The 57314-nt window shown below is 39.8% G+C and carries 63 protein-coding genes (1 of these 63 cut by a window edge); 37 read left to right on the top strand and 26 right to left on the bottom strand.

The window, feature by feature from the left end; all coding sequences use genetic code 11:
* The 3 genes from ACQKIC_RS00910 to ACQKIC_RS00900 form a co-directional block, all read left to right on the top strand.
* Positions 1 to 489, top strand: the 3' portion of a protein-coding gene (locus tag ACQKIC_RS00910; RefSeq protein WP_402986850.1) for an alpha/beta fold hydrolase. Its footprint begins 423 nt before the window's first position; only the last 489 of its 912 coding nucleotides appear in the window; its start codon lies beyond the left edge, outside the window; it ends in the stop codon at positions 487 to 489.
* Between the two features lies 1 nt (position 490).
* A complete protein-coding gene (locus ACQKIC_RS00905) occupies positions 491 to 1660 on the top strand; it encodes an acyl-CoA dehydrogenase family protein (RefSeq protein WP_427590738.1) in 1170 nt (389 codons plus the stop codon).
* A 207-nt stretch (positions 1661 to 1867) separates the two neighbouring features.
* Complete coding sequence (locus tag ACQKIC_RS00900; RefSeq protein WP_402986846.1) at positions 1868 to 2122, top strand: sporulation protein; 255 nt, start codon at positions 1868 to 1870, stop codon at positions 2120 to 2122.
* A gap of 49 nt (positions 2123 to 2171) precedes the next feature.
* On the opposite strand, the gene ACQKIC_RS00895 is transcribed toward ACQKIC_RS00900, so the two are convergent.
* Entirely contained in the window at positions 2172 to 2846 is a 675-nt protein-coding gene (locus tag ACQKIC_RS00895; protein WP_402873672.1) for a hypothetical protein, read from the bottom strand.
* A gap of 135 nt (positions 2847 to 2981) precedes the next feature.
* Between ACQKIC_RS00895 and ACQKIC_RS00890 the strand changes: the two genes are divergently transcribed.
* The 4 genes from ACQKIC_RS00890 (at position 2982) to ACQKIC_RS00875 (ending at position 4826) form a co-directional block, all read left to right on the top strand.
* Positions 2982 to 3485, top strand: a complete 504-nt coding sequence (locus ACQKIC_RS00890) for a hypothetical protein (protein ID WP_402986843.1) — start codon at positions 2982 to 2984, stop codon at positions 3483 to 3485.
* A gap of 103 nt (positions 3486 to 3588) precedes the next feature.
* A complete protein-coding gene (locus ACQKIC_RS00885; RefSeq protein WP_402873677.1) occupies positions 3589 to 4125 on the top strand; it encodes a PadR family transcriptional regulator in 537 nt (178 codons plus the stop codon).
* Between the two features lie 227 nt (positions 4126 to 4352).
* Positions 4353 to 4571 carry a DUF1659 domain-containing protein gene (locus ACQKIC_RS00880; RefSeq protein ID WP_402986841.1) on the top strand — a complete coding sequence of 73 codons (219 nt, stop codon included), beginning with the start codon at positions 4353 to 4355 and terminating at the stop codon, positions 4569 to 4571.
* Positions 4572 to 4607: 36 nt separating this feature from the next.
* Complete coding sequence (locus ACQKIC_RS00875) at positions 4608 to 4826, top strand: DUF2922 domain-containing protein (protein ID WP_402873702.1); 219 nt, start codon at positions 4608 to 4610, stop codon at positions 4824 to 4826.
* A gap of 507 nt (positions 4827 to 5333) precedes the next feature.
* On the opposite strand, the gene ACQKIC_RS00870 is transcribed toward ACQKIC_RS00875, so the two are convergent.
* The 3 genes from ACQKIC_RS00870 to ACQKIC_RS00860 form a co-directional block, all read right to left on the bottom strand.
* Positions 5334 to 6881 (bottom strand): polyamine aminopropyltransferase, encoded by a 1548-nt coding sequence (locus tag ACQKIC_RS00870; protein ID WP_402958023.1) that lies wholly within the window; start codon positions 6879 to 6881, stop codon positions 5334 to 5336.
* Between the two features lie 79 nt (positions 6882 to 6960).
* Positions 6961 to 7374, bottom strand: a complete 414-nt coding sequence (locus ACQKIC_RS00865) for a DUF350 domain-containing protein (RefSeq protein WP_402958021.1) — start codon at positions 7372 to 7374, stop codon at positions 6961 to 6963.
* Between the two features lie 17 nt (positions 7375 to 7391).
* On the bottom strand, positions 7392 to 8042 hold the full coding sequence (locus tag ACQKIC_RS00860) for a DUF4247 domain-containing protein (RefSeq protein ID WP_427590737.1): 651 nt from the start codon (positions 8040 to 8042) through the stop codon (positions 7392 to 7394).
* 214 nt (positions 8043 to 8256) lie between these two features.
* Here ACQKIC_RS00860 and ACQKIC_RS00855 point away from each other — a divergent pair, with 214 nt between their 5' ends.
* Positions 8257 to 8742, top strand: coding sequence for a hypothetical protein (locus ACQKIC_RS00855; protein WP_427668496.1), 486 nt, complete (start codon positions 8257 to 8259; stop codon positions 8740 to 8742).
* A gap of 94 nt (positions 8743 to 8836) precedes the next feature.
* Here the strand turns inward: ACQKIC_RS00855 and ACQKIC_RS00850 are convergent, their stop codons facing one another.
* Both ACQKIC_RS00850 and ACQKIC_RS00845 read right to left on the bottom strand, forming a co-directional pair.
* The gene (locus ACQKIC_RS00850; protein ID WP_427590736.1) at positions 8837 to 9256 is read right to left on the bottom strand and encodes a hypothetical protein; all 420 of its coding nucleotides are present in this window, start codon (positions 9254 to 9256) and stop codon (positions 8837 to 8839) included.
* Between the two features lie 98 nt (positions 9257 to 9354).
* Positions 9355 to 9747 (bottom strand): thiol-disulfide oxidoreductase DCC family protein, encoded by a 393-nt coding sequence (locus tag ACQKIC_RS00845; RefSeq protein WP_402873700.1) that lies wholly within the window; start codon positions 9745 to 9747, stop codon positions 9355 to 9357.
* A gap of 209 nt (positions 9748 to 9956) precedes the next feature.
* Here ACQKIC_RS00845 and ACQKIC_RS00840 point away from each other — a divergent pair, with 209 nt between their 5' ends.
* From ACQKIC_RS00840 to ACQKIC_RS00765, 16 genes are all read left to right on the top strand, one after another.
* On the top strand, positions 9957 to 10175 hold the full coding sequence (locus ACQKIC_RS00840; RefSeq protein WP_402873680.1) for a DUF1659 domain-containing protein: 219 nt from the start codon (positions 9957 to 9959) through the stop codon (positions 10173 to 10175).
* A 36-nt stretch (positions 10176 to 10211) separates the two neighbouring features.
* Positions 10212 to 10430 carry a DUF2922 domain-containing protein gene (locus ACQKIC_RS00835; protein ID WP_402873702.1) on the top strand — a complete coding sequence of 73 codons (219 nt, stop codon included), beginning with the start codon at positions 10212 to 10214 and terminating at the stop codon, positions 10428 to 10430.
* Between the two features lie 210 nt (positions 10431 to 10640).
* A complete protein-coding gene (locus ACQKIC_RS00830; RefSeq protein ID WP_402873704.1) occupies positions 10641 to 10802 on the top strand; it encodes a YvrJ family protein in 162 nt (53 codons plus the stop codon).
* A 191-nt stretch (positions 10803 to 10993) separates the two neighbouring features.
* Positions 10994 to 12886, top strand: a complete 1893-nt coding sequence (locus tag ACQKIC_RS00825) for a sigma 54-interacting transcriptional regulator (protein ID WP_427590735.1) — start codon at positions 10994 to 10996, stop codon at positions 12884 to 12886.
* Positions 12887 to 13076: 190 nt separating this feature from the next.
* Positions 13077 to 13838 carry an enoyl-CoA hydratase/isomerase family protein gene (locus ACQKIC_RS00820; RefSeq protein ID WP_427590734.1) on the top strand — a complete coding sequence of 254 codons (762 nt, stop codon included), beginning with the start codon at positions 13077 to 13079 and terminating at the stop codon, positions 13836 to 13838.
* 34 nt (positions 13839 to 13872) lie between these two features.
* Positions 13873 to 14868 carry a TAXI family TRAP transporter solute-binding subunit gene (locus ACQKIC_RS00815; RefSeq protein ID WP_427590733.1) on the top strand — a complete coding sequence of 332 codons (996 nt, stop codon included), beginning with the start codon at positions 13873 to 13875 and terminating at the stop codon, positions 14866 to 14868.
* A 19-nt stretch (positions 14869 to 14887) separates the two neighbouring features.
* Positions 14888 to 16783 carry a TRAP transporter permease gene (locus ACQKIC_RS00810; RefSeq protein ID WP_427590732.1) on the top strand — a complete coding sequence of 632 codons (1896 nt, stop codon included), beginning with the start codon at positions 14888 to 14890 and terminating at the stop codon, positions 16781 to 16783.
* A gap of 82 nt (positions 16784 to 16865) precedes the next feature.
* Positions 16866 to 18035 (top strand): MFS transporter, encoded by a 1170-nt coding sequence (locus tag ACQKIC_RS00805; protein ID WP_407406335.1) that lies wholly within the window; start codon positions 16866 to 16868, stop codon positions 18033 to 18035.
* A complete protein-coding gene (locus ACQKIC_RS00800; protein WP_427590731.1) occupies positions 18025 to 19383 on the top strand; it encodes an MmgE/PrpD family protein in 1359 nt (452 codons plus the stop codon). Before ACQKIC_RS00805 ends, ACQKIC_RS00800 begins: the two co-directional genes overlap by 11 nt.
* A gap of 12 nt (positions 19384 to 19395) precedes the next feature.
* On the top strand, positions 19396 to 20175 hold the full coding sequence (locus ACQKIC_RS00795) for an enoyl-CoA hydratase/isomerase family protein (RefSeq protein WP_402957997.1): 780 nt from the start codon (positions 19396 to 19398) through the stop codon (positions 20173 to 20175).
* A 183-nt stretch (positions 20176 to 20358) separates the two neighbouring features.
* Positions 20359 to 21534, top strand: a complete 1176-nt coding sequence (locus ACQKIC_RS00790; RefSeq protein WP_402957995.1) for an acyl-CoA dehydrogenase family protein — start codon at positions 20359 to 20361, stop codon at positions 21532 to 21534.
* Positions 21531 to 23639: an acetate--CoA ligase family protein gene (locus tag ACQKIC_RS00785; protein ID WP_427590730.1), complete on the top strand. Its 2109-nt coding sequence runs from the start codon at positions 21531 to 21533 to the stop codon at positions 23637 to 23639. Before ACQKIC_RS00790 ends, ACQKIC_RS00785 begins: the two co-directional genes overlap by 4 nt.
* 20 nt (positions 23640 to 23659) lie before the next feature.
* Complete coding sequence (locus tag ACQKIC_RS00780; RefSeq protein ID WP_427590729.1) at positions 23660 to 24523, top strand: 3-hydroxyacyl-CoA dehydrogenase family protein; 864 nt, start codon at positions 23660 to 23662, stop codon at positions 24521 to 24523.
* Positions 24520 to 25710 carry a thiolase family protein gene (locus ACQKIC_RS00775; protein WP_427590728.1) on the top strand — a complete coding sequence of 397 codons (1191 nt, stop codon included), beginning with the start codon at positions 24520 to 24522 and terminating at the stop codon, positions 25708 to 25710. Before ACQKIC_RS00780 ends, ACQKIC_RS00775 begins: the two co-directional genes overlap by 4 nt.
* 94 nt (positions 25711 to 25804) lie before the next feature.
* Entirely contained in the window at positions 25805 to 26332 is a 528-nt protein-coding gene (locus tag ACQKIC_RS00770; protein WP_427590727.1) for a GNAT family N-acetyltransferase, read from the top strand.
* Between the two features lie 508 nt (positions 26333 to 26840).
* A complete protein-coding gene (locus ACQKIC_RS00765; protein ID WP_427590726.1) occupies positions 26841 to 28493 on the top strand; it encodes an AMP-binding protein in 1653 nt (550 codons plus the stop codon).
* Between the two features lie 196 nt (positions 28494 to 28689).
* Here the strand turns inward: ACQKIC_RS00765 and ACQKIC_RS00760 are convergent, their stop codons facing one another.
* The 3 genes from ACQKIC_RS00760 to ACQKIC_RS00750 all read right to left on the bottom strand — a co-directional run bounded on the left by ACQKIC_RS00760 (position 28690) and on the right by ACQKIC_RS00750 (position 30113).
* On the bottom strand, positions 28690 to 29328 hold the full coding sequence (locus ACQKIC_RS00760; RefSeq protein WP_427590725.1) for an O-methyltransferase: 639 nt from the start codon (positions 29326 to 29328) through the stop codon (positions 28690 to 28692).
* 3 nt (positions 29329 to 29331) lie between these two features.
* Positions 29332 to 29682 (bottom strand): hypothetical protein, encoded by a 351-nt coding sequence (locus ACQKIC_RS00755; protein WP_427590724.1) that lies wholly within the window; start codon positions 29680 to 29682, stop codon positions 29332 to 29334.
* A 131-nt stretch (positions 29683 to 29813) separates the two neighbouring features.
* Positions 29814 to 30113, bottom strand: a complete 300-nt coding sequence (locus tag ACQKIC_RS00750; RefSeq protein WP_427590723.1) for a hypothetical protein — start codon at positions 30111 to 30113, stop codon at positions 29814 to 29816.
* A gap of 134 nt (positions 30114 to 30247) precedes the next feature.
* On the opposite strand from ACQKIC_RS00750, the gene ACQKIC_RS00745 reads away from it, so the two are divergent.
* The 4 genes from ACQKIC_RS00745 to ACQKIC_RS00730 all read left to right on the top strand — a co-directional run bounded on the left by ACQKIC_RS00745 (position 30248) and on the right by ACQKIC_RS00730 (position 31583).
* Positions 30248 to 30457: a DUF4083 family protein gene (locus ACQKIC_RS00745; RefSeq protein ID WP_427590722.1), complete on the top strand. Its 210-nt coding sequence runs from the start codon at positions 30248 to 30250 to the stop codon at positions 30455 to 30457.
* A gap of 36 nt (positions 30458 to 30493) precedes the next feature.
* Positions 30494 to 30859 carry a hypothetical protein gene (locus tag ACQKIC_RS00740; protein WP_427590720.1) on the top strand — a complete coding sequence of 122 codons (366 nt, stop codon included), beginning with the start codon at positions 30494 to 30496 and terminating at the stop codon, positions 30857 to 30859.
* A 12-nt stretch (positions 30860 to 30871) separates the two neighbouring features.
* Positions 30872 to 31159: a hypothetical protein gene (locus ACQKIC_RS00735; protein WP_403080280.1), complete on the top strand. Its 288-nt coding sequence runs from the start codon at positions 30872 to 30874 to the stop codon at positions 31157 to 31159.
* 235 nt (positions 31160 to 31394) lie between these two features.
* Positions 31395 to 31583, top strand: coding sequence for an IDEAL domain-containing protein (locus ACQKIC_RS00730; protein ID WP_402873721.1), 189 nt, complete (start codon positions 31395 to 31397; stop codon positions 31581 to 31583).
* Between the two features lie 917 nt (positions 31584 to 32500).
* Here the strand turns inward: ACQKIC_RS00730 and ACQKIC_RS00725 are convergent.
* The 4 genes from ACQKIC_RS00725 to ACQKIC_RS00710 form a co-directional block, all read right to left on the bottom strand.
* A complete protein-coding gene (locus tag ACQKIC_RS00725; RefSeq protein ID WP_427590719.1) occupies positions 32501 to 33310 on the bottom strand; it encodes a hypothetical protein in 810 nt (269 codons plus the stop codon).
* A gap of 2293 nt (positions 33311 to 35603) precedes the next feature.
* Positions 35604 to 37157 (bottom strand): ribonuclease YeeF family protein, encoded by a 1554-nt coding sequence (locus tag ACQKIC_RS00720; protein WP_427590718.1) that lies wholly within the window; start codon positions 37155 to 37157, stop codon positions 35604 to 35606.
* 15 nt (positions 37158 to 37172) lie between these two features.
* Entirely contained in the window at positions 37173 to 37451 is a 279-nt protein-coding gene (locus ACQKIC_RS00715; protein ID WP_427590717.1) for a DUF5344 family protein, read from the bottom strand.
* Positions 37452 to 37456: 5 nt separating this feature from the next.
* On the bottom strand, positions 37457 to 37837 hold the full coding sequence (locus ACQKIC_RS00710) for a YwqH-like family protein (RefSeq protein WP_427590716.1): 381 nt from the start codon (positions 37835 to 37837) through the stop codon (positions 37457 to 37459).
* Positions 37838 to 38152: 315 nt separating this feature from the next.
* Between ACQKIC_RS00710 and ACQKIC_RS00705 the strand changes: the two genes are divergently transcribed.
* Positions 38153 to 38803: a hypothetical protein gene (locus ACQKIC_RS00705; RefSeq protein WP_427590715.1), complete on the top strand. Its 651-nt coding sequence runs from the start codon at positions 38153 to 38155 to the stop codon at positions 38801 to 38803.
* Positions 38804 to 38851: 48 nt separating this feature from the next.
* On the opposite strand, the gene ACQKIC_RS00700 is transcribed toward ACQKIC_RS00705, so the two are convergent.
* Together ACQKIC_RS00700 and ACQKIC_RS00695 are read right to left on the bottom strand one after the other, a co-directional pair.
* Positions 38852 to 39043, bottom strand: a complete 192-nt coding sequence (locus tag ACQKIC_RS00700) for a DUF5316 family protein (RefSeq protein WP_427668494.1) — start codon at positions 39041 to 39043, stop codon at positions 38852 to 38854.
* A gap of 214 nt (positions 39044 to 39257) precedes the next feature.
* On the bottom strand, positions 39258 to 40169 hold the full coding sequence (locus tag ACQKIC_RS00695) for a TetR/AcrR family transcriptional regulator (protein WP_402986796.1): 912 nt from the start codon (positions 40167 to 40169) through the stop codon (positions 39258 to 39260).
* A gap of 256 nt (positions 40170 to 40425) precedes the next feature.
* Here ACQKIC_RS00695 and ACQKIC_RS00690 point away from each other — a divergent pair, with 256 nt between their 5' ends.
* The 3 genes from ACQKIC_RS00690 (at position 40426) to ACQKIC_RS00680 (ending at position 42810) form a co-directional block, all read left to right on the top strand.
* Complete coding sequence (locus ACQKIC_RS00690) at positions 40426 to 41874, top strand: DHA2 family efflux MFS transporter permease subunit (RefSeq protein ID WP_402873934.1); 1449 nt, start codon at positions 40426 to 40428, stop codon at positions 41872 to 41874.
* Positions 41875 to 42026: 152 nt separating this feature from the next.
* The gene (locus ACQKIC_RS00685) at positions 42027 to 42338 is read left to right on the top strand and encodes a putative quinol monooxygenase (RefSeq protein ID WP_402873747.1); all 312 of its coding nucleotides are present in this window, start codon (positions 42027 to 42029) and stop codon (positions 42336 to 42338) included.
* Between the two features lie 109 nt (positions 42339 to 42447).
* Entirely contained in the window at positions 42448 to 42810 is a 363-nt protein-coding gene (locus ACQKIC_RS00680; RefSeq protein WP_402873749.1) for a VOC family protein, read from the top strand.
* A gap of 182 nt (positions 42811 to 42992) precedes the next feature.
* Here ACQKIC_RS00680 and ACQKIC_RS00675 read toward each other — a convergent pair whose 3' ends face one another.
* The 3 genes from ACQKIC_RS00675 to ACQKIC_RS00665 all read right to left on the bottom strand — a co-directional run bounded on the left by ACQKIC_RS00675 (position 42993) and on the right by ACQKIC_RS00665 (position 45351).
* Positions 42993 to 43448, bottom strand: coding sequence for a hypothetical protein (locus ACQKIC_RS00675; protein ID WP_427590713.1), 456 nt, complete (start codon positions 43446 to 43448; stop codon positions 42993 to 42995).
* Positions 43449 to 43632: 184 nt separating this feature from the next.
* Entirely contained in the window at positions 43633 to 44424 is a 792-nt protein-coding gene (locus ACQKIC_RS00670; protein ID WP_427590712.1) for an endonuclease/exonuclease/phosphatase family protein, read from the bottom strand.
* 204 nt (positions 44425 to 44628) lie between these two features.
* Positions 44629 to 45351 (bottom strand): endonuclease/exonuclease/phosphatase family protein, encoded by a 723-nt coding sequence (locus ACQKIC_RS00665; RefSeq protein WP_427590711.1) that lies wholly within the window; start codon positions 45349 to 45351, stop codon positions 44629 to 44631.
* 249 nt (positions 45352 to 45600) lie between these two features.
* On the opposite strand from ACQKIC_RS00665, the gene ACQKIC_RS00660 reads away from it, so the two are divergent.
* Both ACQKIC_RS00660 and ACQKIC_RS00655 read left to right on the top strand, forming a co-directional pair.
* On the top strand, positions 45601 to 47022 hold the full coding sequence (locus tag ACQKIC_RS00660; RefSeq protein WP_427590710.1) for a phospholipase D-like domain-containing protein: 1422 nt from the start codon (positions 45601 to 45603) through the stop codon (positions 47020 to 47022).
* Between the two features lie 132 nt (positions 47023 to 47154).
* A complete protein-coding gene (locus tag ACQKIC_RS00655) occupies positions 47155 to 48363 on the top strand; it encodes a CynX/NimT family MFS transporter (RefSeq protein WP_427590709.1) in 1209 nt (402 codons plus the stop codon).
* A 145-nt stretch (positions 48364 to 48508) separates the two neighbouring features.
* On the opposite strand, the gene ACQKIC_RS00650 is transcribed toward ACQKIC_RS00655, so the two are convergent.
* Positions 48509 to 49030 (bottom strand): hypothetical protein, encoded by a 522-nt coding sequence (locus tag ACQKIC_RS00650; protein WP_427668492.1) that lies wholly within the window; start codon positions 49028 to 49030, stop codon positions 48509 to 48511.
* Positions 49031 to 49213: 183 nt separating this feature from the next.
* Positions 49214 to 49846 (bottom strand): LysE family translocator, encoded by a 633-nt coding sequence (locus tag ACQKIC_RS00645; protein ID WP_427590707.1) that lies wholly within the window; start codon positions 49844 to 49846, stop codon positions 49214 to 49216.
* 178 nt (positions 49847 to 50024) lie between these two features.
* On the opposite strand from ACQKIC_RS00645, the gene ACQKIC_RS00640 reads away from it, so the two are divergent.
* Positions 50025 to 50876: an MBL fold metallo-hydrolase gene (locus ACQKIC_RS00640; protein ID WP_427590706.1), complete on the top strand. Its 852-nt coding sequence runs from the start codon at positions 50025 to 50027 to the stop codon at positions 50874 to 50876.
* Positions 50877 to 50933: 57 nt separating this feature from the next.
* Here the strand turns inward: ACQKIC_RS00640 and ACQKIC_RS00635 are convergent, their stop codons facing one another.
* Complete coding sequence (locus ACQKIC_RS00635; RefSeq protein WP_402957939.1) at positions 50934 to 52094, bottom strand: MFS transporter; 1161 nt, start codon at positions 52092 to 52094, stop codon at positions 50934 to 50936.
* Positions 52095 to 52297: 203 nt separating this feature from the next.
* On the opposite strand from ACQKIC_RS00635, the gene ACQKIC_RS00630 reads away from it, so the two are divergent.
* On the top strand, positions 52298 to 52525 hold the full coding sequence (locus ACQKIC_RS00630; RefSeq protein ID WP_403080297.1) for a hypothetical protein: 228 nt from the start codon (positions 52298 to 52300) through the stop codon (positions 52523 to 52525).
* 176 nt (positions 52526 to 52701) lie between these two features.
* The gene (locus ACQKIC_RS00625; RefSeq protein ID WP_402873783.1) at positions 52702 to 53376 is read left to right on the top strand and encodes a phosphatase PAP2 family protein; all 675 of its coding nucleotides are present in this window, start codon (positions 52702 to 52704) and stop codon (positions 53374 to 53376) included.
* Positions 53377 to 53445: 69 nt separating this feature from the next.
* Here the strand turns inward: ACQKIC_RS00625 and yppF are convergent, their stop codons facing one another.
* The 5 genes from yppF to ACQKIC_RS00600 all read right to left on the bottom strand — a co-directional run bounded on the left by yppF (position 53446) and on the right by ACQKIC_RS00600 (position 56928).
* Complete coding sequence (gene yppF, locus ACQKIC_RS00620; RefSeq protein WP_402873786.1) at positions 53446 to 53640, bottom strand: YppF family protein; 195 nt, start codon at positions 53638 to 53640, stop codon at positions 53446 to 53448.
* Positions 53641 to 53839: 199 nt separating this feature from the next.
* Positions 53840 to 54103, bottom strand: a complete 264-nt coding sequence (locus ACQKIC_RS00615; protein ID WP_402873788.1) for a hypothetical protein — start codon at positions 54101 to 54103, stop codon at positions 53840 to 53842.
* A 132-nt stretch (positions 54104 to 54235) separates the two neighbouring features.
* The gene (locus ACQKIC_RS00610; RefSeq protein WP_402957935.1) at positions 54236 to 55624 is read right to left on the bottom strand and encodes an L-cystine transporter; all 1389 of its coding nucleotides are present in this window, start codon (positions 55622 to 55624) and stop codon (positions 54236 to 54238) included.
* A 235-nt stretch (positions 55625 to 55859) separates the two neighbouring features.
* A complete protein-coding gene (locus ACQKIC_RS00605) occupies positions 55860 to 56300 on the bottom strand; it encodes a DUF6376 family protein (RefSeq protein WP_402873793.1) in 441 nt (146 codons plus the stop codon).
* Between the two features lie 22 nt (positions 56301 to 56322).
* Positions 56323 to 56928 (bottom strand): protein kinase domain-containing protein, encoded by a 606-nt coding sequence (locus tag ACQKIC_RS00600; RefSeq protein WP_427590705.1) that lies wholly within the window; start codon positions 56926 to 56928, stop codon positions 56323 to 56325.
* Positions 56929 to 57314: the final 386 nt, after the last annotated feature.

The raw sequence follows: 57314 nt of genomic DNA, 5'->3' as shown, positions 1-57314 counted from the left end.
CGAGATACAATGCCGGAACCAGAAAACAACAAGAAGCTTTTAGACGTTATAAAGTATGATTATACGCTGGAGGCAATGCGTAAATTCGTTACATCAAATACCTATAACGAGTCAAAAGTCACAGAAGAATTAATTCAATTCCGTCATGAAACAGCTAACTTGTCAGGTGCAAAAGAGGCATTACAAGCTTCTAGAGACTATCAAGACAGAATGAACCGTGAACCGAAACTATGGGATCGTTTCTCTTTGAAAGATTCTTTGCCTAATTTAAAAATCCCTGCCAAATTCATTTGGGGCAAGCAAGATAAAATTGCAAAAGTTGAAATGGCATATGAATTGGAATCGAAATTGCCAAACATTTCTTTTGAGTATTTGGATGAATGTGGACATCAATGTCAAACTGACCAGCCAGAGATTGTGAACGAGAGTGTCATTCAATTTTTTAATGAAGAAGTACATTCCGAAGTTGAAATGGAAAGGATGATGTAAAATGGCTAGTACGTTAGTTGAAACAAACTTATATGATGAACTTATGGCAAGTGCAACAAGAATAGGGGAAATTGCAGAGGCTGAAGCATTAGAGGCAGATAAGAATGCAACAGTATCAAAAAATGTAATTAATGCGATTCGTGAAGAAAAAATCCATCGTTTATTACTACCTAAAGATTACAACTTTCCACAAATTGACTTTTGGACTTATGCAGACTTAATTAAAAAGGTTAGCTATTATAACTTGTCAGCGGGTTGGTTGACATGCTTTTACTCATTGCATAATGCATGGGTATCGTATTTACCGAAAAGCTTCCGAGACGAAGTCGTTGCATCAGATGGTTTTGTAGCAGATGTGTTTGCACCTGTTGGTCAAATTGAAGAGTGCGAAGGTGGATATTTAATTTCAGGTCAATGGAACTTCGTGAGTGGTATTTTACACTCAGAATGGGTAGCCTTAGGTGCTTTAATGCATTTTGATGATTCAGCTGTAAAAGAAGGTGCTGGTGTTTGTGTTCGAGTAGCTGACTTAACAATTATAGAAAATTGGGATTCTTTGGGGATGCGAGGTAGTGGAAGCCATACTGTTATTGCAGATAAAGTTTTCGTTAAAAGGGAAGCTATTCTGCGTATGAGCAATATGCAGGAACAAAGCCGACCACCAGAAGCTGACTATGATAAAGATTATCTATACTATGATATGCCGTGGTTCCCAGGATTCTATATAGGCTTCGCATCAATGGCTGTTGGTGGGGCAGAGCGTGTAGTAGAAGAATTTAAGAAACATACAGCTGGACGTGTTCGTATGAACGGTACTAATGAACATGAGTCCCCGACCAGTCAACGTGTACTTGCCGAAATTAGTATGGAATTAAAAGCTGCACAAGCCCTTTTAAATGAATATATTGCTCAAATGTACAGAGATAAAGATCAGCCATATAATGAAGCTGAATACAAAGCAATGCGTGCATCGTTGATTAGAAAATGCGTAGATATTGCAGTTCGTAGTTTATTAACATTAGGGGGACATGCTATTCTGAAAGGTCATCCGCTTGAATTATTCACGCGTGATTTATTAACAGTCGGTACACACTTAAGTTCTTTGTATGAAGATGCAGTAAATATCTACGGTAAGAAACTATTTGGATTCCCAGTAGTTACTCGAGGTTGACTAGTTCAGTATTTATTAGCAAATGAATCACTCAGTTAAGTTAATAGCCTTGATTAATAATACTAAAAAGCGAATTCCGAGAAGTTATAGGAATTCGTTTTTTATCGAAATTTTTATTGCTTCCTTCACCCTCCAAATCCCTGTATAGATATCCCGGCTCCGGGACAATCTAGTTTAGATTACATATCCAGGAGAGGAGTGGTTTGGATGGACCGCACGATTGGTTACTTACGTGAGATCTTGTCTAATTATACGGATCAATACCCGGAGGCACAGCACATTTACGATAAAATAAAACATGGTCAGTTCCATTCGGAGAAAGAACTCGTTCGTGAGCTTACTGGAAAGGAATCAGAACTTCTTAACCGAATTCTTCCTAAGGAAATGGAGCATGCAAAAGAAGCGATGGATTCTGAGCGTTATACGCAATTAAATGAAGTGTATGAACAACTGATTATGTGAGAAAAAAACCTTGTCCATGTTTCTCACCGGACAAGGTTTTCTTATTAGCCTATTCATCCATGCTAGTCAGAGAATCCATATGACTGGCAATCATCGAGATGATGGTACCAGCCTCTTCTTTACTGAACATGAAGTTCGTTTCATCTCTTAAAATAATGTCGTCTTCTTCTGTCCAAATCCGATTGACCCGTCTCAGCAGTCCATCACCTGTTTCCTGGACGATTCCGAATTGATAGGTGACCTCTACTTCGTTTTCTTTTATATAAGCCGTTACTTCTGGCGTTTCCCATTCAACATCGATTTCGAATACCTCAGAATCATCGTTTCCTGTTGAAGGATAGGACATGGAGCCTGACACGATTTCCAACCCATTATTGTCGTCATCGAGTTCATAGTCGTATTCGTCGTCGTCCCCTTCTATGTAAGCATGGAAGGTTTCATGGACGGCCTCCACGATATCTTCAATATCAGGTAATAGCACCTTGCTTATTTGCCCAAAATCGATGTCGAAGGATTCCATATAAAATTCTTCACTTTTCGGATCGAAAAACAGGGCGCAAAAATTCTCCTGCTCATCTTCATCTAATTCTGTATAAAATTCGATGCGTGGATGTTTTGCTCCTCGCTCCACGGTCATGCTGCCAATCCGATCGTATTTGTCACAAATTGATTGAAGATGGTCCTGCAATTCCCCACATACTCTGTCAAACCATTCTAATGACATTTCATCCACATCCTTTCGTTCCTTATTGTTTACCAAAATACGAAATACACTCTCGTCCAAAATATGTATTTTAAAAGGGGGATAACTCTACCATGACGAATACTATTTGAAATGACCCGATAGGAGGGTGTGCTATTGTCAGCGTTCAAAAAAATCATGATGGGATTCCTTGGTATAAGTCTCCTTGCTGCATGTGAGGACAAACAACCATTCAATGACGATAAGGAAGCGGTACATGCAGAAAAAGAAGTCGGGGATGCCAAAACGGGGAACGATGAACCTTCGTATGAAGCCTATAAATATAATGGAAGACACTTATATGGAGGGTGGATATCAGAAGGAACCTATCTTCTCATTTTAAGGGACCCCATCAGTACCTATACCATGCAAAGGATAACGAGAGATGATTATGAAGAGGTACGACATTTTGAAATAGTCAAACCCATTGACAATACCATGACAGGTGTACTTTATAATGAAGAACATCGAAATCGGACGACCACATTCACACTAAAACTTAGCGATGACCATACGAAACTGACGATTACCATGCCGGATGAGCCTCCTGTTACATACAAACAAACCGTGATGGAGCCTAACGAATTTAATCCTACTTACGAATGGGGATTTGAGGAATAAGCCGTTTCTGACGATCTTAAAAGGGAAAGTCGAAATCCCTACAGAATATACAGCGGAAATTTGTTAAACTATAGACAAGTGACGACTGAAGGGGAGTTTTGATTTGTCGATTCAAATTTATATCTTAGGTAAATTGGCTGAAGAGAATAGTTATCCATATAAGTTGAAAAAGCAATTATCCGAACCAATTCCTATTGATAAATTTACGGGGATAAGCGAAAGTAAATTATATTATCATTTTGATAAGTTAGCGGATATGGGGTTTATCCGTGCTGTGGAAACCATTAAGGAAGAGAACAGGCCAGACAAGCATGTCTATCAAATTACAGATCCGGGACGAGAAGAATTAAACAAGCGGATTTACCAAACGTTTGAAAAGGCCACTGAAATAAATGAAATGTATATTGCCCTTTCCTATATCAAGCACGTGAAGGTAGAGAAAGTACTCACGATATTAGAGGAGAAAATTGAAAAACAGCGTAAGACTTGGGAAACCTACACAAGCTTCAGCCACGAAATTGATGAAAATGCTGAGAACTATTGGGGAGTTAAGTTTATTCAGGAGCATGCACACAGTCGGGCGCAGCACAACGCCGAATGGCTGGAAGAACTTAGAGCACGCATAAAAGAACGGGCATGACTTCCTGAGCAGCTCACTTTTTGAAAGCATGATGCTTTAGTTTTGAAAAAATAATCTACCCATGCAATCAAGGGTGTATCGTTAGTAAGTTCTATCAGGATAATCATAGGTGATTTCTAGTGGAGACAGCGTAATGGCTGTCTCCTTTTTTAATTGAGTTTATTTTCACTGCCATGCTACTTTTCCCCCGAAAAAGTTTATATAGAGGGTGAAAGGGGGTGAGCGACATGGCAAACCAAATCAAATTATCGACAACGTTACGATTGGATTTCGAAACGGGCCTCAATGAAAAAGGGGAGATCGTTTTCAAGCGTAAATCCTTCTCTAACATTAAAACGGATGCATCGGTCGATCAGTTATCGGCGACTGCCAAGGCCATTGCGAGTGTGCAGAATTATCCGATGGGTGAAGTGAACCGCGTGGATACGAACGCCATCATCGGGTAAGTGATGTGAGGTCGGAAAACGAGGGAGGTGACAGGTATGGCTAAAGCATTGGAAATGATCTTCGTAACAGAAGAAGGAAAGTCGTCGACGATTTCTGTGGATAATCCAAAGGAACCGGTGGATGTGAATCAAGTGAAACAAGCAATGCAGCAAATCATCGCGCAAAATGTTTTCATCACCTCATCAGGAGATTTCGTTAGCATCAAGGGAGCACGCGTGGTCGAGCGTAATGTCGAGGATGTCGAAGTGCTTTAAAATCAGTAACGGTTGAATTATCTCTTCTGACGGTCGAATTATTGGTCGTAACGGTCGAATTAATGCCTATAACGGTTGAATTAATCGCCACAATGGTCGAATTAAGCTCATTTTTGAAGGGATGGTCCTTCAAAGATGAGCTTTTTGTTCGTACATGCTCTATTTCCTAACACAATCCAAAGTGTAACAGCTTGATTAAGGTTAAAAGTGAGATATATCACTGCAATTGAGCTCGACTGCCAACCATTTATGGCGATAGTCCACGTCCTAGCAGTAAAAAGACGGAAGGTATAATCTGCTTTCCGTCTCGCTCATTTTTAATCAGAGCCAGTCTTTAACATAAGCAACTAACCCAAATACCCCACCTATTCCCATTCCAAAGAAAACAGGAAGAACAAGACTGGATTTATTTACCGACTTAGGCCTATCCAATAAAATACCTCCTCTGTAAATAATTTATAATAGATAGTACGGAAAGAGTGAGGAAAAGTTTCAACTTTCTTGTTGTTAATAATAATCCCAAGCTCTTTCATATAAGTCGAGAAGGTCGGGTCTATTTAATGAATTAACGGGGATCTCAAAATGCTTACCCTTGATGGTTATATCTTGATCTTCATCTTTGCCGAAGTAAAAGAGAGATGGAATCATTTCATCCGCAAGATAGGTAGTTTCCACTTTTAGTTCAGCAGTTTCAATATCAAACTTTTCCCTGGAGGCTAATGTGAAACCCCAATTACCAAACGAAGGAATATCTAAATGATAATTATCCACATATAACCCTGTCGATTTCACGGTGTTACTGATCGTCCAGAAAGCCGCTGTAGCAAATACAGGGGAAGTCGATTGAATAGAAGTAAAGCCAGTTGGTGTCAGGTGGTTCCTAACTAAGCTATAGAATTCCCACGTATAGAGTTTATTCAAGGACTCGTTATTCGGATCAGGTAAATCTACAAGGATGACATCATATACGTCATCGGCATTCTTCAAATAACTAAAGGCATCTTCATTAATAATATGAACTTTTTTAGAGTGAAAGGAGTTTTGATTCAACTTCGTCAAAAGTGGGTTCTCTTTGGAAAGGGTCGTCATTTCAGGATCCAAGTCTACCAGGGTAATGTTTTGAATCTCTTTATACTTCAATAATTCCCTTGTCGCCAACCCATCACCACCACCAAGGACCAGTACATTCGTATTCTTGTCGGAAAGCGACATTGGAATATGAACCAGCGCTTCGTGGTATCGATGTTCATCTGATTCAGCGAACTGAAGCTGTCCATTTTGGTATAAACGTAAATCTCCTGTATCTTTCGTCATGATAATCTTCTGGTATTTCGTATCTTTGGAAAAAACGATGGGGTCTCTATAAAGTTTCTGCTCCAATGTATGGGCATACTGTTCCCCATATAAAAAACCTAAGCCAATCACGATGGTTAATAAGATCCCCGTCAGTCTGATATACGTTTGTTGAATCTCTTTTTTAAATGCAAAGCTTATCCAGAGGGCCACGATGATATTGATAAAAGCGATAAAAAATCCGGTCTTGATCAGTCCCAGCATCGGTTTTAGCCAAAAAGCAAAAGCCACGGTCCCCAATAGACTACCAACATAGTCCCATCCCAGTACATTAGCAGTCGATTCCTTTAAGTCGGCATCAATTTCTTCGGATTTCCGAATAAGTAGGGGCACTTCCAATCCTGTAAGATAACCGGTGATGATGATGATGGCAAATAAAAAGACCTTGGATGTCCCATCCCCGAAATTTGCTTGTATGTAAAAAACGGAGAAGATGGAGAAACCACCGATTAAGGCAATCAAATATTCCGTTATCACGAATTTGGACATCAAGTGGCGATGGAATTTACCGCTATGCATGGCCCCAATGCCCATCCCGCTCAAAAACAAGCCAATGGTTAAACAATAGAATAATGTGGAATCCCCGAAAAGATAGCCACCAGCGGCTCCATATAGTACCTGGTACACAATCCCACATATAGAAACAATCCCGGAAGACGTGAAGATTCTTCTTTTTTGAATGTGGCTTGCTCTTTCTGACATACTGTTCTCTCCTTCACAATCTATAATGATCCATCAAAAAAGAACCTGAAAGAACTCAGATTCTTCATGTTAGTCCGTCTTATGAAATGGCACCTGAAATGATAAAGGCGATAGCGAGGGATATAGCGGCTGCAATGATTCCAACCGATACTTTCCCTTTTTCAATCTCTTTTCTCACATCCAATTTCGGTGTAGCGATCTCAAATATAAAATAACCGATCATCATCAAGATAAAGCCGATGATGCCCCATATTGCGGCACCCAGTAAGGAATTATTTGTGTCAACGGCAGTACTCATGATGTAGGTGATACCCAAGATTTTCCCCGCAAACTGAATAGCGACCGCACTGTTCCCGTTTCTGATCAGTTCAAAATCATTGTACGGTGTGATTTTTTCGAAAATCCACATACAAACAATGGATACTACACCCAATACCAAAAAGTAATAGATTGTTAGTAACACTTCCTGTACGTCTATAATGTTTTCAAACATTTCTTATATCCCCCTTGTCATTTCCCGGTCCCCGGACCGCCACCACGTACAACATCACCATTTCGAATGCTGTCCGGATCTGATGATTTTTTCACATTGCCTGTCCCTCTATAACTGCTACCCGTGTATGAAGATCCGGATTCGTCTTCCTCTTCATCCTCCATCAAAGAATTAGTGGGGATACTAGTGGAGTTATGATTTCTAAACGCGTTAACATAACCCTTATAGCCCAGCCGTTTCTTTAATGTTTTCGAGTCTACTTGATTCCAGCCATACAAAGTGGTAGCCACACTTAAAACGCCGAGTGTTTCCATAAGAGGAAAGTCATAGCTATTTTCGGCAAAATCCTCTTCGACGACTTCAATGATCGTATTAGCTGGGTTTAGTTCATCTTTCATAATATGTATGACTTCATCTGTTGAGTCTTCTGGATAGAGGAGAAACATCTCTTCCTCACTACTTACTGAAGCATGATCGGGTTCTGTGTCCGTCCGGATCTCACTAGCAACCTCTGAAACACTTTTACTATAAGCCTGATAAACCGTTCCATGATCCCCTAAGTCATTTTCAATCGTATCAATTTCTTGATATTGAGAAGAAATAAAGGAATTTCCACAAGCAGCTAAAAATACGGATAACGAAGTAAGTATGACGGCCATTTTCTTCATGACTTTCCTCCTTGATTGTTGTCTTTAATATAATAGTATATTTTAGTGAAAAATTGTAAAAAAAATAATAAATGGGAAGATGTAGGGATCCTATTGCGAATTAGTTCCTTTTTGTGGTAAATGAAGGAGAGAGAAATTATAATCAATAGATAAAAAAGACACCCGTTGAGAAATGGAATAGGGGGATACAGATGTGCATAGGTGTAAAAGAGTAATGATTGGATGGCTGATGATAGGTAGCCTTGTTGCATGTGAAGAACCAGCCATTCAAGAAGGAAAGTTCCAAGTGCAAGAAACAAAAGAGGGGAAAGACTTAGTGGAAACGAGCGATGTGCCTTCTTATAAGACCCCTAAGTATTTTGGTAGCCAATTGTACAATTATTGGGTATCGAATGACACGTACCTTATTATCATGAGGGATGAAATCAGTACGTATACCCTTCAGAGAATCACAAAAAATGAGATTGATCCACTTAGGCATTTTGAAATCGTGAATCCGACTGGTTCCACAATCACGGGTATCTTATATAATGAAGAAAATCGAAATCGCACTACCCTTTTCACTTTGAAATTAAGCGAAGATAAAAGGAAACTAACCGTTACGATGCCAAATGAAAAGCCGATTACGTACAAAGAAACGGACCTGGACCCGCATGAATTTAACCCTCGTTTTATTTGGGAAGACATTAAGTTTGAGTAAGTAGGTTTCTTTACGTTTAATAGAATGTGGCTGGCTTGACTTTGTGCAAAAAGTACAAGATAAAGTCTGAAATCATTTACTGACAAGAGGCGGCCTAATCACAACTCTTCTCGAAATGTTTCCCTTCACTGGGGCTTTTTCCTTCTGGTGGCGACCAAGAGCCTTGGCACAACTCATTGCTCAAGGAATACGAATACGTCCACCCTTTTTCGTTTTCAAATTCTACATTTACGTGATACGGATTATAGTTTCTCCCAATGTCCCTACTGAATTGCCATCTTTGATTCGGATATTTGTCCTCAAGATAGTGGTTGAGTTGTTCAGTCTTCTTGGATACTTGATAATCAACCCAATAGGGGCGAATAACAAAGAATGCAAGCACGAATACGGTAATGGAAGAGGCCATTAGTAAACTCATTTTCCTGATCTTTTGTGGCAATAATAAGGCAGTGGCATACAGCATAACTACAAAAATAGTAGACCCTATAATTTCTAATACTGTTTGTGGATACAAGGGAAATCACTCCTTCAAGGAACTATTATTTTTGTGGGAAATCATTGAATATATAAAAAAGACGAAAAAGCACCTTTGCTTTTCGTCTTTTTTTTCATTTATAAGAAACGCTTCCTGATACTTGGTGAAGGCAACATGCAGCTTTCTTCCTTTTTCCCGAACCATTTATAACGGTTTTTGGCAATGAAATCATAAGCGGTGTTCCGAATGAAACGTGGGACAATGACCAAGCCATAAAACAGCTTCCAAGCGCCTTTCAAATGGCTACATATCCTTAGTGCTGCAGTCGATTTATAGTAGGCCTTGCCATTCTCAAGCAAGACGATGCTATCGATATTCCCGGGAACCTGATACTTCTTCTGAAACTCTTGTCCAGTTGGACTTTGAAGGGAAGCAAAACGAAACAGCCCCTTCGGATCGCGCTTTATGATGAATTGGACACTCGAATCGCAAAAGTTACATTCACCATCAAATAAGATGACAGGATTCATGAACTTTCCTCCTCAAAAGAGACGTGTAGAGAATGCCTCATCCTTTCTCTACCCACATTACTGTGATGGAAACGTCTTTGGTTTTCGATGTTCTTTCTTTTATTTTACATGATTTATTCCATATTTACGCATTTTATGAAAAAGTTTTACCCGCCATGCTACTTTTCCCGCTAAAAAGTTTATATAGAGTATGAAAGGGGGTGAGCGACATGGCAAACCAAATCAAATTATCGACAACGTTACGATTGGATTTTGAAACGGGCCTCAATGAAAAAGGGGAGATCGTTTTTAAACGTAAGTCCTTTTCTAACATTAAAACGGATGCATTGGTCGATCAATTATCGGCAACAGCCAAGGCCATTGCGAGTGTGCAGAATTATCCGATGGGTGAAGTGAACCGCGTCGATACGAACGCTATCATCGGGTAAGTGATGTGAGGTCGGAAAACGAGGGAGGTGACAGGTATGGCTAAAGCATTGGAAATGATCTTCGTAACAGAAGAAGGAAAGTCATCTACGATTTCTGTGGATAATCCAAAGGAACCGGTGGATGTGAATCAAGTGAAACAAGCAATGCAACAAATCATCGCGCAAAATGTTTTCATCACCTCTTCAGGAGATTTCGTTAGCATCAAGGGAGCACGCGTGGTCGAGCGTAATGTCGAGGATGTTGAAGTACTTTAAAATTAGTAACGGTTGAATTACCTCTTGTGACGGTCGAATTATCCGTCGTAACGGTTGAATTAATGCCCACAATGGTCGAATTATTTGCTAATGTGGTTGAATTCATGGTGATTCAACTACATTCATAGGCAGGCTCATCTTGGAAGGACAAGTCCGGAAGCGGTGAGCCTGTCCTTTTTGACTAAAACTACTCAAGGCAGGTGAATAAAAGTGGACCAAATCCTACCGTTTGTCAGCGATATCGGGTTTCCCATCATTGTAACCTTGTACTTGCTTCACCGGATCGAAACAAAGCTGGATACATTGAACGAAACCATTGTCGAGCTGCCAGAACGCTTGCGAGAAGGATTCCAAAGTCAATTCAAAGGATAAAGGGAAACACCGTGGATGATAGCTTCCACGGTGTTTTTATTATGCAGTTCAGGTTAATCGAATAGATATATGTTACTTTATAACTGTTTATTGATAACTTTTTTGTTTATTTTTTCCGTTTAGGTTTTATTATGCTAGAAATCCATTTACAATTAAAAAAAGAAAATTTTGAATTTTGTGAGGTGAACGGTTTGGGACATAAAATGATTATGACTGCTGGCTACCCTGAAATGGCTATACTGATTCGAGAACTTGCAAATGAATTAAGGCTGGATATAACCGTTGTAGAAGGAATTTTAGATGAAGCGGCGCAGGAAGTAAAACGATTAGTGCAAACAGATACATATGAAGTAGTCATTAGTCGGGCGGGTACAGCGGCGAAAGTAAGAGAAGTAATCGATCTTCCCATTGTGTATTCAGATTCGGAGCATCTCGATTTACTTCAAGGATTTATCGAAGCAAAGAAGCTGGGCGATCGAATTTGTTTCATTACTTTTCCAGAGGAAGGATTTTTATTTAACTTTGAAGAAGTGACTAAGATTCTAGGTTTCGAGGTCTCCTTTTATCCATATCAATCAGATCGTCAATTGATCGAACAAATAAAACAAGCGAAAGAGGATGGCATGGATGTGATTGTAGGAGGTGGCGTGCGGTCAGCCAATATTGCATCAAGCTATGGGATGAAAAGTATGTACTTACCACCCAACCCCCGTACAATTAAGCGGGCCTTGGTTCTAGCCGATCAAGTAGCAAGGGATCGCGTCATGATCAAGGAAGAGGCAGAGCGGTTAAATGCTGTAATCAATGTTTCGGAAGAAGGCATCATTTTTTTGAATGAGGAAGGCATCATTGAGTCGATGAACGCTGCGGCTGAAAAGATTTTCAATGTGAGCAGGACAGACTATATAGGGAAAAGTAAGGAACAAATTTCATTGGTGGAGTTAAAGAATATTTTATTGAAAAGCAGTAAACACATTGAGGGTGGGAACTTTACGTTAGGAACTCTTAATGTATCATACAGTCCTGTTATTGTCGGGTATACGAAGATTGGAACCTTTGTGAATTGCAGAGAGGTTAGTAAAATTCAAAAGTTAGAACAGAAAATTCGACGGGATTTACATGTAAAGGGACATACGGCCAAATTCACATTTGATGAAATCATTCATGAAGATCCAATTATGGAGGAAGTCATTGACTTGGCAAAGGAGTATGCAAAGACGGAGTCCACTGTTCTTATAATAGGAGAGAGTGGAACCGGAAAGGAACTTTTTGCACAAAGTATACATAATGAAAGTAGCCGCAACAAAGGTCCTTTTGTTGCCATAAATTGTGCAGCCTTGCCTGAAAATTTATTGGAGAGTGAATTATTTGGCTACACGGAAGGGGCATTCACTGGTGCAAGTAAGGGTGGCCGTCAAGGTGTATTTGAATTAGCACATGAAGGCACGATCTTTCTAGATGAGATTGGGGAAATCCCGACGCATATCCAAACCAGGTTATTACGAGTCCTTCAAGAGAAAGAAGTTATGAGACTTGGTGGAGAAGGGGTCATTCCGATTGATATTCGAGTGATTGCAGCCACGAACAAAAATTTATGGGAAATGGTGGATAAAGGTGAGTTTCGATTAGATCTCTATTTTAGGCTTAGCATATTGCATTTAGACGTTCCAGCCCTTAGAGAACGGGGATTAGATATCCCATTGCTTGTGGATCAACATTTTCAAAAGTTAAATCATTCGATTCGCTTTTCTGATTTATCCTTACCTATCCAATATTTCTTCAAGAATTATAGTTGGCCTGGGAATGTACGGCAACTTGAAAATGTCGTAGAGCGGTATATCCTCTATTCGAAAAATGTAAAAAAAGAAAAATATTTCATAGAAGATATTTTGAAAGAGATGGGTGAGGGACAAAAACTGGAATCCCAGGGAGATGAACTAATCGTTCGAACAGGAACGTTAGATGAAATTAATAAGCAAGTGATTATGAAAATGTTAGAAGAACATAACGATAATAAAAAGGTTGTGGCCGAATTACTAGGGATTAGCCGAACAACATTGTGGAAGAGAATATCAGAAATATAAAAAGTCAAAGTGGATCCCTTCCGCTTTGTATTTTTTTGGAGTAATCTTACGCGTATGTTTACGAAATGAACGTTTTTATATGGATGTTTAAATAATGAACAGGTTATTCGGCAATTTGTTAGAATTTAAGCCATTTTATATTTGGCATGGATTTTGCTTATTAAGTTAATAGGAAGGGGGAGATTACAAGTTGCAAAGTAGTATTAGCGCCGTATCATATGGACAAATCCGTGTCATTACATTAAATGAGCCGACTAAAATGAATGCGCTATCATATGAGCTGAAGCAGGAATTACTTTCAGAGTTACAATCCTTGCAATTCAATCAAGATATAAAAGTCATTATCCTGACCGGTTCAGGCAAGGCGTTTTGTGCAGGTGGTGATGTGAAAGCCATGCAAGAGCCTTATGATGCTGAAAGTATTCGAAGAAATATGGAACTCTCTAAACATATCATTATGCTCATCCGTAATTGCGAGAAGCTCGTCATTAGCATGGTGAATGGGGTAGCCGCCGGAGCGGGAATCAGCCTAGCGTTAGCAACGGACTTATCAATAGCGGAGAAGAATGCGAAATTCATATTGGCCTTTAAGAATTTAGGACTTATTCCGGATTTAGGATTACATTATTATCTACCAAACATTATTGGAGAGAAGAAAGCAAAAAAGTGGTTCTGTGATGGTGCGAGCCTAACGGCTATGGAGGCATTAGGAGAAGGACTCATCAATGAAGTTGTAGAAGAAGGAGCGGGAATGGAGTACGCAATAGAGATGGCGCAACAATTAATTGAAGGTCCCGTTGATTCTTTTATCGTATCAAAATCATTAATCAACCAACAAAGTAATGACCAAATCGAAAAAATCATGACACTCGAAAATATGCATCAAACACTTTTGCGTGGGAATGAAGATCACTTGAAGCGTCTACAAACTTTCTTTGCTCAACGGAATTAATGGATAGATCAACAAATAAAGGAGGGATTCATTTATGAGAATTCGAAAGTATTCGCGCTTCGTCTGGCTGTTCATGGTTGTCATCATTTTATCGGCTTGTAACGTTTCTGCAAGTAATGGGGTAGTCAAAAAAAATGAAAATGGGGATTACAAAGTAACGATGACAACAGCCGGTACAAGTGGTTCATTCTATGCCATTGGAGCGGCCATCTCACAAAATCTAAACAATAATGCAAAGGGAATTTTCATTACGAATCAGGCTTCAGGTGGTTCTGTTGAAAATGTTCGATTATTGGACCGCAATGAGGTGAATTTCGCACTTGTAGGTGGGGATAGTGCTTTAGCTGCTTATAATGGAACACATGAATTCGAAGGAAATGCCCGTTCGGACGTATTACGCGGTGTAATAAGCCTATACGAGCAGCCCCTTACATTGGTTGTTTTAAAGGATTCCAATATTAAATCATTTAATGATCTGAAAGGAAAACGTGTGGCTGTGGGTGCGCCTGGTAGTGGTTCGGAACTGAAAAGTAAAGAGGTTCTGGAAGTTTTGGGGTTGCCTTATGACGAGGGGGTCAAGCAAAAGTATCTGTCCTTTGCAGATGCCATTGAAGGAATGAGGGATAACCAAGTAGATGCAACATTTGTTTGGGCAGGAGCGCCAGCATCAGCCGTGCAAGAGCTAGGGAGTACACGGGACATAGATATTGTTGGCTTCACAGAAGAAGAAAGTGAAAAAATATTTGAAGAAAACCCATCCATTTTTCCTTATGTATTGCCAGGTGGTACGTATAAAGAGGTAGAAAATGATGTAAGGACTTTGGCCATCAATACCCAAATTGTTACACGTAACGATATACCTGATGAAGCAGTGTATAACTTTGTAAAAGGATTCTTTGAAAATATAGAAGAAATCCAGCTTGCACATAGCTCTATGAAAGAAGTAAGTATGGAAAGTGCCGTGCAAAACGTCATTGAGATGCATCCAGGTGCGAAACAATATTTTGAAGAAAGTGGAGCTATAAAGTAATTAAAAAGGGGGAAAAAATATGGAGCATGAACCTCAAAAACCACAACACCATTTAGTGAAGAAAATTATTTTCATCACGGCCATTGTCTTATCGATTTTCCAGTTGTATACGGGAGGGTTCGGTTTACTAACGCCCATGTTACAACGAAGTCTCCACCTATACTTAATTCTAATATTAGTATTTTTAATGTACCCCATTAAACTACCAAAATCTTGGCGGATACTCGATTTTATTGCCGTTGCGTTATCGGTTAGTTCAGGGATTTATATATTCTCTACATATGAAACGCTTTTGTTTCGTGTAGGTGCGCCAAATGCATTAGATGTTTTCTTTGGTGCGGTGACTATCATTTTAGTACTTGAAGCAACTCGACGTGTGGCTGGGTTAATTTTAGCGTTAATCGGCACAGCCTTCATTTTCTATTCATATTTTGGTTCGTTTTTCCCGAGTGTTTTTGAGTCTTCGAACATGTCGACCAATCGTTTCATGTCATTAATATTCCTTTCAAGTGAAGGATTATGGGGAAGCACTTTAGGGATTGCGGCAACATTTATTGCCCTATTCATCATTTTCGGTGCGTTCTTGAATGCAACGGGTGCTGGTAAGGTATTTATCGATTTGGCTTACTTTTTCGGGGGTCGTTATCGTGGGGGCCCAGCAAAAGTAGCGGTTGTATCGAGTGCATTAATGGGGACGGTTTCAGGTAGTCCGGTAGCCAACGTGTCATCGACAGGACAATTTACCATTCCATTGATGAAAAAGATCGGATATAAGCCAAAAGTGGCCGCTGCAATTGAAGCAGTTGCTTCAACAGGTGGTTCAATGATGCCACCAATCATGGGCGCTGGCGCCTTCGTTATGGCGGAAATGACTGGGATTCCGTATTCTGAGATCATCATTGCTGCCATCATACCGGCCCTTTTATATTATTTATCCATTTACTTCTATGTGGATTTGGAAGCAGCCAAGGAAAACTTACGAGGGCTTTCGAAAGCTGATTTACCTAACTTGAAAGAAACGTTCCTAGCAGGATTCCATCTGTATATTGGTTTAGGTTGTCTTATATACTTGCTTGTATTTGTTCAAGCCTCTCCGATGTATTCGGCATTCTGGTCAATTGTCGCATTAGTCGTGTCCTATATCGTATTCTATTTCAAACAAGTGAAATGGAATTTCTTCATAGATGCATTAATTGATGGGGCAAAAGGGATGGTTCTGACAACCGTTGCCTGTGCCACGGCCGGTATCGTCGTTGGGGTCGTTAACTTAACAGGTGTGGGTGTAACATTGACTACACTAATGGTGAACGTAGGCAGTACCTCGATTATCTTAACGCTAGTTGTAACGATGATAGCGTGTATCATCATGGGAATGGGGCTTCCCCCGACTGCAGCATACATTCTACTTGGTGTGTTAACGGCACCGGCACTAATCAATTTGGGAATTGAACCGATATTCGCCCATATGTTTGTATTCTACTTCTCTTGTCTAGCACCAATCACACCACCAGTAGCCCTTGCATCCTTCACAGCGGCGGGAATCGCCAATAGTCATCCACTGAAAACCAGTATAACTTCTGCAAAGATTGGACTTGTTGCATTCTTGATTCCCTACATGTTCATATACGGTCCGGAATTGTTAGCACAAGGGAAAGTATCGGCCATAATGTGGACCATATTAATGGCCTGTATAGGCGTTTTCGTATTAGCGATGGCCATGGTTGGCTGGTTGAAGCGAAAACTATTCTGGTATGAACGGGTATTGGCTTTTATCACAGCCGTATTACTGATATCGGCAGGAATGCTTACGGATATTATTGGCCTGGGTCTCCTTGTTGGTTTGTTAGCCCTTATTTACACGACAAGGAATAATCCGGTCGATGCTGTTGATACAAACTTGGAATTAACAAAATAAATAGATTTTATTAAAGGATGTGAGTGAATATGGAAGTATTTACTCCTCTTTTTTTAAATGACGTTAAGTTTGGATGATGTGTATGAAGCTTTATTCTTTATATATCGCAGCTATTTTTGTGTTCATCGCTGTTTTTGGAATACGTCCTTTAACCTCTTTATATGCCAGCTCTCTAGATGCGACGATGTTCCAGATCAGTTTAATCACGATGTGTTATTCGGTTGGCCCTTTATTGATAGCCATTAAGATTGGAAGATTCATTGATCAATACGGAGAAAAAATACCCATTTTGATAGGGGCTTTGGGGATTGGCATCTCAGCATGGTTACCCGTTTTATTTCAAAGCATCGGTATGCTCTTTGTATCGCAGTTCTTATTAGGAACCAGTCAGATCTTAACGATTGTTGCCTTGCAAAATGGGGTTGCCAGTGCCGTTCCAAGCAGTAATCGTGATAGGGCAGTCGGGACATTTAGTTTATTTACTTCGACAGGCATGTTCATTGGTCCATTTGTCGGTGGATTCACTACAGATTATTTTGGCTATTTAATGGCCTTTATCGTGCTAGCCTGTGCACCGATTGTTAGTTTTATAGCAACATTAGGCATTCAAACGACGAAAAAGAAAGAAACAAAGAAAGCTAAAGACAATAATCTGGCCGTGACACAACTTATTGGTCAAGTCCACTTGAGAAAAACGATTATCGCTGGAATGCTGGTGCTCTCGGCCTTGGATTTGTTTTATGTGTACTTTCCTTTATATGCAGAAAGTATAGGGTTCACAGCTTCCCGGATTGGCATTTTACTATCAGTAATGGCTGGTGCTAATATGCTTGCAAGGATTTTTATAGGAAAGCTCATCACTTTATTTGGGCGCGTTAAAACGTTATGGCTTTTTATGCTCATTGGGGCAGTTGGGTATGCGTGTGTGACGTTTACGAGTAGTTTTGCCGCCTTATTTCTTATCGTCTTTATTATAGGAGCTGGTTTAGGTGTGACACAGCCACTGACGATCATACTCACGTATAATTTAGCGCCAGTAAACCAAACGGGAGAAGTGTTGGGTATTCGTTTGGCGGCTAATCGTTTATCACAAACGATACTCCCCTTTCTTTTCGCTAACTTAAGCACATTAATCGGTCTTGGGTCGATTTTTATTTTTAAGGCACTCTTATTAGGAATCGGTTGCCTATCGGCCAAGGGTATTCAGGAAAAACAAGCTACAATCCAAAAGGAGGTACAAGATGTCAAATAAGATAGTGGGAACACCTGTACAAGTTACACATGAATTTGCAAAGTTCATTCATGATTTTCATCCAGTCCAACTAGACCAAACAGTAAAAAAACAAGTGCATCATATTTTAACGGATTATTTTTGCGCAGCCATAACGGGATCTCAAACAGAAACAAGTAAGAGGGTATTACATTATTTAATAGAAAGCGAAGGAACGGGGAAAAGTAACGTCATTGGTTCAAAGCATAGGCTTTCCCCAGCAAATGCCGCTTTTATCAATGGAACGAGTGCACATTGCTTGGACTTTGATGATGGCCATACACATGGGTCGGTTCATCCCGCTGCACCAATCATCCCGGCCGTACTGGCGATTGCGGAAAGCCTACAGTCAGAAAAGGATGAACTATTAAAAGCCATTGTCATTGGCTATGAAGTTTGTTTGAGAATTTCCGCCGCCATACACCCCAATTCTCGTAAACGCGGTTTTCATAATACGCCGATTACCGGAATTTTTGGCGCAACGGCTGCTGTATGCTATTTGCATAAAATGGACGTGGAGGAGATCCAAAATGCTTTCGGAATCGCCGGTAGCTTTGCGGGTGGACTCTTTGCTTTTTTAGGAACAGGTTCTGAAGTGAAACGGATCCACCCAGGACAAGCAGCAAGAGATGGTATACACGCAGCCTTATTAAGTCTTCATGGTCTAACAGGTCCAACCAATGTTTTGGAAGGGACCAACGGATTCTTTGAAGCATTCGCCGGGGACATAAATAATGAACGGTTATTTGCAAATCTAGGAACTCAATATGAAATTTTCAATATTTATTTCAAGCCATATCCATGTTGTCGGCACTTACATGTGGCGATTGATGTGATAAATGAAATGAAGAAAATATTTTCAATCGATGTTGAAGAAATTCGAGCCATTAAAATCGGGGTAAATGAAATTGCCGCGATGCATCATCATAAGGAATGTACTAATCTATTGGATGCACAAATGAGCATGCCCTATGCAGTTGCTTTGGCTTGTCTACATGATGAATTGCATGTGGATTTATTCCAACCATCCCATGCACCTGAAGAGGTTTGGGAATTAGCGAAAAAAATTGATGTGTACGTGGATGAAAAGGCAAATGAGCTGTATCCAGAGTATCGCGCAGCAAAAGTAGATATGGTAATGAATAATGGAGAGGAATGGAGTCACTTTATCGATAATCCGTTAGGTGAACCTTCCAAACCATTAACTACAGAACAACTCCAAACGAAATTCACGTCCAATTGTAACCCGATTATAGGTGTGAAACCGAGCCAAGTTTTCTTAAAGGGACTTAGTAGTGAAAAAAACACGGATGTTTTTTATCAAATTTAGGGGGCTACAAGGATGAGTGAATTCAAATATTTAGACGTGTATAAAGATGGCGCACTAGGAATTATTAAAGTAAACCGGTTAGAGGTCCATAATGCGCTTAATAAAGAAACCATCCAAGAACTTTCCGCTTCCATAGATAAATGGGTAAATCACGATGGAGTCCAAGTCATTGTAATGACGGGAGCCGGAAGTAAATCATTTATTTCCGGTGCGGATATTAACCAGCTGACCGTGAAAACACCTATTCAAGGTTTAGAGGCTGACTTGTCCGTGTTATGTGAGAAAATCGAGAATTGTGAAAAGGTAACGATTGCCGCCATCAATGGGTATGCATTTGGTGGGGGATTTGAAGTAGCGTTAGCCTGTGATATCCGAATTGCTTCTGCGAATGCAAAGTTTTGCTTTCCCGAATTAAACTTATCCATCATTCCAGGTGGAGGTGGAACTCAAAGATTATCCCGTTTGATTAACAAAGGGGTCGCGCTGGACCTCATTTTAACGGGGGATGTGATGACAGCGGAACGAGCTGAAAGGCTAGGAGTCGTTTCGGCGGTCATACCCCAAGAAGAACTATGGGAAGCAGTCATTACTAAAGCACAAAAAATCATTACCAAAGGGCCCATCGCTTGCCGGCTAGCTAAGTTAGTCGTGAAAGAGGGAGCTGAGATAAATTTATCGTCAGCACTAGTATTAGAAAAGTTAGCCCAATCTCTTTTGTTTGGGACAAAAGATAAACAAGAAGGTACACAAGCATTTATTGAAAAAAGAAAACCTATTTTCGCAGGAAAGTGAAACGTTTAGTTTATGAACGAAATTGTTCATAAACTAAACGTTTTTTATTTATGGGTTTATAAAAAGGCAATGAAGTAAAGGATTCTCTATGTTTTTTAAGTTGGCATCAAAATTGCTTATATATAAAGGGAGTGGATTAAACTATTTAATTCCAACTATAAAACTACTAAAGGGGTGCTAGATATGGATTTTACATTATCAAAAGAACAGGAAGATTTAAAAAAGTGGGCGAAGAATTTAGCAAAAGAAAAATTCTCGGAAAAAGCATACACATGGATAAAAAACGGTGAGGTGCCATGGGAGAATGCACGGATTCTTGCAGAACACGGTTTGATGGGCATGACACTACCGGAAGAAGACGGCGGTCAAGGAATGACGTTAATGGAAGCCATTATCGTCATGGAAGAAATCGCAAAAGTTTGCCCGAATACGGCTGATATGTTCCAGGTGGGGAATTTTGGGGCGATTCGCCAATTGTCTGCCTATGGTTCACCAGAATTGAAGGCCCGTACTCTCCCGGGGATCTTAGCGGGTGAACAGTTAATCTCTGTTGCCATGAGTGAGCCCAATGCAGGTTCAGCTACAACCGACTTGGAAACACGAGCACGTATTGTGGGAGATAAAGTCATCGTAAATGGTTCGAAAGTATTCAATACACATGGTCCCCATAATCAATATTACGTAGTCTGGGTCCGTTTCGGTGATGATGTTCGTAGCTCGGGAGCCATCTTGATTGAACGTGGCTTACCAGGATTCACACTAGGAAAAACGGAAACACATATGTCAGGTGAGGAACATTGTGCATTATTCTTCGAAGATTGTGAAGTACCGATTGAAAATATCCTGGTTCCGGATAATGGGTTCAAAAAGTTATTTACCATGTTTAACATCGAACGTATGGGTAATACTTCACGCTCATTAGCTTTAGCACAAGCTGCTTTTGATATGGCAGTTGAACATGCAAAGGAACGTGAACAGTTCGGGCGTCCACTAGCTGAGTTCCAAGGCATTCAGTGGAAGGTGGCCGAAATGAAAATGAAATTGGAAGCTGGTCGCCTCTTGTTATATAAAGCGGCAACGAATGCAGATAAAGGAGCTCCAAGCCCATTAGAGGCTTCAATGGCAAAGTGTTATATCAATACAACCGCATTTGAGGTGGCAAATGAAGCTGTACAAATCTTTGGTGGATATGGCTACTCAACGGATTATCCATTGGAATATATTTTCCGTCGCGTTCGTGGTTGGATGATTGCAGGTGGTACACCAGAAATGCTGAAAAATAAAATTGCTGAGGAAGTATTTGAACTGCGCTTTAGCCAACGTAAAAAAAAGCCTGAGATTGAGAAGGTGGTTAAATGACTTTGACAGAACAAATGGTGGAGGAGAAGACATTTCTAACGGAATATGAAGGGGCGAAATTATTAAAAAAGTTTAAATTACCTGTTGCCCCTGCTGAATTGGCGAAAACACGCGAAGAGGCAGTGATTTTTGCTGATAAGATTGGCTATCCACTTGTATTAAAGGGTATGTCCCCGCAAATTACGCATAAAACGGAAGCCGGTATTGTCAAAGTGAATATTCAAGATGAGCAGCAACTTTTAGAAGCCTATGAAGTCATTATTGACAATGCAATCGCCTATGATGCTTCAGCGAAATTAGAGGGTGTACTTCTTCAAAAAATGTCCCAGAAGGGGCTAGAACTTATTTTAGGAATCAAAAGGGACCCCGTGTTCGGACATCTTTTGGTTCTGGGGATGGGTGGTACATTCGTAGAAATTTTGAAGGACTTTTCCATGCGAATTATGCCCGTAAGCAAGCAGGATGTTCTTAGCATGGTAGATGAGTTGAAAAGTGCCGAACTAGTAAAGGGATACCGCGATCAAGCCGGAATCGATATGAATCTGCTTGTGGACATTTGTCAGAAGCTTAATGAACTTGTAACCCTCCGTCCTGAAATTATGGAGTTAGACTTGAATCCTGTTATCTTCTCTGCAGAAGGTCCACTCATCTGTGATGTGCGCATTTTAAATGAGCCGGTCATTGAACTTGAAGGGGAGCGCCGGAGTTTAGAAAACCTGGATAAACTATTACATCCCTCATCCATAGCCATTGTAGGCGCATCGTCTAATGAAAAGAAGAATGGTGGCCGCTTAGTTAAGTATTTGGTGGAAAATCAGTTTAAAGGGAAAGTGTTTCCAATCAACCCTAAGGCAGATGAAATTTTCGGTCATCGCGTATATCCTTCTTTAACCGATGTAACTGAGCCAATTGATGTGGCTTGTATTATTGTGGCAGCACAGAGTGTCCCTGGCGTCATGCGTGAATGCCAACAAAAAGGGATTAAAAATGTCATTATCTATTCATCGGGTTTTGCTGAAGTCGGAGCAAAAGGGGCCCTTTTACAACAAGAAATATTAAGTATCGCTAAAGAAGCGGGGATTCGGATCGTAGGCCCAAATGTAATCGGTGTGGCCAGCCCAAATGACAATGTGTATATGGCATTTGGTTCGGCTTTAACAACAAAAGAAAAAGTGGCCGGCGGGATCGGATTCATTTCCCAAAGTGGAGCGATGGGTAGTGCTTTACTCAGTCGTGCTTGGGAGAATAAAGTGGGCTTTAGCCGATGGGTAACAGTGGCAAATGAAGTGGATCTCACAACTTCCGATTTTATTGAAACCTTTGCTGAAGATTCACAAACGAAAGTTATCTCGGCCTTCATGGAAGGTTTAAAAGATGCAAAGGCATTTGAACGTGCGACCCAAAAAGCGTTAGATGCGAAAAAGCCAGTTCTTGTTTATAAAACAGGACGCTCTGAAGTAGGGAAGCGGGCCGTTCAATCACATACGGGTTCCATCGCCGGTGATGAGGCGGTATATTCGGCGGCCTTTAGAAAATATAATGTATTACCCGTGGAACAAATCGAGGACTTAATTGAAGTTGCTGCGATATTTGAAAAACAACCACTGCCTAAAGGCAACCGCATTGGGATTGTTACAGCTTCTGGTGGTGCTTGTAGTGTAATTGCCGATTTATGCACAGCGAATGGACTTGAGGTACCTGAACTTACAGAAACTGCCGAGAAGATCAAGCAATACATTCCTGTATTTGGCGCAGCGAATAATCCCGTTGACGTAACGGCGGAGATAATCGGAAACCCTGATATGTTTAAGAAAGTATTAACAGCCGTTGTGGAAGATTCACAAATCGATGGTGTGCTCGTTATGCTAACATCGAATGCCGACCCGGGAGCACTTGTCATTGCCGAGGCCATTTATGAAGTCTTCCAATCGCACCAAAAACCGATAATCGTTGGGCGCTTAGGGGCAACTGCGATCGCACCAAAAGCAGTATCTTTCTATCAGGAAAAACAATTCTTCGTCTATCCAAACCCAGAAAAGATTGTGAAAGCCATGAAGTATTTGGTGGACTATGAACGGATTCTACGGATGAATGGGAGTCTATGAGAGAGAAGGGTGAGAGGGAAATGGAACAAATAGCCGTCGTCGGAAGTGGATTGATGGGTAGGGGAATTGCATTAACCGCTGCTCAAAACGGATTCACTGTACAACTTAATGATGTGGATGAAGATACCTTACAAAGAGCGCAAGCGTTTATTGAAGAAGAACTGGAGAAGGCTGTTGCAAGGCAGATCATCACTTTGGATCAAAAGCAGCAGGCAATCGCACGGATTTTCTATGAAACGTCACTTGAAAAAGCGGCTTCGAACGTTCAATTAGTGATTGAAGCCGTGCCGGAAATCATGAAGTTGAAAATTGAAATTTTTAAAAAATTAGATGAATATTGTTTACCACACACGATTTTAGCTACGAATACCTCAACAATGAGTCCTACAGAAATAGCGGCCCAAACGAATCGGCCTGAACAATGCATTGCGATGCATTTCTTTAATCCACCTCATAAGATGAAGCTTATTGAAATTGTCCGGGGATTACAAACAAGTGATGATACGATGGCCTTTGCAAAAGCCGTTGGGGAAAAGATGAATAAACAAACGGTTGAAGTCAATGAGTTCCCAGGCTTTGTAACAAGCCGTATGAACTGTTTAATTGGAAATGAAGCGATGACCATGCTAATGGAAGGTGTCGCTTCTGCACATGACATTGATCAAGCGTTAAAACTGGGACTCAATCATCCAATGGGACCATTGGAATTAGCAGACTTGGTAGGTTTGGATACGCGTTTAAAGAATATGGAGTATTTATATCAAACATTGGGTGAAAAATATCGACCTTGTCCCTTATTAAGTAAATATGTAAAGGCCGGTCGTTTTGGTAGGAAATCAGGTAGCGGTTTTTATGAATATGATGAAAAGGGGTGTAAGAAGTGAGGAATGTTGTAATTGTAGATGCAGTCCGGACCCCCATTGCCACAATGGGGGGAACACTAAAAGAGGTGGAAGTCGATTTCTTGGCGGCTTCCGTGATTGATGCCATTGTTAAGCGATCCAATCTAGATGCGAGTCTTGTTGATGAAGTCATATTAGGTCAGGCAAAACAAAGTGCCGACTCCCCTAACCTTGCGCGTCTTGCTGCATTACGTGCGGGTCTTCCAGTAGAAGTGGCCGGTTACACAGTACATAGGCAATGTGGTTCAGGATTACAATCGATCATAAATGCCGTTCAACAAATTCAGTGTGGGCAAAGCGACATCATCATTGCAGGTGGGGCAGAAAGCATGAGTACAGCACCCTATTACATGAGAGGTATTCGTTATGGACTTGGTGCAAATAACGGGCAATTGCTTGATCCGAATACAGAAAGCCAACCCCGTTCACAACCAGAGGATCAATATGGCAAATTTACAATGGGACTCACAGCCGAAAACTTGGTGGAGCAGTATGGGATTTCAAGAGAAAAGCAAGATTCATTTGCTTTTCGCAGTCAGTCACTTGCTTTAAAGGCGATTGAAGAAAACCGCTTTGCAGATGAAATTATCCCCTATAAAGTGAAGACTAGAAAAGGAACGGTGATATTTGACAAAGATGAATATCCGAGACAAACGACACCCGAAAAGTTAGCCGAATTAAAGCCAGTATTTAAAAAAGGAGGAAGCGTCACAGCAGGTAATAGTAGTGGCCGCAATGATGGGGCATCAGCCGTGTTGCTGATGTCCGAGGAAAAAGCTTTGAAGCTGGGCCTTAAACCACGCGCGCGCATTATTGGACATGCAGCAGTAGGCGTATCCCCAGAAGTCATGGGGATTGGACCAGTACCTGCCACGAAAAAAGCATTACAAGTTGCCAATATTTCAATGGAAGACCTGGATTTAATCGAATTAAATGAAGCTTTCGCTGCCCAGGCCCTTGCGGTGATTAAGGAGTGGGACGTGGGACTGGACAAGATCAATGTGAACGGAGGAGCCATTGCATTGGGGCACCCACTTGGGGCAACAGGTGCGATTTTACTAACTAAGATTCTCTATGAACTAGAACGTCGTAATGGTCGATATGGGTTAGTCACCCTATGTATAGGTGGAGGTATGGGTATTTCAGCCGTTATTGAAACAATGAAATAGACCAAAAAATAATGGACGGTTGCCCCGCTCCTATTAATGTAGGGATTGATCTCATAGTATAATCTACTTAATTGATAGAAGGGTGGCGGCATAAATGGATATATTCATAGAGGAGTTACAAGATTCAGATATGGAAGAGTTGTTAGCATTCGAACTGGAAAACAGAGCTTTTTTTGAAGAAATGGTCCCGTCTCGTGGAGATGACTATTATACCCCTGCTCATTTCAATGAAAGCCATAAAGCGTTACTCGATGAACAAACACGAGGAGCTTCCTTTTTCTATTTAATCAAGGATAAACACCATTCCATTTTAGGAAGAATAAATGTGGTAGATATCGAAGAAAACCAAAGAATAGGGCATCTTGGTTATCGAGTAGGTCAAATATACACTGGAAGAGGGATTGCCAATAGGGCTCTGCAATTATTACTAAAGAAAATCGTCGATAAAGATATCAAACAAATCCATGCAAAGACGACCACTACTAATATTCCCTCCCAAAAAGTTTTGGAGAAAAACGGCTTCAAGAAGGTGGCTACCAGTGAAGAAGGCTTCGAAATGAATGGACAGAATCTCCATTTCGTTTATTATACGTTGACTACCATGTTATCCGGTACAAACTGATGTATTCTATGGTAGAATTATTGTATCAATTTTCCAAATGAATAATTTTGAAGGGAATTTACAATGAATAAGTTTTTGAAAAGTGTTTTTCAGACTATAAACAAACAGGATCAATTTATGAGGGCATCCTTCTATATTATAGGAGGTTTCTTAATTATATTGGTTGGTTACGGATTTGGTCGTATGGTTGGGTTAGTCACCTTTTAAAGGTCAGGATTACTTCTAACAAGTTGGAACAAAACTAAGCATTTGGTGGACGCGCCCGCCAAATGCTATTTTTATACTCTGTTCAAGTTACGGAGGAATTTTTTTTTACAGAGGGACTATCCTAGATTTTAAAGATAAGATGAAATATAATTATTATTAGAATATTCTAATAATAAATCCCTTCGATTCCGCATCATGACGCTTCTCTATATCTCATCCGTTTTTTCCTCAACTAGGTCCAATGCAAAAATATGATAACGCTTCCAACCATTTGTGATTCTTTTAATAGGAGGAATGGATCTTGAAATCAATCACTAAGAAAAGCTGGCCAAAAGGTGTTTTGGAAACATTGCATTACCGATTAGGAGAAAAGCCGCTTCATGAGTACTTGATGGATAATGCGAAGGAACGTCCGGAGGAAACGGCGTATGTGTATTATGGGAACAGTCTGACTTGGAGGCAGCTTCAGGATGACACGGGGAGGCTCGCACAGTTTCTTAAAGACCAAGGTGTTACTAAGGGCGACCGGATCGCTTTGTTCATGCAGAATTGTCCGCAATATCTCATTGGACATTATGCCATCCAAATGCTTGGTGCAATAGTGGTTCCCTTGAATCCGATGTATAAAGAAGCGGAACTGGAATATTTGATCAAGGAGGCGGATATAAAGGCCGTTATTGCCGGCCAGGAGTTATATCCAACTATGGAAGCGGTGAGAGGTAAGGCAAAATCCTTACAATTTATCATCACCACCCATTATGCTGACTTTCTTTCAGAATCTCCCACTTTGCCGTTGCCAGTCGAGTTTTTGGCGGAGAAAGTGACAATGGAACGAACGTTTGATCTTCTTGAAATTCTCTATACGAATGAAGTTCTAAAAGAAGTGGAAGAAGTGAATATATGGGAAGATGTGGGCCTGATGGTCTTCACTTCGGGTACGACGGGGAGGCCGAAAGCGGCAATGCTTACATATGGGAACGCGTTGTTCAAAACGGCAGCGACTGCTCAAAGTTCTTTCATCACGCACAACGACAATATGCTGGCAGCCGCTCCGTTTTGTCATATTGCCGGGATGGTGATGGGCGTCAATATTCCTGTATACAGTGCCTGCATGTGTGTGGCATTGACAAGGTTTGAGCCAGAGGCTGCAATTAGTGCAATTGAAACATATAAAGTGAATAAATTATATACCATCGCTCCTATGAATGTAGCAATCTTGAATACTCACGGTATCGAAGGAAGAGACTTAACTTCACTTGAATTGAATTTCGCGACTAGTTTTGGCATTCCGGTCGATGAAAAACTTGCAAAGGCATGGGGGGAATTGACCGATGGTTGTCTTTTGTATGAAGCATCGTATGGGTTAAGTGAAACGCATACATGTGATACATTCATGCCGATTGATAAAATCAAGTTTGGTACTTGTGGCATTCCTACATTTGATACCGAGATATGCATCGTGGACCTTGAAACAGGAGAAGACTTACGGCCGGGTAAACGAGGGGAAATCGTGTTGAAGAATCCAGGCGTATTCAAAGGATATTTGAATAGGCCAGAGGCGACAGCCGAGACATTAAAAAATGGCTGGGTCTATACAGGTGACATTGGAATGCTGGATGAGGAAGGCTATCTGCATTTCCTCGGCCGTATGAAAGAGATGATCAAATCCTCCGGATACAGCATTTTTCCGGAAGATGTGGAAGTCTTGATGAAAGGCCATGAAGCGATTTTACAAGTTGCCGCAGTTGGTGTGCCAGATGGGAACAGGGGAGAAAGCGTGAAGGCCTTCATCGTATTGAAACCGGAGTACAAAGGGGAAATCAGTGAGGAGGAAATCATCGATTGGTCAAGAAACAGGATGGCGTCCTATAAATATCCCCGCTACGTTGAATTCCGGGACAGCTTGCCAACAACCAGTTCAGGCAAGGTATTACGGAGATTATTAAAAGAGTGATAGAAAGCCGATAGCGGCAAGTCGCTATCGGCTTTGTTTTGTAGGCGAAGGTCGAATTATGGATGGTGAGCGTCGAATTAATTCTGTGAATGTTGAATTAATGAGTGTGAGCGTCGAATTAATGGCAAGGAGGGACGAATTACGAAGAACGTGAACGGTTAAAAGCAGAAGACCCCATTCAAAATGGGGTCACAATTCATTTCTTTACTTGCGAGATCGTCATACCATCACCGATTGGAATCAGAAGGGATTCTAATTGTGGATGATTGGCCACGGTTATATTGAATCTCTTCATGACTTCCGTATAGCGCTTAGGTATCACTTCCGAATCTACTACACTACCATTGGCCAGGACATTATCCGTAATGATTAGAGCACCCGGCTCCGCAAGATCGATGCAAAGCCTCAAATAATTCTCATAGTTTTCCTTATCAGCATCGATAAAGAAAAAATCGAAGCGCTTATTTTCATCTACTAGCTTTTCAAGGCTTTGCAAAGCTGGTCCGGTCATATAGGACACTTGATCAGCGAATCCTGCTTTGGCTAGGTTGCTGTTTGCCAGCTTTGCATAACTTTCCTCTAATTCGAGGGAGGTTAATCTTCCTTCTTTACCGAACCCTCTAGCAAGGCAAATCCCGCTATAGCCGCCAAGCGCTCCAATTTCTAGAATACTTTTTGCTCCTGAAATGGATACCAGCATGGTAAGAAGTTTTCCGGAGGAAGGAGATACGGAGATGGGGCGCATGCCGTTCTCCTCAATGGAAGATAAGACATCCTCCAAAAGGGTATTTTGTTGATAAAATACGGAATCGATATACGTGTTCAATTGCTTCATGAATTACACTCCTTCTTCAGTATTTTTTGTGGTCTTTTCTGTAGCTTCCTTTTCATTGGGTGCGTCCGTTGCTTCGTTCTCTTGTATTTCAAATAATTGTGTGAATTCGTTGATGACCATATCTATGGCTTTCAATTCACCGACTAAGATGGGTTGAATGGATTGAAACTCAGGTTTATCTAACTGTTGTTGAATCGTTGACCGTTTAAGATTCATTCGATTCAAAAAAGCGATGGCCCGGCCTCGGCGAAAGGTTTTTGCTCCACGTCGATGTGTACCATCATTTCCTTTGTGTCGTCCACCACGACGATGGCCTTCTTCGTTCTGCATGTCCTTAAATGTCTCATCTTTCATATTCATATCACCTTTCTTTGTATACATTTGTATACATATTGGTTATGATTTCTAATTGTATACAAACGTATACGGTTTGTCAAAGATAATGAAAGATTCAATCATTTTGTAGGAATATCGAATATTACATCTTATCTTTCAAACAGCATCCTTAGTACAATGAAAAAAAATAGAATGCCAGTAAGTTTCAGTCCAGAAACCAATGTTTTTCTTTGAATCGTATCCGTTTTGTTCTTTGTGCTAATAAGATTGATGCCTAAAAGGATGAAAGCAATAAAAAACAAGACGAAGAATACATGTAGAGGAGCTTTATGTTCTTGATAAGCTATTTCCCCATCCTTGTCCGTAACATTAAAGCAATAGATTAAGAAAATGATGAAAATGATAGATGAATAGGTATAGGTTAGCTTACTAAAAAGACTTTTTTTCATAGTTCCCCTCATTTCCATATTAATGGGTAATATAAGGATATTCCTTTTCGCTAAAGAATGCTAAGCTAGGATGAGATTTTATTTCCATACCTGAACCTTTGGTATAAAATGGATTACGAAAGGAGCTGTTTTAAATGAGTAATATTGGGGTACCAGGAATCATTTTGATGATCATCGTATTTGCACTTATCGCTTTATTCTTCGTCTCATTTTTTGCGTTTATCAGTAAGCTACTTAAGAATTCAGACAAGAATCGTAATCAACCAGATATAGATAGTAGGCTCACTCGGATTGAAGATGAACTCCGGTCCATTAATAAGAAAATGGATCACCGGGATAGTTGATTGAAAGAGGTTGTTATCGAAATAGCGGAGGGCAAAATGAAGTCATTACAAGTAATCACGCTTGTTATTTTTACACCAGTCATTGTGCTGGATTATTTCCCAAATCTATCGCTGGTACGGGTGATTCCAGATGGTATTTTACTATGGCTGATTTTAGTCATATATGTGATCAGTTTTTCATTTAAGAGATTCAGTGATGGGAATCCTAGGGAATGGCTCCAGTGGCAAGTGCTTTCCCTCTTTTATTTACTCTCATTACTAGCTTTGCTGACCATTCTCGGAGGCCAATCGACTGCGGGAATTGCATTTGATAGTCCTTTCCTATGGCTGATTCTATTGATGTCGTGTTTGGATATCTATTCCCGGTGGAAGAAATTGAAACAGGAACAAGCTGCTCATTAGAGGAGGATTAGAATGATAAGTGCATCGACTTGGTTTAATCCTTACGTCTTAGAAGTGCTTATCCTCCCGACTGCTTTTGTAATAGGAACAGGATCAGCGTTGGTTACAAAGAAGTTTATAGTAGGACCCATCATTCATGTAATCATCACAGTGCTTTTCTATTTGTGGAATTTCACTTGTTTTCATGAAGAGGATTATCATTATAATAGGATTGATTTTGAATGGGTACTTATTGACTTAATCTTTGTAGGAATTACAGGCTTGCTATCTTGGGGGTTACTGAAAGTCAGAAGGAAATAGCTCATATCATAAAATCTTACTCTTCCTATTTAATAATAGAAGGGTAGGATTTTTTTATTTTCATGTATAGAAAAGTCCCATCCAGTTAATCATGAGAGTAAGAGAAGGGAGAGGGGAACGGTTCACAAAAGAAGATATCTTACTACTAATGTATATTTTTAAGAAAACATAAAGAATGATACTAATTTTCAAGTTGTCCAATATAATAGAAAAAAGGTGAAGGAGTTGGTTTCGAATGGAGAAGCAATTGCCTATAACACCACTAGAACCTGAGATGATGGAAACGTTGGCAGAAATGGTACTTATCAAGGCCCTCAGTGATTACCGGAAAACTCAAATCGAAAAAGAAATCGATCATTCGTTGGAAACCCGTGATAAGCAGGAATTTATAAGATTAACCAATGAATTGAAGAGTCTCTGTTAGAGTGGCCTTATGAATCAGGCTTTTTAATATCTGTATATAACGAAGGACCAATCTTCTATTGAAATTGGTCCTTTGTTTTTCTTTATTCTAATTGTCCCTGATAGGAAATCTGTTATGCATAGCTAAAATCACATTCTGATAAGCTATAGAAAAATAACCTTCAACATCCCATAAATAGCATAATAAATCATAAGGGAAGCAAGTAACTGGAAAATAAGGGCGATTAGAAACAAAAACTTTCGAACAAACCAACTATATTTGCTAAGCCTTAGATAAATGTAGTAACCGGAACCAACGAGAAGGAACATGAATAAGTTTATAAATTTTTGATAAGGGCTACTAGGTTTTTCATAGATGGTTAAAGCGTAAAAGCTGGTCATCGTTCCCTCTAATAAAAAATACAGAAGCCATAGGTAAGTTGTATTGTTAGATATCCTGCTAATAAATTTCTTATCTCTTCTATAATGCTGTATGCCATTCTCATCTTCTCCCTAACATGAACGGTACTTATAAAAATATAACTTTCAAAACCCCATAAATAACGTAATAAATAATAACAGAAGCAATTGCCTGTAGAAACAGGGCAATCAGGAATAAAAATTTTCGAACAAGCCAACTGTAATTTCTAAGTGTAAGATAAATATGATAGCCTGAGCCAACGAGAATGAACATGAAAAAATTCACGAACTTTTGATAGCGGTTACGAGGGTTCTCATAAATCGCCAGAGCATAAAAGTTTGTCATTGTACTTTCCAATAAAAAAATGGTGAAGCCATACGAAAGTTGTGTTAAAAGGAAACCGGTTAATAAAATTCTTATACCTTGAATTATGTCGTGCACATAATCTGCCTCTTTTCAAAACGAAAGGCCAATCTCTATTGAAATGGCCCCTCCGCTTTACTAAATCTATTAAATTTTTATATTGATTGTCCCTGATAGGCAGCCAAGTCACCAATACCAGCTAAAGTGGCTTCCCATTCATCATGGTTGGCTAAATGGATATGTACAGAGGTTTTTGAATCTTCCGTATATTCTGCAAGCCATATTCCACGATCAGAAGGTAAAAAGAATAGAATGTTCTCTAAATATGTTTCTTCTTCATAACTCGTTATACTAAAATTAGAAATATTAAACAAAGTCCAGTCATAAGTGCGCAGGTCATCAGAGAATAAGTAGAAACTGTCTTCTTCTTGCTGGGTAAACTTGGACTTCTTGCGTACTTTATCAACCTTTTTAGGATTACTTAGCCAATCAAATGCTTGCTCGGTCAGAGAGAAAGCTTCCTCACCTTGATATTTGTCAAAGGAGATTCCATAATATTCTCTAATAATCAATTGGATTTCAGAAGAGGGGATAATCGCGAATTCATGAATGATATCTCGATCGATCAAGTGGAAAAGCCATTCATCCTCTTTAAAGTGATGTAGCATTAATACGGACTTTTGACGGGAATTGGAGCAGCGAATCATTCTTTTTGAGCCAATATACTTTTCGATGAAACGCTGAGTTTCCTGCGTTAATGGTACTTCTTCCCGAGATTCTTGCTCCTCACTCCACATGTTTTTCATGATCAATTGATTTTTCGTCACTTCAAGAATGGTCAACCACTCTTTTTCGGACTTATCCCCAATAGCAGTTTCGGCAATACCTTTTGCGATTCCATGATGTCCGGCAACACTCACCATCAAGGCTAATTCTTCAGTCGTACAGGTTAACAAATGATTCATTTTGTCACGTCCTCTTTAGAATATATGTACCCACTTTTTGATAAGTTATAGAAAGATAGCTTTCACTGTCCCATAAATGATCTTGTAAATAATAATGGAAGCAATTCCTTGTATAATAAGAGCGATAAGGAAGAAAAATTTCCGTACAAACCAATTGTATTTACGTAGTCTGAGATAAATATAAAAGCCGGCACCCATCATGGCATACATGCAAAAGTTCACGGTTTTTTGATAAAGGTTACTGGGTTTCTCATAAGTTCCTAAAATATAATAGTACCTGATCATGGCGCTTTCGAATAAGAAGATTACAAAGCTAGATCCCCATTGGATTGAGAGGAGATATAGTAATAAAATTCCTATCCATTCAATTGTACTGTATGTCATTATTGTCCTCTTTCAAAAAATGGAATGTAACCCTTATAGAAAAATAGCTTTCAATACTCCATAAATGATTTTATAAATAATGATAGAAGCAATTCCTTGTGAAATAAGGGCTATTAAGAATAAAAACTTCCGAATAACCCAATTGTATTTGCTGATTTTAAGGTAAAGGTTGTATCCAATCCCGGTTAAAGTGAACATAATAAAATTAATGGACTTTTGAAAAAGAGTAGAAGGTTCTTCGTAAGTCCCTATAGTGTAAAAATTAATCATCGCTCTTTCTAATAAAAAAATGGAGAGACTGTAAGCAAATTGCGTTATAAGAATACATAATAATAAAAGTCTTATACCTTCTATTATGCTATATATCATGGTTCTCCTCTTTCTGAAATATATAAAAGGTATAAAAAATAAACCAGTTGTTACCTCCTGAATTTAGGAGGGTTACTATACAAACTTTAAAAGTAAGTGTATAGGAAATCACATGCTATCCCATAAATAGTGTAATGAAATATATTTATATAAGAATTATTGCTTCTAGAGTACGAAGCAAGGCTATATAAATAATAACGGACACCATTGCTTGTAAAACAAGGGCAATAAGAAATAAAAACTTTCGAACAAACCATTTATAATTTCTAAGTTTAAGGTAAATATGATAACCGGTACCGACGGTAACAAACATGAAAAGGTTTGCGAACTTATGGAAGAAATTTTTAGGTTTTTCATAGGTGGCTAGAGCATAATAATTTATCATAGTACTTTCTAATAAAAAGATTAAAAAACCAAACATAAGTTGAATGGAGAGTAAGTATCCAATTAAATTGCTGATTATTTCCGAAGTTCCTGATGACATTTTCTCCTCTTTCTAAAACTATAGAAAAATAGCTTTCAACGTCCCATAAATGATTTTATAAATAATAACGGAAGCAATTCCTTGTAAAAGAAGGGTTATTAGGAATAGAAGTTTCCTAACTAACCAATTGTATTTCCTGAGTTTAAGATAAATGTGAAATCCAGTACCAATTAAAGTAAACATGAAAAAATTCACGAATTTTTGATATGGGGTACTGGGTCTCTCATAAGTTCCCATAGCATAATAGTTGATCATCGCACTTTCGAATAAGAAAATAGTACAGCCAAATGCAAATTGTGTTGAGAGTATACATGTTATAAAAATCCTGATGCCTTGAATTATATCGTCTACCATGATATTCCTCTTTTTAAGTTATAGAAAAATAGCTTTCAACGTCCCATAAATGATTTTATAAATAATTACGGAAGCAATTGCTTGTAAAATAAGAGCTATTAAGAAAAGAATTTTCCGAAGAAACCAATTGTATTTCCTAAGTTTAATATAAATATGAAAACCAGTACCTATAGTAATGAACATGAAAAAATTAACTGATTTTTGATAGATTGTACGAGGTTTCTCATAGACACCTAAAGCATAAAAATTTGTCATAGTTTCTTCCAATAAAAAAATTAAGAATCCATATATAAGTTGTCCTGAAAGTATACATAATAATAAAATTCTTATCCCTTGAATTATGTCTATTATCATTGAAATCCTCTTTTCAATTATTAAATTATGCTTTTGAATAATTACATCTTTATACTATAGATTTAATCTTATTCAAGTGTATAAAAATCCATATAAACTAGAATGAAAATACTCTGTTTAATTAATCTATGTTAAAGTTCTTGGTTAGTTTTGAATAGTAGTAGTCACTGTGGTTTACGAAGCGAAACATTAAAGAACTATTTAAAAACTGTTGTTTTCGATGTAAATTGCGATTTTCTTATTTTTTTCCATATAATACCAGTCAAGAATAAACTAATATTATTAGATGTCGGTTAGGCGTCATTATTCTATTTACAATAAAATCAACCTTTATCTTGAACATAGTTTTTAATTAAACCAACTAGATACAGAATTTTTTATATTACTACCAATGTTGTCCATTACTTTACCTGACTTATTAATGATTTTATCTGCAACTTCTCCAACTTTTTCACCAGCATCTTTGATTTGATTACCAAATGTAGAGCTTACTATTCCACCAACTAAGCCTCCTACTGCTCCGCCTACAACGATTCCAACAGGTCCGCCGATACTTCCTATTGTGGCACCTATTTTTGCTCCTACCCCAATTGCTGCCAAATCTGCGCCGAATCCAAATGCCCACCTTCCTGTTTTTTCAGCGATAGTCTTATTGGAGTTCTCTGGATCTGAAAATTCACCAAGATTAGAAGTAAAAGATACTGCAGTACCAACCAATGGAATTCTTTTTGCCACAGATGTTAACCCCTTAGCGCCTGCTGCTTTACTCAATAGACCTGTTGTACCATTCGATTTTATTCTTTCAGTTGTTCCCTTAACTAAGTCTTTACCGGTTGATCGTTCGAAGTTTTTCGGGAAACCGGCCAGGTGTTTTAACATATGGGAAGGACTTGTGTAAGAAGCAGCGAATTTCTGTAGTTTCTGCATCACTGGGTTAGTAGGTGTGGATCTGGAAAAGTCCAATAGCCATTTAGAAACTTTCGAACTATGTTTTCCTTTCGATGTCCAAGACGGATCTGACTTTACAGAAAACTCATAGTTTCCTTTTAGTTTTTGCCATAGTGTCGGTTTACTACCAAAGTAATGAATACTTAATTTTTTTGACAAAAACATGGTAGATATAGAGGAAGCCGCTTGATATCCTACTAAGACATTATCGCCAAAACTCATTTTCCCGTTAATATAGGCAAAAGGAGAGGTAAGCATTTGTCCAAATGTCATCTTATCTTCTGAAGCTACTTGCTTTTTTACCTCTGAAAATGCCGGCTTATCCTTTAATTGATTCACATCATAGTTCTGAATGTTGAAGTTTCCGCTACTGAACATCCCTTGAATTTCATTGAGGTATTTGTTCATCAATTGTATGTCATCCTCTACGGATGCTAGTTCTTTTGTTTGGCTTGTATCAAACGCACCCAAATTATCAACCGTTTTCTTTATTCTAGAATTAGCCCTTTGATAGTGGGTGAGAAATGTCTGGTCATTGAGCTTTTCGATGGCAACGATATCACGTATCTGATCCAGGGTGGTGTTGGTTTCATCCACTAAATCAATGGTTACATTTTGTGCATTTTTTAAGCCTGTCGTGAGTTCGCCTTCAAGAAAGCTTTGGCGGATAAAACCGCTTGAATCAGACTCCAATTCATTAGAAGCCTCTTTAAGAGCCGTCAGGACTGCTTCATAGTTTTTAAGAGAAGAGTCATAGAATGAAAGGAAAGGGATATGCCAATCTTGATAAAAGGAGCGTATCGCTGAACCACCTTTTCCTTTTAAGGAATCATCGAGATTGGAAAATTCAAGAATAACCTTCTCCAGTTCATTTGCCTGTTTCCTTTGGGCTTTTACTTTGCTTAGTAATCCATCTATTCCACTATGTAAAGATTGAGAATGAAGTGTCCTCATTGTATCCTCCATATTCTAATGTGCGTTTATAGAAGTTGAAAGCTGTTGGTCAACCTGCTCTACCTCTTGTATGGCCGTTCGTACGGATTGGTTATTAGCTTTTAAGATTTCTTTATAGGTTTGGCCAATCTTTTCTAATTGATGGTTTAGTTCCTTGATTTTTTTTACAACGTCTAATTCATTTCCGGCTGCGAAGTCTTCTAGTAATTTCGTTTTGAAGGATTCCATTGTACGGTCCATTGTTGAGATGGCTGATTTTACATCTTCACCATTCACTTTTATTTCTTGACTCAAACCATTCAATCCTTTCCTAGCTTTTCTTGTCTTCGTTTTTCTTCTTCTCTAGCAAGTCGTTCGATTTCAGCCGTAATCCTGGCTTCTAATGAAGTGATTTCTGATTGAAGACTCATTATTTCGTTTTCGATGGCCGTTATCGCTGCATTCAACTGAGATTGAGATAAATCTTTATAGGCTGATTCTAGGTTTTCACGAACTTCAGTAAAATCAGTGGCTAAGGTTCCATGCCATGTTTGGGAAGAGAGCGCTGGGTCCGTTACTAATCTTTCATTTTGAAGAAACTCTCCTTGTAGACTGTCTAATTCATGCTTGCAGGTTTTTAACTTTTCGACTTGTTGCTTCTTCAGGGTTAATTCGGATTGTAAATCGGTTAGATAGGACAATGTTTTCAGCCCCTTATGCTTATAGGTATGGTGATAATAGTCACGGTATCTATATGGTAACACGTGGAAAATAACTTAATAAATGGGTCGATATTACCTAAAAAAGTGTGAGTGTAGTCAATTATCCCTGCATTAAATTGTTTTTGAATGGTAATGGAACAAGTTGCATTAGTTCGTATCCCTAATGAAGCATGCTAGGGTTTTCAAGATTCCGTTTCTTTTTTAACATTCTTATGGTGAAATAGTAAACTTTTGTTATAATGGAAATTCCTGCTTAATAAATGGGCGGCAAAAACAAAGAGGCGAGGGGAAGTTTTGAAAAAGTTCATGATCGTATTAGTGGGGGCTGTTTTGTTGGGTGGTTGTAACCTGGACAACGATGCCAAGTCAGAGGCAGTAGATAGTGCAGACCATGTCGATAGTACTGACAATACTATAGAAGAAACGGGGAAGGAAGAAGTCCATTCAAGTTATACGGTTGCCGACTATATAAAGTCCGTAGAAGGTAACCTTGAGGCGAATTCGGATGATTTGATCGAAAAGCTTAAAAAGGTACAAACATACAACTTTTACTCTGAAGTGGAGCTCTTGGATTTTGTGGCTGATCGGAATGATTTTTATTTATCCATCACGATGTTTTCCATGGATCGAGTAGCTAATGAGGTCTTTTATGAGGGAAAGGATTCTAGCATTTTTTCAGGTAGTGTGGGAATTGTAGAAGATGTACCATTTTCCATCGTCTTAGGTAACGAAATAGATGACTTTTGGAATTTTTACGAGGAGAACGATGAAGAACTGGATACATTAGAGAAACAAGCCATCACAAAGTGGTTTGCGGAGTGTTGGGAAAAAGCGAATGGAGAAGCGATTGAATTGCCTTCTTATTTTTGTTTTCATGATGAGTATGAATCCTTTGATTTGAAGAAAAGAGAACAGATTTCCGATGATGAGAAATGGGCTGAATGATACGACAAAGAAGGTCACCAATGGCGACCTTCTTTTTTTCGTTTTCAGCTAGAAGTACCATATCAACCCGGCAATGCCTAATGACAGTATGCCAATAATCCCGGTATACAATGACATGTTTAATCTGAACTGCCGATGTTCACTCGTTTCCGAATGGAAATTAGCCCGTTGTTCAGGCCCGGTTGTCCAGGCCCCTATAAATATTCCTGAAAGGCTTATTCCTACCACACCAATAATCATGAATACCTTTAGCAACCGCCTCACCCCTTATTCACCTTAGGTAACTCTACGTTTCAAAAGGTAAATCGTTCCAATTATTCAAATGAAGGTAGAAGTGCCCAACAAATGGGGTACTAGAAGGGAGGAAGAGGTTCTTCATTCTTCCATAAGGAAACACCTAAGAAATGAAAGTTGTGCGCAATTCCTTCATGACAAAGTGTTTTTTGCTGTCTCCTTAGATTTCTTTTTCCAATAAGCGCAGGCAGGTGTTGACGTTTTCTTCGAATAGTTCCATATCTTGTTTGGACTTGGAGGCATATTGGGTCTTTATAACATGGAGTAAGCTTTCTATTAAAAATACCCGTGGCTTACTGGTTTGCATCAGCTCTTCTTGAATGAAGTCGATTAGTTCATTTGCTTTTGATTGATCTTCTCGACAAGGAAGCGATCTGTGTGTTGCCTTTTTTAGGGCCAAGGTGGATTTCATTAACTCATTATGACATTGATGTAAATTATTTTTAGAGGTTGGAAGCCATGTATTGATTAATTCCGGATTAAGTATTTGTTCTTTGCTTTTGGCTACTCCGTCAACTAAATCGACGATCCGGTTCATGCAATAGCGGATGACTTTAATTTCTGGTGTAGCGGTATCTTTGGCATGGAAGCTGAAATAACTCATATGGGCCATCATTCCGTTAAAGAGAATGGCGGTATCCAATAAATAAGGTTTTTTACTTTCCCCAAAGATATCGATAAAACGACCATACATCCAACGTATGCTTAATAATTGGATGCGCTTGATGAATTCTTTCAATTCTTCGTCGTTTGATACACGTACTTCTTCAATTAAGACGAGTAATTTACTTTGTATATTCACCGTCATTTGTATTTCTAGCTGTTTAATGAATATTTCAATATCCGCTAAATCCTGACCAATCAATAGTTCTTCCCGGTCATAGCGGATCTTTTTATAGAAGGAACTGAAAATGGCCATAAATAATTCTCCCTTGGAGGGGAAATAATTATAAAATGTACCTTTGGAAATGCCACTGCCATCTAAAATATCTTGGATGGATGTCGCTTGATAGCCTTTTTCAATAAACAATTTATGAGCTGTATCGATGACATTCTGCTTGCGTTCATTCATATGATCACCCTTAGTCAATTATAATGCCTGTATAAATGTAATCGTATACTATTTTCCATACCAGCACAAACCCAATATTCACGTAAGAAATTTATATTGCAAAATATGGGCGAGGAGTATATTATATATTTTATGCAGAAAGTTAGACTTACCGTATAAGAAAATGAACCAACAGTTTGAATGGAGGAATAGATAAAAAGTGAGTACTACTCAAACGATAGAAAAAAAGGCCCCTTATGGCATTTTAGCCATCTTGATGATCGGGGCATTCATATCCATACTTAATTCAACTCTTTTGAATATTGCATTACCATCCATATCAAAAGATCTTGAAATCGAGACGGCAACCGTCCAATGGTTGGCAACGGGATATATGCTGGTGAATGGTATCATGATTCCTACAACAGCCTTCTTAATTAGAAAATATTCTGTGCGGAAGCTGTTCTTGACAGCGATGTTGCTATTTTCAATCGGGACGATTGTTGCAGGTGTAGCACATGTATTCCCATTGTTATTAGGTGCACGGATGGTTCAGGCGGCTGGTTCAGCGATCATGATGCCATTATTAATGAACGTTCTTTTAACGTCATTCCCTGTTGAAAAGCGTGGATCGGCAATGGGGTTATTCGGTTTAGTCATGATGGCTGCCCCTGCTATCGGACCAACGCTATCCGGATGGATCGTGGAACATTATGACTGGAGAATGCTTTTCCACTTTATTACTCCACTTGCGTTACTAGTTCTTATTCTTGGCTTCTTTAAACTGAAAGACAAGAAAGAAAAAGTAGATATTCGAATAGATATTCTGTCTGTCATTCTATCTAGTTTAGGTTTCGGCGGATTGCTGTACGGCTTCAGCTCAGCGGGTAGCAAGGGCTGGGATAGTCCTTGGGTATACGGAACATTAGCCGTCGGTGCCGTTACACTGGTTCTTTTCATTGTACGCCAGCTTAAAATGGAAACGCCGATGCTTGAATTCAGGATTTTTACCCATCCAATGTTCGCCTTATCAGCGGCCATTTCCATTGTCCTGAATATGGCAATGTTCTCGGCCATGATCTTGATGCCGATGTATATCCAAACGCTTCGTGGCATTTCACCGTTCGATTCGGGACTGTTGATGCTTCCAGGAGCAATCATCATGGCACTCATGTCACCAATTACCGGTAAGCTATTTGATAAGTTCGGAGCACGCGTTCTTGCTGCTGTTGGTTTGCTTATCACCGTTGTTACCACTTATTACTTTAGCGAGTTGACTATGGAAACATCGTATGGAAATATTATGGTTCTGTATTCTGTACGGATGTTCGGGTTGTCCATGGCAATGATGCCTATCATGACAAATGGTTTAAACTCATTGCCGGCCCGTATGAATCCACATGGTACTGCGATGAATAATACACTTAATCAAGTTTCAGGTGCAATCGGAACAGCATTGCTCGTTACGGTCATGTCTAACCGAGCCACTTCGTCTGGCGAAGACCTAATGACTGCTGCCATGAGCAAATTAACAAGTCAGCCTACAGCTGAGATGATGGCTCAAATGCAAGCGCAAGTTGGTATGCAAGCGATGTTAGATGGCATTAACTTCTCTTTCCTTGTATCAACCTTCATCGCTGGATTGGCGCTAATCTTAACATTCTTCATTAAGCGTGCTTGGCCTGCAGAAGATAAGCTAGCTAAAAGGGAAAAACAAACATCATAAGATAATAAAAACGTGATCATGGTCATCTCCTTTTGGGGGAGAGGCTAAGGATCATGTTTTTTTATTTTTTTTATGGTAAAAATAGGATAATTGCAAATTGATGTAGAAATATCTAACAGGTATCCAAAAAGGAGCTATTAAAGGAGGAGTACATGAGTAAATATGGATTGATTGGAAAGTTCATTGTGAAAGATGGCGAACGTGACGCAATGGTAAATATTTTGTTAGAAGCAGCAGAATCCCTAAAGAGCCTGGACGACTGTGAAATCTATCTCGTCAATATTTCCGAAGAAGAGCCTAACTCTGTTTATGTGTATGAAGTGTGGAACGATGAAGGTGCCCATCAAGCATCCCTCGGTCTTGAAGCGACTCAAACATTAATAAAACGAGCAAAACCAATCATGGCTGGAATGGAGAGGATCGGTACATTACAAACAGAGGGAGGGAAAGGCTTATTGGACTAAATGTGTGAAAGTGAAATTATAGGGTTTCTAAAGGTCCTTCTTTATCCTGTTAGAGGTGTTATCTGATCGTAAATACCAATTGGATAATAAATACTCAAGGAGGGAATCAATGATTTATGAAATGACCATACAAATTCGGGTTACCGATATAGAAGAAGGACGCCAGTGGTATGAGTCCTTCATAAAACGCAAACCTGACTTTATGCCTCATGAAGGTTTTATGGAGTGGGAACTCATTCCAGGGAGTTGGCTACAAGTATCGGAAGGAACACCATCAGAAGGATGTGGTCCGTTACGTATAGGTGTGGTTAGTCTGGAAAAAGAACGGGAAAGAGTCATGCAAGAACTTGGAGTGGAATTTTTTGAGATTCATTCAAGAGCGGAGGTTCCAGTAAAGTGGGGAACGTTTAGTGATCCTTGGGGCAATAGGCTTGGCTTCTTTGAATATGTAAGTAAAACGGAAAAAGCATGAAGTGTGGATATACGTTTTGGGCTTACCATTCGTAATCACAAAAGGGTAAGCAAGGTGTTTTGAAAGCTAAACGGTAAGAATGGGTTGTGTTTCGAAACCTGACTTTTCAAATAAAAGAGGATGGACATGCTTCTAGATTGTAGAAGAACATGACCCATCCTCTTTCTTTATTCGATTCGACATTAATTCATATCTACATGGGGTGGTGTTTTTTCAATGTTGATTTTGGACAATTTCATTCCTTTATACGATGTGATGCAAGGAACCAAACATAAGATGGCCATTGGGACGCAATAAAGAATGTAGAAGTGTCCTCCTTGTTGTATAAAAGGTAAATAAGCAAGTGCTATGCAAAGCAATGCAGCGAATATGATTAAGAAGATTCCGAAAGACTTATGATAAAATGAATAGACAGCTTCTCTTTCTACGCGCTGTTTGTATAAGGTCTTTGCGACTTTATCAGTGCGGATAAAGAAGTATAAGGACACTAAAAGAAATACAGCCGAGAACGGTAAGGCTAGGGCAAAGTAGGAAACATCAAGAATGCTGAGATAGAAGCTGGTTAAAAAAAACACTTCCGATATACCTAATGCAAAACCATAATTGAAAACGCTTACTTTTGAAGGTTGCTTAATCATGGAAATTCCTCCCTCTTTATATATATATTAAACGATATCCATCTTGTTCACAAGTTAGACACATTTATTTTTTGAAAAATAATCCATTTGGCAGGGTTTTTTGTGGGATACAAAGTTTCCTGGGGAATATAAGTGATGAACAAAAAAGGGGCGGGGTGTAAGTAATACATGAAACTCGCCATCCTTAGTTGGAACGGCGAGTGTGGGTGTTCTTATCCAAAGCCAGGGTGGCGATAATGGGGTAATGGTCAGATCCTGGAGTATAAATCACTTTCGCTTGAGATGTTTTTATCTCCTTTGAAGTGAAAATATAATCAATCCTTTTGGGGATGCCCTCAGCATCATAAGTATAAGCATCGTTTTGTTCGGCGAATGCATCATGAAAATGAGAGGCAAGAGTTTTCAATTCCGTGCTTTGTGGTGTTGTATTCAAGTCACCCATGATGACCTTGTGACCTTTTTTTCTATTTGAAATTTGGATGATTTCGTTCAATTGAATGTGACGCTCGTTAGCAGTTAAAGCTAAGTGTGTATTATAGATGTTGAGTTTATGGCCTTTTATAACGAGGGCAATTTCCAATAGTCCTCGTTGCTCCGATTCGCCAATTTTCGTAAGAAGGTAATTTTGCGCTTGAATGATTGGATATGTGCTTAGTATGGCTGCCCCATATTGTCGGCGATTTTTTCTTGATTTAAATGGGGGACGATCGATATTGGCCATATAGATATAATGCATGTCGAGACGCTTAGCCAACCAATCGGCTTGATCTTCAAAGCCACTTCGTTCTGACCAATGATTGTCCACTTCTTGGAGTCCGATGATATCGGCGCCCTCGGCTTCTATTATACTGGCAATCCGTTCCATATCCAAAATCCCATCCAAACCTACAGCATGATGGATATTGTAGGACATGACCTTCACGTTTTTCACTTTCTGCTTGGTGAACAACCGTCCAAAAGGAAGACCTTCCCGCAAAACGAACACTCCTTTCCGTTCATTATTACCTATTAGTATACCTTTTGAAATCATAATATAAAGTGATTCGGGTTATTCAAATCCTGACAAGTTGGTGACAAGGGAAATGGTGTATCATTTTTCCCCAAGTGAAAAAGCACAAAAGTTGTAAGACCAACATTTCTGGCTTTCATTCATTTATTCAATCTTCGTGCGGAAGGTACTTTATCTTTTTAATGTAATCTTAGCCGTCAATGGGAGATGGTCAGAAGCTAGGGTGGATATGATTTTTGGATTTGATATTTTAACGTTTTTTGATGCGAAAATATAATCAATTCTTTTCGGAGTGCCATCCGCGGAATAGTATGTATACGCATCATTCAGATTGGCAAACGCATCATGAAAAGAAGAGGAAAGCTTCTGTATTTCCTTGCTTTCTGGAGTTGCATTTAAGTCGCCCACTATGAGCTTGGGCCCTTTGGCTTCAAGGGAGATAGCGATGACCTCATCCACTTGTTTTTGTCTTTGTTCCGGAGCTAAGGCCAAGTGTGCATTATAAACAGTAAGATGGTTGCCCTTCACTTTGATTGTAGCTTCTAATAACCCACGCTGCTCTGTATTTCTAATCTTCTTAAAGAAATGGTTTTGTGCATGAAGGATTGGATACTTACTTAATATGGCCGTTCCATATTGACGTCGGTGTTCCCCTGGATTCAAAGGATCACGTTCCAAGTTGGCCATGTATGCATAATGCATATTCAAGCGTTTGGCCAACCATTTTGCTTGATCTTCGAAAAGGCTCCGCTCTGACCAATGATTGTCCACTTCCTGTAACCCAATGATTTCGGCATGTTCTCCTTCGATTGTCTTCGCGACCCGGTCTATATCCAGAACCCCATCGATTCCAACAGCATGATGGATGTTGAAGGTTAGAACTTGTATGTCCACTGTCTTTCTCTAACCATGCGGCTGTTCACCAGCCAAGGTATGACGTGCGGGATCCATGGTTACAAGAAAGAGCAATATCGTAATGAAGCCAATTATTTTTCTCAAACTATCACTCCTTTATGAAACGAATATTAATGAAGATATCATTTGACTATTTCATGAACTTTATTAGTCATTCCTCTTTTCGATCCAAGTATAGAGTTAGTCCTTAATACAAATAGTATTAGGAAAGTTAGGGGGAGGGATTTCATGACAAAAAAGATCGTGAAAGGAGCACTGTTTGTATGTCTATTATACGTCCTTTATGCAGTGGCTACGGCGGTTGTTCTGTTCTATTTTCCTTTGGATAAAAAAGGGGAGGCACCCCCTAACGATATAAGTGGTTTTATGGGGCAGGGAGATTCTTCAGATCGAGTGTTGCTCCTGGAAAATGGGTATGAATCGGGACGTGCACGGATGCAAATGATTCAGGAAGCCACTGATACGATTGATATCGCCTATTATTCGATAGCAAAAGGTAAGTCGACTGAGCTGATTCTTGGTGCCCTTATTGATGCGGCGGACCGGGGCGTTAGGGTTCGGGTCCTATTGGATGGAATTAGTCATGGTCTGCGATTTAAAATGAGTGATACCCGTTTCGCCTTGGTATCACATGAAAATATTGAATTAAGGTATTATGAATCGTTCAAGATATTCAAGCCTTGGACATGGAACAACCGGCTTCACGACAAAATCATGATGGTCGACGGGCGGTTGGGCATCATTGGAGGGCGAAATATCGCCGATAAGTATTTAGCGAAAAAACCACCTAAGAATTTTGTCCATGACCGTGATGTCATCATCTTTCATGCCACGCGAACTGGAGAAAACGTGATCGTTCAGATGAACAAGTATATGAATGAATTATGGAACCACCCATACACGAGCGACCCCTTCTCGGACCTTTCAAAAAGGCAGAGTGCTAAAGGAAAAGAGGAAAAAGATAAGCTAACCCATCAATACAAAACCGCCATTAAAGAAAATGAACATTTTGTTACGCCCTCGATGAACTGGATGGCCATCACCACCCCAACGAAACGGGTGAGCTTTTTGCACAATCCGATCGAGCGTTTCAAAAAACAACCTGTTGTCTGGCAAACGCTTATTGATGGAGCGACGGAAGCGGAGAAGTCCGTCCTGATTCAGAGTCCATATGTTGTCCCTACAAAAGAAATGAAGGGATATGTACCAGAAAATATGAATTCGACTGCCAACTGGACCCTACTCACCAATTCCGTGAAATCCACTCCCAATGTTATGGCCTTCTCAGGATACTTGGATTTGAGAGACGACATTATAAAGACTGGGGTAAGACTTTATGAATATGCCGATAAGCATTCCTTACATGCTAAATCGGTGGTCTTTGATCAACGGCTAAGTGCAGTTGGTTCCTTCAACCTTGATTCACGATCATCGGTTTTAAGCACGGACTCGATGGTGATCATAGATAGCGAGGAATTCGCGGTACAGTTGACAGAGGCTATTCATGACAAAATCGATAAAAGCACGTTAGTGGCGGATAAGAAAAAGAAGATAGACACGCCTAAAGATGAGAAAAAGGACAAGTCTTATCGGACCATTCTATTAAATGCACTCTCGAAGGTGTCCATATTATGGAGAGGATTGGCGTAACTGGTTTCGGAATCGAATAACCATGAGCATTTTTTTACAAAAGGGAAATTACTCCAACTTATTCTGCGAATATTGTGATATTCTATTGTGATATCATCTAGAAAGTTTGTGGATTGGTAGGAGGATTCTTGAATGGAGATACAAAAAACCGTTGTTCAAAAACAAAAAAAGTCATTATTCTTATTTTTTTTCACCATGGGGATCGTTCTTGTTGCCTTCAATTTACGCCCAGCCATCACTTCAGTGGGACCGTTAGTCGGGGTGATTCAGTCTGATCTTGGACTTGCCCATTGGAGTGCAGGACTTTTGATGAGCGTTCCATTAATTACGTTTGCCATCATGTCGCCTATCGTTCCCAAAATCGCCAATCGCTTAACAAACGAGAAGACATTGTTGGTGGGGTTGTGCGTTCTGCTGATCGGGGTTTGCATTCGGTCGGTTTCAATGTCATTCTTTCTCTTTTTTGGTACCGTTTTCATTGGTATGGGAATCTCCATCGGAAATGTTCTTTTGCCTGTCGTGATAAAAGATAAATTCCCGCAGAAATTCGGTTTGATGACCAGTATCTATTCTACGTCCATGGGGTTGGTTGCTTCTCTGGCATCAGGACTCAGCGTACCATTAGCCAGTGGTTTGAACCTTGGTTGGCAAGGGGCTCTGATTGTCTGGGGAATCCCGGCCGTCTTGGCCATATTGATCTGGGTGTACCTCATCAGATTAGATCAAGGAAAAGGTAATCCCATTAAAAGTGTGAGCTTAAGCGCTACGAAGATCTGGCGCTCACCACTTGCTTGGCAAATCGCGTTATTCATGGGATTTCAATCGTTTTTATTTTATGTCACGATTACATGGTTACCTGAAATCTTGATTAGTCATGGGATAAGCAGGGGGACGGCTGGATGGTTGCTATCATTTACCCAAATCATCGGGTTGCCTTCAAGCTTCTTCATCCCTGTTCTTGCTGCACGACTTAACTCCCAGGTGTGGGTAGCTTTCGGGCTCGGCTTATGCTCGGTTGTCGGATATGCAGGGTTATGGTTTGGATCTTCTTTTCCTATCCTGATCGTCAGTATCACGTTAATCGGTATCGCATTGGGAGGGAATTTCCCGTTGGCGCTAAGTTATATAGGCATTCGCGCACGGAATGCGAGGCGAGCTGCCGAGTTATCGGGAATGGCCCAATCAACAGGCTATCTACTTGCAGCCGTAGGACCGATATTCATTGGATACTTGTTCGATATGGCTCAAGATTGGACCATTCCGCTTTTTGCACTTATCCTTATCTCTGCATTAGTCATGATATTCGGGATGAGTTCCGGACGAGATCGTCATGTGGAATAAACCAAAGTAAAAGGGACTGTCCCAAAAGGGGTCATTACACCGAAATTGAATAAATGGTAAAAGGCAGAAACGTTGCTTTAACAACATTTCTGCCTCTTTATTTTTTCGAAGTTCACTGGAATAAGGACTTATTAGACAGCCCCTTTTATTTATTTAGTAAATCTTTATTTTTGTTGTATACACTTTTGAGTAAAAGATACAAAGGTATCAATATGGCAATATAAACTAGCAAGTACATAGTTGGTACGATGTTAATTTGTTGGTTGATGGTTAAATTAGCTGCATACATTCCAAAAGCTAAGGCAAACAAAATCAAGTAAGCTTTTGATGTGAATTGTAAGGTTTTGACCCTAGATTCCTTCATATTCTTAGAATAAAAACGATGAAAAATAATTTGGGCTACTATAAAAAAGAATAACCAGGGTATGATTTGGGCTAATTCTATGTATCCTTTCAAAATAGGTGCGGTTAAAGCGCCAAGTGGCCCTATACATAAGACCATAATTAAATCGAACCCGAAATCTCTTTTGCTTTCGTACTTATTTTGGTTGAGGTATTCTTCTTGTTCTGCAAGCTCGGTAAATGGATGTGGGTCTTCTTTGAAATTTGCGATTGTTTCTTTAATGGCTGTGGTTTCGTCTTTTCCATTTGTGATTTTATTTTCCACCTCGGAATACATATGATCTTTCATTTCATACATTATTTTTTTCTTTTGTGTGAAGGAACTTCAATGAATTTTTTTTCGATATCATTTAAGAATAAATCGATAATAGTATAGTTATTCGTCATCAGTAATGGTCTCCTTCTCTTTGAAGTAAATAAAATTATATATAATGACCAAGACCTAAGGTTAATGCTGGGCCTTTTCCAACGCCAGTTTCATTCCAAATCCGATTAGCACGGTGCCTGTGATGCCTTCAAAAACCTTTTGAGTCCGCGGTCTTTTCATGAAAGCACTGATTTGGTTAAGCAAGTAGATATAGAAGAAGAACCAGAGCGCAGTCAGTCCGGTGTAAGTGGCACCCATCAATAGAAATGGCAGGAATGTATCCTGTCCAGGATTCACGAATTGTGGGAGAAATGTTAGAAAGAATACGGCCACTTTCGGATTGAGCAAATTGGTCAGGAACCCTTGTTTAAAACAAGACTTGCTTCCGTATTTATCTTCATCCTTCCTTTCATCGGTTACTGCCACTTCCTTATTCCTCAATCCCCATAATGTCTTGATGCCTAGATAAATCAAGTACACGGCCCCGACATATTTAAAGATGGAAAATAATAAAGCTGATTTGACGATGATTGCTGAAAGTCCTAAGACAGCGGCGGATGTATGAATGAGCAAGGCACAACACGTACCAAGCATCGTTTGGAGGCCACCCGTTTTTCCAATCGAAAAGGTGTTCTTAGTCGCAATCGCCGTATCAGGACCGGGCAATAGGATGAGAAGAATGCACATCATGATAAATAAATAATAGTTTTCCATGTGAGAAACCGCCCATCGTCATTTGATTATTCTGATAATTCATCATTTAATGTACCATAGATCATTCTGGAAGAGGATAGGTAAATGAAATATTACATCGTACCCTGTATTTGTTTGCTATACTGTAAGCAAACTGATTGAAGAAGATAATCCAACGTTCCAAAGGAGAACTTAATCCATGCAAACTTTAGAACATGTATCCAACCATATCGTTTACCTGACGCGAGTGGAGGTAACCGACCGGCCAATTTTGGTCGCTGTTTCAGGAGCGAAGAAAACGCTCATCATTGATGCGGGGAATTCTGTTTCACATGCGCAACTTTTTCAAGCTGAATTGGCGAAGATCGATTGGAGTGGGGACATGCTTGTTCTTACTCATTCTCATTGGGATCATGTATTCGGATTGGGACATGTGGACATTCCCGTGATTTGCCAGGAACGAACGTACCGAAACGTGAAAGAGATGCAGTCTCTTTCTTGGGACGATCACGCATTAGATCAACGGGTCGAGGAAGGAATCGAGATTCCATTTTGTGCCGATGCCATTAAATTGGAGTTCGGTTCGAAGCGGGATATCTCGATGAAGCTTCCTGATATAGTTTTTGAAAAGTCACTAACGATTGATCTTGGTGATTTAACATGCATCGTTGAACACGTAGGTGGAGACCACGCCGCTGATTCTTGCATCGTGTATGTCCCAGAGGAAAAGACCTTAATGCTGGGAGATTGCCTGTATGCCAATCTTTATGCGGATAAATGGAATTATACCGCTGAAGAAGCCTTGAGGCTCGTTGAGAAGATTGAATCCTATGATGCCGATACGTATATCCTTTCCCATCATGATCAGCCTTGCACGAAGCAGGAAATGGAGCAGGAGTTCAAGTTATTCAAAGATTGTGCCAGCCTTGTCGGCAAACATCAGGGGGATCAAGCAGCAATGGAGCGGGAACTGGCGACGAAGCTTAACCGTGATCTAACCGAAAGTGAAAGGGAAACAGTGGGCTTCTTTGTAAATGGCTATGCTGGTTGATATGAAAGAAACAAAAAAAGTCGAATGCCTGTAACAGGAGTCGACTTTTTTTGTGTCTTATTCTGCTTTCACCAGAATCTCTTTCTTCCCATAAATCCGGTAAAGAATCAAGGCGAACACCATTCCGACGAATGAGATGGAAGAAATCGAAAGATAAAGGACTTTTCCTCCAAAAGCACCGTAGATGGCGCCCCCTACATATGAGGCGAGAATTCCCGATACCCCAAAGAACAGCAAGGCCAATATCGTCTGACCAGTGGCACGCCATTCGGCTGGGACGATCCGGTACAAATACTGTATGGCCGCCGAGTAGAAAATCGGGAAGGTTAACAGTTGCAGGATCTGCAAGTAAGCTAACAGGTGCGGGTCGGTTAACCAGGCCGAGACGAAATACCGAATGAAGAAAAATGCGGCCGCGAATGAGATGATGATGATTTCCTTCCCTTTGCGAAGCCACCAGAAGCTTAAGGCAAACACGACAATTTCACTTCCAGCCGCCAAGAACCAAGTGAGTCCAACGAGAGTGGTACTTCCACCAAGTTCCCGAATGTACACACCAAGGAACGTATCGTTCATCCTGGCAGGAACGGCACATATAAAGACCAGTAAAAGGAATAGCAGCGTTTCTTTATTACTGAAAAAGTGCTTGAGCGTTTTCATCGTGACGGGCTTCCCGGAAACGGGTGCATCGGGCATCATCCAGATGATGACAAAACCGATAATGGCAATGCCAGAAAAGAGCCAAGCTAGACTAGTAGCACCAAAATGGGACATGACGTAGCCGGTAATCAATGAGATTACGGCATAGCCTAAAGCACCGTATGTACGGATGGAGCCATAACTGATTCCATTCGATTCTGCAATTGTGAAATTGAGGCTTTCCGTCAGCGGGTCAATCGGCATCAGGAAAAAGTATAGCAACATGGCAAATAGAATCAGGTGGAGATAGCTTCCCGTATCGTACAAGAAATACCCGAGTATGCTTGAGCAGAGAATCAGCAACAACAGGACTTTGCGAATGGTCTTTGTTTTGTCGCTGATCATTCCCCACAAAGGTTGAGTGATCAAAGTCACAAACCCGCCCGTACCGATGATGAAACCGATTTGACCTGGCGATAGACCTTGATCATCCAGATAGACCGGAAGAAAGGGAATGAAAATGGCAAGTAAACCAAAGTATAAAAAGTTAAAGCTTCTTAGTAGTCGTAATGTTTTCATAAAATGTAATAGTACCCCACATATTCTATAGATTGATGTCCACTCAACTTTTTTATTGTAACATTCCTATAATTAATTGAAATCATAGATTTATTTATTCCTATATGAATAGTTGAATGTTGTAAGTATTTTTTACCATTTTATACTTTGTATGGGGACTCATGATATAATTAATGACAGAAAATGAGGCAGGGAGTGGGGTTTTGGACCAAAATGCAAAAGTTGTTCAAGAGTTACAGGAGCTTAAACAAAAGGTTGCATCTCTTGAAGACTTATTAATTACGGAAAGAAAAGAGAAAGCAGGCCCCGGCCGTACTTTTATGGATGCTGTTTTATCGTTATTATTCGGATTATTTGTTGTAGGACCGGTTGTCGTAGTAGTTATCGGGGTTTTAATGATAGTCATGTCATGGTTAGGGAAAGGGTTTTAAGTACCTTTTTTTAGCTTGTCACGTTATAAATTTTTCTTGTATAGGGTTTTGTCCTCCAAGAATAAAGATTTTGACATAATCATAGCTTTTAAATACGATAGATGAATACATGATTCATATGAAAAGATATGGGGTAAATCCTATAATATAAATTCAATAAAAAAACGGAGTAAGCTATGAAAAAAAACATGAAAATCCTTTACCCATTAAGTTATTTATTATTGTTTATCCTTACTAGTTTTATATACTCCATCATCAACCAATTGCCGAGTGATGCGGTCGATGTCACGACGAAAATAGATGAGGGGATTCCCTTTATCAAGGAATTCATCATTCCTTACTTACTTTGGTATCCGTTTATGTATGGATTATTGATTTATTATTGCTTTGTTGACCGAAAGCAATATTTCGTGGCGATAAGCAGTTTGATATCCGGTAAATTGATTTGTTTTGTCGTCTATGTTTTCTGGCAAACGACTGTACCGCGGCCGGACGTTGTCGGGGACGATATCTTTGCAAACCTGGTCCGTTTCATTTATATGCATGACCAGCCTGTCAACTGTCTACCTAGTATCCATGTAATGACGACGTTTATCATGATGATCATCGTATATAACAGAAAAGAAGACTTCAAGCGGGAATACGCATGTGTGACGGTCATGGGTACCCTTATTATCCTCTCCACATTATTCACGAAACAGCATGCCATCCTGGATGCATTGGCAGGGATTCTTGTCGCCTGTGCGGTATATGCTGCTGCCCAGTTTATGTTCAATGGTGGAATGAGCGTTCAGGTTAACCACATTAGAACAGCTCGAATGAAAAAGAGAATGAAAAATAGTGACCTATAAAAAAATAGTAAGGACTGTCTTCATAGTGGGCAGTCCTTTTTGCGATTGTTGCAAGCCTTCGATGGGCAATCATCCTAAATGAAGTTGTTTCTTTGCGCCGCGTCTATATAGTTCCTTGCAGAGGTCTTTGTATTGGAAAATAGATAAATTCCCGCTCACGTATTCTTTTTGAATGTAATCTAATAATTCATCAGCATGAAAAGGCTTTTGACGTGTTTCTTGAATATAGTGCAAAATTAAAACTTCTATTGTCAGTTCACTCACCTAACATTTCTATTGGATTTTTTATCTTTAACAATATAACATGGAAAATATAGTAAGATTAGTTTTTAGAAAATTTAAACTACCGACATTTTCATACAATTAAAGACAGAAAGAGTGGTGGGGATTTAAATGGATGAAAAAGGCCTGGTTATTCAACCAAGCGTTTTTAGTACTTCCTTCGTGTATATTGTAGTGTTTTTTAGTTATTGCTCTTCTTAATGGGAGAATCGCCTTTTTCCCATGTCGTAGGGCCTTCATCGCTCGGGACGAATTTATTCCAATATGCCCCTGACGTCTTATCAAAGATGATCATATTATTTTCATTTACAGGGACTAATTCATATCGATCTTCATGACTTGCACCCTTTGAATCTTCTTTAGATGAGGCCATCAGAAATAAACCTAGGATTGTAAAACCCATGATGATGGCCACCCCGATGATTAATGAGGAACTATTTTTCATACTCACCCTCCATGTGTATCCATTATCTAACATTTATTATATAGTCTTTCCACCCTTTAGAGTGGATTTTCTTTTGAATAACTTCATGAAAAACAAAACCCCCATCTCAGTAACGAGATGGGGGAGAAGTGATTACATTTCAGTGTCTAGTTTAACAGATGTTTCGTTGTATTGTTCTTTATCCAGGTCATGCGTGATTTTACTAGTCAGCACACCTGACGTCATGCTTCCGCTAACGTTCAAGGCGGTTCTACCCATGTCGATTAATGGTTCAACCGAAATTAATAGTCCTGCCAAGGCTACCGGTAAGTCCATTGCGGAAAGGACGAGGATGGCTGCGAATGTTGCACCGCCACCGACACCTGCCACTCCAAAGGAACTGATGGCCACAATAAGGATCAAAGTGGCGATAAAGGATGGAGAAAGCGGATCGATTCCCACTGTCGGTGCAATCATGACGGCAAGCATGGCTGGATAAATACCAGCACACCCATTTTGTCCGATGGATAACCCGAATGATCCGGCAAAGTTGGCAATCCCTTCAGAGACACCTAGTTGCTTTTGCGTTTGAATGTTCATAGGTAGTGCACCTGCACTCGATCTAGCTGTGAAAGCGAATGACAAGACAGGGAATGCTTTTCTTAAATAAGTGATTGGATTCAATCCTGCAATCATCAGCAATAGCAGATGAATCAAGAACATCACGATAAGGGCTACATAAGAAGCTCCCACGAATTTTCCTAATTTAAGGATGGCATCGAGGTCACTCGTTGCGACCGTAGTTGTCATGATCGCCAAGATTCCATAAGGAGTCAAGCGTAAAATTAACGTCACCACTCGCATAATGATGCTATGCAGGGCATCGACGATTTTAGAGAAAAACTCTGCGTGTTCAGGCTGTTTTCTTTTAACCCCTAGATAGGCGATTCCAAGAAATGCAGCAAAGATGACCACTGAAATCGTAGAAGTCGAGCGAGCACCCGTTAAATCAAGAAACGGATTCGCTGGAATTAACTCGATGATTTGTTGTGGCATCGACATTTTATCTTCGATGGTACCTGTTTTTTCCGTTATTTCAGCACCACGGCTCGTTTCAGCATCACCTTGTTCAATTTGAACGGCTTCCAAATCGAATACTGTGGCCGATGTAATACCGATGGCTGCTGCAATAGCAGTCGTTCCAAGCAAGATCCCGATGATCAAGACACTGATTTTACCGATATTGCTTGTAAGCTTCAATCTCGTGAATGCCGACAAAATCGAAATGAATACAAGCGGCATAACAATCATCTGTAGGAATTTCACGTAACCCGAACCTACGATGCTAAACCAATCGGTCGATTTCACGATTGCAACCGAACCAGGTTCATAGAAGTACTGCAAAAGCAGACCGAATATGATCCCTAACCCTAGTGCCGTAAACACTCTTTTTGTAAAGGAAATATGTTTTTTGTTCATATAAAATAGAAGGCCCAACAGGACAATCATTATGGCGATATTCAGAAAAACATAACCAATCATTTTAAATCCTCCCCAATTCCTATTAATCTACTCTGAATAATAAATACTAGAGTATGATACATCATTTATTACTATTTTACCAGCGATAAATAGTATGATTTAAAGATATTTTTTTTGAAGGGTAGAAATGGAGGGGGCTGGAGGTGAAATTCTTTTTTAGGAGGTCAGCACTTCAAAGGGGCAATCATCCCGAATGTAAAAAAATACTCCTCGGTTAAAAGGAGTATTCAGGTATCTAGTTCCCTAATTTTTCAATTTGGTTGGTCAGGCTTGTGATATTATCAATCGTCTTCATGATTTCCGAATCTTCAAGGACCGCAGGATTCAATGTCCCATCTTCCATATTTTTTAGATATAAATCGATTCCGTCTTGAAGCTGTTGGTTGGAACTGACGATTTTATCGTGAATGCCATCAGCGATTTGGGGCGGTTCGGTTTCATTGAATTCTTCGATTTCCGTTTTCATCGTTTGCAGTTCATTCTCAAGTGTCTTCATTGCCTCCTTGTCGGTGACAGCATCCTTAGAGAGGGCGGGTACTTCATTGGCAAACTCTTTTACGGTACCGACATAGCTTGTTGCGGTATCGGCATAGTCTAATGATGAATTGACTTCCCCTAGAAGCGAGCAGCCGGTTAATAAGATAAGTGATGTACATAGCATAAGTATTTTTTTCATGTTTTTCCTCCTGTATGGTTTATTAAATGGGCAAGAACCTTTTCTTATAGATGGCCGCAATGGAATTGAGAATAAAGGTAGGGATTTTCTTGGGAAAGTAAGGCCTCCTATAGAAAAGGTGGAATACGCATTTTAAATCATGCCATTGCTTGCAGGATTTTTTCTGTCGGAACCGCGCAAGATCGATAATCTTCACTTTCTTATCGGACGTTATCAAGATGTTCCGTAAATGGATATCGGATGGATTCAAGCCTACCTTTCTGGCCAAGTTCAGGGCATGATCGATTTCCTTCACCTTTTCTTCCGTTACCGGGATGCCCATCGTCAAATGTTCAAAAAGCGTGTGACCCTCGATGTAATCAATCACGAGGTAACGCTCCCCTGCATCGAATAGGGTCGGGTAGTACTCGATATGCTGAACGGCCCGGTAAATATCCGCTTCTATTTTAGCCGTGTGGGCATGAGCCCGGAAAAATACTTTCAAGGCTAGGTCGGTATCTTGGATTCTAAATACATATGCGCTTCGCCCTTTGCCGATAAGCGACAATGAATCATCGGCCTCGATCAATGTATGGTTTTTATCGTTCGCGATTTTCACACTTTGAGCCAACCTATAATATTGTGACAACTCCTTCACACCTCTCCAAAAGATTGATGATACAAAAAAAGACGGTATAACCGATTATCTTGGTTATACCGTCTTAGATACGAAAAAGACCTCACCAAAAAATCGGCAAGGTCTTGCAAACAACTGTAAATTAGTTGCCAATAAAGCCGAGGATGGACATCCTGTACTGACGACTTTACTGTATAGCTACTCCCCTTAACAGAAGAATTCATTTATTTAGTTACATTACAGTAAGTATAGAGGATATCATGCTCATGGGTCAAATTAAAGAATCTGAAAAGAGTCAGTCCCAAATAGGAGATAACAGATTCTTGTCGAATAGAATAGATGTTGGTAATCATGTTGTTTGTAGATAAATATGAAGGGAAACCTATTTTGATTCCAAA

It is taken from the genome of Peribacillus sp. NPDC046944, from assembly GCF_050272735.1.
GTDB lineage: Bacteria > Bacillota > Bacilli > Bacillales > DSM-1321 > Peribacillus.
Note: the sequence above shows the minus strand (reverse complement) of the source record. Positions and strands in the feature narration are given on the sequence as shown.

Excerpts from the sequence above, each read along its gene's own strand:
- ACQKIC_RS00905 (WP_427590738.1), top strand. The coding sequence starts at position 491 with ATGGCTAGTACGTTAGTTGAAACAAACTTATATGATGAACTTATGGCA.
- ACQKIC_RS00900 (WP_402986846.1), top strand. The coding sequence starts at position 1,868 with ATGGACCGCACGATTGGTTACTTACGTGAGATCTTGTCTAATTATACG.
- ACQKIC_RS00895 (WP_402873672.1), bottom strand. The coding sequence starts at position 2,846 with ATGTCATTAGAATGGTTTGACAGAGTATGTGGGGAATTGCAGGACCAT.
- ACQKIC_RS00880 (WP_402986841.1), top strand. The coding sequence starts at position 4,353 with ATGGCAAACCAAATCAAATTATCGACAACGTTACGATTGGATTTCGAA.
- ACQKIC_RS00875 (WP_402873702.1), top strand. The coding sequence starts at position 4,608 with ATGGCTAAAGCATTGGAAATGATCTTCGTAACAGAAGAAGGAAAGTCG.
- ACQKIC_RS00870 (WP_402958023.1), bottom strand. The coding sequence starts at position 6,881 with ATGTCAGAAAGAGCAAGCCACATTCAAAAAAGAAGAATCTTCACGTCT.
- ACQKIC_RS00865 (WP_402958021.1), bottom strand. The coding sequence starts at position 7,374 with ATGTTTGAAAACATTATAGACGTACAGGAAGTGTTACTAACAATCTAT.
- ACQKIC_RS00860 (WP_427590737.1), bottom strand. The coding sequence starts at position 8,042 with ATGAAGAAAATGGCCGTCATACTTACTTCGTTATCCGTATTTTTAGCT.
- ACQKIC_RS00855 (WP_427668496.1), top strand. The coding sequence starts at position 8,257 with ATGATTGGATGGCTGATGATAGGTAGCCTTGTTGCATGTGAAGAACCA.
- ACQKIC_RS00845 (WP_402873700.1), bottom strand. The coding sequence starts at position 9,747 with ATGAATCCTGTCATCTTATTTGATGGTGAATGTAACTTTTGCGATTCG.
- ACQKIC_RS00840 (WP_402873680.1), top strand. The coding sequence starts at position 9,957 with ATGGCAAACCAAATCAAATTATCGACAACGTTACGATTGGATTTTGAA.
- ACQKIC_RS00835 (WP_402873702.1), top strand. The coding sequence starts at position 10,212 with ATGGCTAAAGCATTGGAAATGATCTTCGTAACAGAAGAAGGAAAGTCA.
- ACQKIC_RS00815 (WP_427590733.1), top strand. The coding sequence starts at position 13,873 with ATGAGAATTCGAAAGTATTCGCGCTTCGTCTGGCTGTTCATGGTTGTC.
- ACQKIC_RS00810 (WP_427590732.1), top strand. The coding sequence starts at position 14,888 with ATGGAGCATGAACCTCAAAAACCACAACACCATTTAGTGAAGAAAATT.
- ACQKIC_RS00805 (WP_407406335.1), top strand. The coding sequence starts at position 16,866 with ATGAAGCTTTATTCTTTATATATCGCAGCTATTTTTGTGTTCATCGCT.
- ACQKIC_RS00800 (WP_427590731.1), top strand. The coding sequence starts at position 18,025 with ATGTCAAATAAGATAGTGGGAACACCTGTACAAGTTACACATGAATTT.
- ACQKIC_RS00795 (WP_402957997.1), top strand. The coding sequence starts at position 19,396 with ATGAGTGAATTCAAATATTTAGACGTGTATAAAGATGGCGCACTAGGA.
- ACQKIC_RS00790 (WP_402957995.1), top strand. The coding sequence starts at position 20,359 with ATGGATTTTACATTATCAAAAGAACAGGAAGATTTAAAAAAGTGGGCG.
- ACQKIC_RS00785 (WP_427590730.1), top strand. The coding sequence starts at position 21,531 with ATGACTTTGACAGAACAAATGGTGGAGGAGAAGACATTTCTAACGGAA.
- ACQKIC_RS00780 (WP_427590729.1), top strand. The coding sequence starts at position 23,660 with ATGGAACAAATAGCCGTCGTCGGAAGTGGATTGATGGGTAGGGGAATT.
- ACQKIC_RS00770 (WP_427590727.1), top strand. The coding sequence starts at position 25,805 with ATGGATATATTCATAGAGGAGTTACAAGATTCAGATATGGAAGAGTTG.
- ACQKIC_RS00760 (WP_427590725.1), bottom strand. The coding sequence starts at position 29,328 with ATGAAGCAATTGAACACGTATATCGATTCCGTATTTTATCAACAAAAT.
- ACQKIC_RS00755 (WP_427590724.1), bottom strand. The coding sequence starts at position 29,682 with ATGAAAGATGAGACATTTAAGGACATGCAGAACGAAGAAGGCCATCGT.
- ACQKIC_RS00750 (WP_427590723.1), bottom strand. The coding sequence starts at position 30,113 with ATGAAAAAAAGTCTTTTTAGTAAGCTAACCTATACCTATTCATCTATC.
- ACQKIC_RS00745 (WP_427590722.1), top strand. The coding sequence starts at position 30,248 with ATGAGTAATATTGGGGTACCAGGAATCATTTTGATGATCATCGTATTT.
- ACQKIC_RS00740 (WP_427590720.1), top strand. The coding sequence starts at position 30,494 with ATGAAGTCATTACAAGTAATCACGCTTGTTATTTTTACACCAGTCATT.
- ACQKIC_RS00735 (WP_403080280.1), top strand. The coding sequence starts at position 30,872 with ATGATAAGTGCATCGACTTGGTTTAATCCTTACGTCTTAGAAGTGCTT.
- ACQKIC_RS00730 (WP_402873721.1), top strand. The coding sequence starts at position 31,395 with ATGGAGAAGCAATTGCCTATAACACCACTAGAACCTGAGATGATGGAA.
- ACQKIC_RS00725 (WP_427590719.1), bottom strand. The coding sequence starts at position 33,310 with ATGAATCATTTGTTAACCTGTACGACTGAAGAATTAGCCTTGATGGTG.
- ACQKIC_RS00720 (WP_427590718.1), bottom strand. The coding sequence starts at position 37,157 with ATGAGGACACTTCATTCTCAATCTTTACATAGTGGAATAGATGGATTA.
- ACQKIC_RS00700 (WP_427668494.1), bottom strand. The coding sequence starts at position 39,043 with ATGATTATTGGTGTGGTAGGAATAAGCCTTTCAGGAATATTTATAGGG.
- ACQKIC_RS00695 (WP_402986796.1), bottom strand. The coding sequence starts at position 40,169 with ATGAATGAACGCAAGCAGAATGTCATCGATACAGCTCATAAATTGTTT.
- ACQKIC_RS00690 (WP_402873934.1), top strand. The coding sequence starts at position 40,426 with ATGATCGGGGCATTCATATCCATACTTAATTCAACTCTTTTGAATATT.
- ACQKIC_RS00685 (WP_402873747.1), top strand. The coding sequence starts at position 42,027 with ATGAGTAAATATGGATTGATTGGAAAGTTCATTGTGAAAGATGGCGAA.
- ACQKIC_RS00680 (WP_402873749.1), top strand. The coding sequence starts at position 42,448 with ATGATTTATGAAATGACCATACAAATTCGGGTTACCGATATAGAAGAA.
- ACQKIC_RS00675 (WP_427590713.1), bottom strand. The coding sequence starts at position 43,448 with ATGATTAAGCAACCTTCAAAAGTAAGCGTTTTCAATTATGGTTTTGCA.
- ACQKIC_RS00660 (WP_427590710.1), top strand. The coding sequence starts at position 45,601 with ATGACAAAAAAGATCGTGAAAGGAGCACTGTTTGTATGTCTATTATAC.
- ACQKIC_RS00655 (WP_427590709.1), top strand. The coding sequence starts at position 47,155 with ATGGAGATACAAAAAACCGTTGTTCAAAAACAAAAAAAGTCATTATTC.
- ACQKIC_RS00645 (WP_427590707.1), bottom strand. The coding sequence starts at position 49,846 with ATGGAAAACTATTATTTATTTATCATGATGTGCATTCTTCTCATCCTA.
- ACQKIC_RS00640 (WP_427590706.1), top strand. The coding sequence starts at position 50,025 with ATGCAAACTTTAGAACATGTATCCAACCATATCGTTTACCTGACGCGA.
- ACQKIC_RS00635 (WP_402957939.1), bottom strand. The coding sequence starts at position 52,094 with ATGAAAACATTACGACTACTAAGAAGCTTTAACTTTTTATACTTTGGT.
- ACQKIC_RS00625 (WP_402873783.1), top strand. The coding sequence starts at position 52,702 with ATGAAAAAAAACATGAAAATCCTTTACCCATTAAGTTATTTATTATTG.
- ACQKIC_RS00615 (WP_402873788.1), bottom strand. The coding sequence starts at position 54,103 with ATGAAAAATAGTTCCTCATTAATCATCGGGGTGGCCATCATCATGGGT.
- ACQKIC_RS00610 (WP_402957935.1), bottom strand. The coding sequence starts at position 55,624 with ATGATTGGTTATGTTTTTCTGAATATCGCCATAATGATTGTCCTGTTG.
- ACQKIC_RS00605 (WP_402873793.1), bottom strand. The coding sequence starts at position 56,300 with ATGAAAAAAATACTTATGCTATGTACATCACTTATCTTATTAACCGGC.